Annotated in this window: 49 protein-coding genes, 1 pseudogene and 1 riboswitch; of the genes and pseudogenes, 31 read left to right on the top strand and 19 right to left on the bottom strand. The window is 72.2% G+C overall.

The window, feature by feature from the left end; all coding sequences use genetic code 11:
* The first annotated feature begins 348 nt into the window (after positions 1-348).
* The 5 genes from ACFWIS_RS17810 (at position 349) to ACFWIS_RS17790 (ending at position 6,779) form a co-directional block, all read left to right on the top strand.
* A complete protein-coding gene (locus ACFWIS_RS17810) occupies positions 349-3,489 on the top strand; it encodes a nitrate- and nitrite sensing domain-containing protein (RefSeq protein WP_380450889.1) in 3,141 nt (1,046 codons plus the stop codon).
* Positions 3,486-3,905 (top strand): roadblock/LC7 domain-containing protein, encoded by a 420-nt coding sequence (locus ACFWIS_RS17805; RefSeq protein ID WP_380450887.1) that lies wholly within the window; start codon positions 3,486-3,488, stop codon positions 3,903-3,905. Before ACFWIS_RS17810 ends, ACFWIS_RS17805 begins: the two co-directional genes overlap by 4 nt.
* A gap of 8 nt (positions 3,906-3,913) precedes the next feature.
* Positions 3,914-4,483 (top strand): DUF742 domain-containing protein, encoded by a 570-nt coding sequence (locus tag ACFWIS_RS17800; RefSeq protein ID WP_380450886.1) that lies wholly within the window; start codon positions 3,914-3,916, stop codon positions 4,481-4,483.
* Positions 4,484-4,616: 133 nt separating this feature from the next.
* Entirely contained in the window at positions 4,617-5,171 is a 555-nt protein-coding gene (locus tag ACFWIS_RS17795; protein WP_380450884.1) for an ATP/GTP-binding protein, read from the top strand.
* Between the two features lie 873 nt (positions 5,172-6,044).
* On the top strand, positions 6,045-6,779 hold the full coding sequence (locus ACFWIS_RS17790; RefSeq protein WP_380450882.1) for a winged helix-turn-helix domain-containing protein: 735 nt from the start codon (positions 6,045-6,047) through the stop codon (positions 6,777-6,779).
* Positions 6,780-7,203: 424 nt separating this feature from the next.
* On the opposite strand, the gene ACFWIS_RS17785 is transcribed toward ACFWIS_RS17790, so the two are convergent.
* Positions 7,204-8,196, bottom strand: coding sequence for an aldo/keto reductase (locus ACFWIS_RS17785; protein WP_380450880.1), 993 nt, complete (start codon positions 8,194-8,196; stop codon positions 7,204-7,206).
* 597 nt (positions 8,197-8,793) lie between these two features.
* Here ACFWIS_RS17785 and ACFWIS_RS17780 point away from each other — a divergent pair.
* The 5 genes from ACFWIS_RS17780 to ACFWIS_RS17760 all read left to right on the top strand — a co-directional run bounded on the left by ACFWIS_RS17780 (position 8,794) and on the right by ACFWIS_RS17760 (position 12,260).
* Positions 8,794-9,360 (top strand): TetR/AcrR family transcriptional regulator, encoded by a 567-nt coding sequence (locus ACFWIS_RS17780; RefSeq protein WP_380450878.1) that lies wholly within the window; start codon positions 8,794-8,796, stop codon positions 9,358-9,360.
* A gap of 44 nt (positions 9,361-9,404) precedes the next feature.
* On the top strand, positions 9,405-9,980 hold the full coding sequence (locus ACFWIS_RS17775) for a DUF4865 family protein (RefSeq protein WP_380450876.1): 576 nt from the start codon (positions 9,405-9,407) through the stop codon (positions 9,978-9,980).
* A 17-nt stretch (positions 9,981-9,997) separates the two neighbouring features.
* Positions 9,998-10,495, top strand: coding sequence for a carboxymuconolactone decarboxylase family protein (locus ACFWIS_RS17770; RefSeq protein WP_380450874.1), 498 nt, complete (start codon positions 9,998-10,000; stop codon positions 10,493-10,495).
* Positions 10,492-11,472 carry a phosphotriesterase gene (locus ACFWIS_RS17765; protein WP_380450872.1) on the top strand — a complete coding sequence of 327 codons (981 nt, stop codon included), beginning with the start codon at positions 10,492-10,494 and terminating at the stop codon, positions 11,470-11,472. The genes ACFWIS_RS17770 and ACFWIS_RS17765 overlap by 4 nt, the downstream gene beginning before the upstream one ends.
* 125 nt (positions 11,473-11,597) lie before the next feature.
* Positions 11,598-12,260, top strand: a complete 663-nt coding sequence (locus tag ACFWIS_RS17760; protein WP_380450870.1) for a Pr6Pr family membrane protein — start codon at positions 11,598-11,600, stop codon at positions 12,258-12,260.
* A gap of 63 nt (positions 12,261-12,323) precedes the next feature.
* On the opposite strand, the gene ACFWIS_RS17755 is transcribed toward ACFWIS_RS17760, so the two are convergent.
* Positions 12,324-13,088 carry an SDR family NAD(P)-dependent oxidoreductase gene (locus tag ACFWIS_RS17755; RefSeq protein WP_380523903.1) on the bottom strand — a complete coding sequence of 255 codons (765 nt, stop codon included), beginning with the start codon at positions 13,086-13,088 and terminating at the stop codon, positions 12,324-12,326.
* A 120-nt stretch (positions 13,089-13,208) separates the two neighbouring features.
* Here ACFWIS_RS17755 and ACFWIS_RS17750 point away from each other — a divergent pair, with 120 nt between their 5' ends.
* Positions 13,209-13,907 carry a TetR family transcriptional regulator gene (locus ACFWIS_RS17750; RefSeq protein ID WP_380450866.1) on the top strand — a complete coding sequence of 233 codons (699 nt, stop codon included), beginning with the start codon at positions 13,209-13,211 and terminating at the stop codon, positions 13,905-13,907.
* Positions 13,908-14,005: 98 nt separating this feature from the next.
* Positions 14,006-15,202 (top strand): alpha/beta hydrolase, encoded by a 1,197-nt coding sequence (locus ACFWIS_RS17745; RefSeq protein ID WP_380450863.1) that lies wholly within the window; start codon positions 14,006-14,008, stop codon positions 15,200-15,202.
* Positions 15,203-15,314: 112 nt separating this feature from the next.
* Here ACFWIS_RS17745 and ACFWIS_RS17740 read toward each other — a convergent pair whose 3' ends face one another.
* The gene (locus ACFWIS_RS17740) at positions 15,315-15,644 is read right to left on the bottom strand and encodes a MoaF N-terminal domain-containing protein (RefSeq protein WP_375891436.1); all 330 of its coding nucleotides are present in this window, start codon (positions 15,642-15,644) and stop codon (positions 15,315-15,317) included.
* Positions 15,645-16,246: 602 nt separating this feature from the next.
* Positions 16,247-16,410, top strand: a riboswitch (cyclic di-AMP (ydaO/yuaA leader).
* A gap of 3 nt (positions 16,411-16,413) precedes the next feature.
* Between ACFWIS_RS17740 and ACFWIS_RS17735 the strand changes: the two genes are divergently transcribed.
* Positions 16,414-17,724 (top strand): family 16 glycosylhydrolase, encoded by a 1,311-nt coding sequence (locus ACFWIS_RS17735; protein WP_380523901.1) that lies wholly within the window; start codon positions 16,414-16,416, stop codon positions 17,722-17,724.
* Between the two features lie 150 nt (positions 17,725-17,874).
* Here the strand turns inward: ACFWIS_RS17735 and ACFWIS_RS17730 are convergent, their stop codons facing one another.
* A complete protein-coding gene (locus tag ACFWIS_RS17730) occupies positions 17,875-18,672 on the bottom strand; it encodes an IclR family transcriptional regulator (protein WP_380450859.1) in 798 nt (265 codons plus the stop codon).
* A 201-nt stretch (positions 18,673-18,873) separates the two neighbouring features.
* On the opposite strand from ACFWIS_RS17730, the gene aceB reads away from it, so the two are divergent.
* Positions 18,874-20,526, top strand: a complete 1,653-nt coding sequence (aceB, locus tag ACFWIS_RS17725; RefSeq protein WP_380450857.1) for a malate synthase A — start codon at positions 18,874-18,876, stop codon at positions 20,524-20,526.
* A 145-nt stretch (positions 20,527-20,671) separates the two neighbouring features.
* Entirely contained in the window at positions 20,672-21,073 is a 402-nt protein-coding gene (locus ACFWIS_RS17720; protein WP_380450856.1) for a gamma-glutamylcyclotransferase, read from the top strand.
* Between the two features lie 329 nt (positions 21,074-21,402).
* On the opposite strand, the gene ACFWIS_RS17715 is transcribed toward ACFWIS_RS17720, so the two are convergent.
* From ACFWIS_RS17715 to ACFWIS_RS17685, 7 genes are all read right to left on the bottom strand, one after another.
* Positions 21,403-22,788 carry an 8-oxoguanine deaminase gene (locus ACFWIS_RS17715; RefSeq protein WP_380450854.1) on the bottom strand — a complete coding sequence of 462 codons (1,386 nt, stop codon included), beginning with the start codon at positions 22,786-22,788 and terminating at the stop codon, positions 21,403-21,405.
* Positions 22,789-22,858: 70 nt separating this feature from the next.
* On the bottom strand, positions 22,859-24,370 hold the full coding sequence (locus ACFWIS_RS17710; protein ID WP_380450851.1) for a nucleobase:cation symporter-2 family protein: 1,512 nt from the start codon (positions 24,368-24,370) through the stop codon (positions 22,859-22,861).
* Positions 24,371-24,647: 277 nt separating this feature from the next.
* Complete coding sequence (pucL, locus tag ACFWIS_RS17705; RefSeq protein WP_380450849.1) at positions 24,648-25,568, bottom strand: factor-independent urate hydroxylase; 921 nt, start codon at positions 25,566-25,568, stop codon at positions 24,648-24,650.
* Positions 25,569-25,598: 30 nt separating this feature from the next.
* Positions 25,599-25,934, bottom strand: coding sequence for a hydroxyisourate hydrolase (gene uraH / locus ACFWIS_RS17700; protein WP_188309321.1), 336 nt, complete (start codon positions 25,932-25,934; stop codon positions 25,599-25,601).
* Between the two features lie 106 nt (positions 25,935-26,040).
* On the bottom strand, positions 26,041-26,544 hold the full coding sequence (gene uraD / locus ACFWIS_RS17695; RefSeq protein WP_380450846.1) for a 2-oxo-4-hydroxy-4-carboxy-5-ureidoimidazoline decarboxylase: 504 nt from the start codon (positions 26,542-26,544) through the stop codon (positions 26,041-26,043).
* Between the two features lie 216 nt (positions 26,545-26,760).
* Complete coding sequence (locus ACFWIS_RS17690) at positions 26,761-27,141, bottom strand: helix-turn-helix domain-containing protein (RefSeq protein WP_380450843.1); 381 nt, start codon at positions 27,139-27,141, stop codon at positions 26,761-26,763.
* Positions 27,138-27,392 carry a thiamine-binding protein gene (locus tag ACFWIS_RS17685; protein WP_380450841.1) on the bottom strand — a complete coding sequence of 85 codons (255 nt, stop codon included), beginning with the start codon at positions 27,390-27,392 and terminating at the stop codon, positions 27,138-27,140. Before ACFWIS_RS17685 ends, ACFWIS_RS17690 begins: the two co-directional genes overlap by 4 nt.
* Positions 27,393-27,601: 209 nt before the next feature.
* Between ACFWIS_RS17685 and ACFWIS_RS17680 the strand changes: the two genes are divergently transcribed.
* From ACFWIS_RS17680 to ACFWIS_RS17650, 7 genes are all read left to right on the top strand, one after another.
* On the top strand, positions 27,602-28,444 hold the full coding sequence (locus ACFWIS_RS17680) for a TIM barrel protein (RefSeq protein WP_380450838.1): 843 nt from the start codon (positions 27,602-27,604) through the stop codon (positions 28,442-28,444).
* An 85-nt stretch (positions 28,445-28,529) separates the two neighbouring features.
* Positions 28,530-29,423: a 2-hydroxy-3-oxopropionate reductase gene (locus tag ACFWIS_RS17675; RefSeq protein ID WP_380450836.1), complete on the top strand. Its 894-nt coding sequence runs from the start codon at positions 28,530-28,532 to the stop codon at positions 29,421-29,423.
* Between the two features lie 543 nt (positions 29,424-29,966).
* A complete protein-coding gene (locus ACFWIS_RS17670; RefSeq protein ID WP_380450833.1) occupies positions 29,967-31,109 on the top strand; it encodes a glycerate kinase in 1,143 nt (380 codons plus the stop codon).
* A 200-nt stretch (positions 31,110-31,309) separates the two neighbouring features.
* Entirely contained in the window at positions 31,310-32,701 is a 1,392-nt protein-coding gene (gene allB / locus ACFWIS_RS17665; protein WP_380450830.1) for an allantoinase AllB, read from the top strand.
* Between the two features lie 96 nt (positions 32,702-32,797).
* Positions 32,798-34,072: an allantoicase gene (gene alc / locus ACFWIS_RS17660; protein WP_380450828.1), complete on the top strand. Its 1,275-nt coding sequence runs from the start codon at positions 32,798-32,800 to the stop codon at positions 34,070-34,072.
* A 116-nt stretch (positions 34,073-34,188) separates the two neighbouring features.
* Positions 34,189-35,649, top strand: a complete 1,461-nt coding sequence (locus tag ACFWIS_RS17655) for a catalase (protein WP_380450825.1) — start codon at positions 34,189-34,191, stop codon at positions 35,647-35,649.
* 324 nt (positions 35,650-35,973) lie between these two features.
* Positions 35,974-36,753 carry an IclR family transcriptional regulator gene (locus ACFWIS_RS17650; RefSeq protein ID WP_380450822.1) on the top strand — a complete coding sequence of 260 codons (780 nt, stop codon included), beginning with the start codon at positions 35,974-35,976 and terminating at the stop codon, positions 36,751-36,753.
* Positions 36,754-37,054: 301 nt separating this feature from the next.
* Here ACFWIS_RS17650 and ACFWIS_RS17645 read toward each other — a convergent pair whose 3' ends face one another.
* Together ACFWIS_RS17645 and ACFWIS_RS17640 are read right to left on the bottom strand one after the other, a co-directional pair.
* Positions 37,055-37,555, bottom strand: a complete 501-nt coding sequence (locus ACFWIS_RS17645) for a hypothetical protein (protein ID WP_380450819.1) — start codon at positions 37,553-37,555, stop codon at positions 37,055-37,057.
* 328 nt (positions 37,556-37,883) lie between these two features.
* On the bottom strand, positions 37,884-38,564 hold the full coding sequence (locus ACFWIS_RS17640) for a hypothetical protein (protein WP_380450817.1): 681 nt from the start codon (positions 38,562-38,564) through the stop codon (positions 37,884-37,886).
* A 506-nt stretch (positions 38,565-39,070) separates the two neighbouring features.
* On the opposite strand from ACFWIS_RS17640, the gene ACFWIS_RS17635 reads away from it, so the two are divergent.
* From ACFWIS_RS17635 to ACFWIS_RS17600, 8 genes and pseudogenes are all read left to right on the top strand, one after another.
* A complete protein-coding gene (locus ACFWIS_RS17635) occupies positions 39,071-40,234 on the top strand; it encodes an ATP-binding protein (protein WP_380450814.1) in 1,164 nt (387 codons plus the stop codon).
* Between the two features lie 393 nt (positions 40,235-40,627).
* Positions 40,628-41,545, top strand: a complete 918-nt coding sequence (locus ACFWIS_RS17630) for a metal-dependent hydrolase (protein ID WP_380450811.1) — start codon at positions 40,628-40,630, stop codon at positions 41,543-41,545.
* 154 nt (positions 41,546-41,699) lie between these two features.
* Positions 41,700-42,824: a PDR/VanB family oxidoreductase gene (locus ACFWIS_RS17625; protein ID WP_380450808.1), complete on the top strand. Its 1,125-nt coding sequence runs from the start codon at positions 41,700-41,702 to the stop codon at positions 42,822-42,824.
* A gap of 13 nt (positions 42,825-42,837) precedes the next feature.
* On the top strand, positions 42,838-43,872 hold the full coding sequence (locus ACFWIS_RS17620) for a M24 family metallopeptidase (RefSeq protein ID WP_380450805.1): 1,035 nt from the start codon (positions 42,838-42,840) through the stop codon (positions 43,870-43,872).
* Complete coding sequence (locus ACFWIS_RS17615) at positions 43,869-45,626, top strand: SDR family oxidoreductase (RefSeq protein WP_380450803.1); 1,758 nt, start codon at positions 43,869-43,871, stop codon at positions 45,624-45,626. Before ACFWIS_RS17620 ends, ACFWIS_RS17615 begins: the two co-directional genes overlap by 4 nt.
* Positions 45,627-45,722: 96 nt before the next feature.
* The gene (locus ACFWIS_RS17610; protein WP_380450800.1) at positions 45,723-45,833 is read left to right on the top strand and encodes a type II toxin-antitoxin system VapB family antitoxin; all 111 of its coding nucleotides are present in this window, start codon (positions 45,723-45,725) and stop codon (positions 45,831-45,833) included.
* A 78-nt stretch (positions 45,834-45,911) separates the two neighbouring features.
* Positions 45,912-46,329, top strand: a pseudogene (locus ACFWIS_RS17605) (PIN domain nuclease).
* 34 nt (positions 46,330-46,363) lie between these two features.
* Positions 46,364-46,984, top strand: a complete 621-nt coding sequence (locus ACFWIS_RS17600; RefSeq protein WP_380450798.1) for a LysE family translocator — start codon at positions 46,364-46,366, stop codon at positions 46,982-46,984.
* A 24-nt stretch (positions 46,985-47,008) separates the two neighbouring features.
* Here ACFWIS_RS17600 and ACFWIS_RS17595 read toward each other — a convergent pair whose 3' ends face one another.
* From ACFWIS_RS17595 to ACFWIS_RS17570, 6 genes are all read right to left on the bottom strand, one after another.
* A complete protein-coding gene (locus tag ACFWIS_RS17595; RefSeq protein ID WP_380450794.1) occupies positions 47,009-47,302 on the bottom strand; it encodes a hypothetical protein in 294 nt (97 codons plus the stop codon).
* Positions 47,303-47,426: 124 nt separating this feature from the next.
* Positions 47,427-48,611: an XdhC family protein gene (locus ACFWIS_RS17590; RefSeq protein ID WP_380450791.1), complete on the bottom strand. Its 1,185-nt coding sequence runs from the start codon at positions 48,609-48,611 to the stop codon at positions 47,427-47,429.
* A gap of 103 nt (positions 48,612-48,714) precedes the next feature.
* Positions 48,715-50,199, bottom strand: coding sequence for an NCS2 family permease (locus tag ACFWIS_RS17585; RefSeq protein ID WP_380450788.1), 1,485 nt, complete (start codon positions 50,197-50,199; stop codon positions 48,715-48,717).
* Between the two features lie 263 nt (positions 50,200-50,462).
* Positions 50,463-52,829 (bottom strand): xanthine dehydrogenase subunit D, encoded by a 2,367-nt coding sequence (gene pucD, locus ACFWIS_RS17580; protein WP_380450785.1) that lies wholly within the window; start codon positions 52,827-52,829, stop codon positions 50,463-50,465.
* The gene (locus ACFWIS_RS17575; RefSeq protein ID WP_380450782.1) at positions 52,826-53,314 is read right to left on the bottom strand and encodes a (2Fe-2S)-binding protein; all 489 of its coding nucleotides are present in this window, start codon (positions 53,312-53,314) and stop codon (positions 52,826-52,828) included. Before ACFWIS_RS17575 ends, pucD begins: the two co-directional genes overlap by 4 nt.
* Positions 53,311-54,198 (bottom strand): FAD binding domain-containing protein, encoded by an 888-nt coding sequence (locus ACFWIS_RS17570; protein ID WP_380450779.1) that lies wholly within the window; start codon positions 54,196-54,198, stop codon positions 53,311-53,313. The genes ACFWIS_RS17575 and ACFWIS_RS17570 overlap by 4 nt, the downstream gene beginning before the upstream one ends.
* A gap of 388 nt (positions 54,199-54,586) precedes the next feature.
* On the opposite strand from ACFWIS_RS17570, the gene ACFWIS_RS17565 reads away from it, so the two are divergent.
* The gene (locus ACFWIS_RS17565; RefSeq protein WP_380450776.1) at positions 54,587-56,194 is read left to right on the top strand and encodes a PucR family transcriptional regulator; all 1,608 of its coding nucleotides are present in this window, start codon (positions 54,587-54,589) and stop codon (positions 56,192-56,194) included.
* The last annotated feature ends 206 nt before the right edge of the window (positions 56,195-56,400 follow it).

Genomic DNA, 56,400 nt, shown 5'->3' with positions numbered 1-56,400 from the left:
CGGATCGCCCTGCCACTGCCCAGGGTTGTGACGGTGACGCGACGAGATCGGCACCGGTCCGTAGGGATGGTGTCGCAGCTGGGGAGGAACCGGGGAGACGCCCGGGCCGGGTGGAGCGGACCGGGACCGGCTCCTGACGTGTCCGGGGCAAGGTGGGGAGGCGGAGTGGTTCGACCCTCGAACGTGTGGTCAGGGCGTAGTAGAGTCTCGCAGACCTGTGGCCGGGCGGCTTCCGACGCTCCCTCCCCAGGGCTCCCCGAAGTCCCGCCGAACCCGCCGTCCCCAGCACCCCGAAAGCCCGCCCGAACCGCTCCCCGTCCGCGCCTGGCACTTCCGACCGAGGACTCCATGCGTCTGCGCAGCAGCTCGATCCGCGCGAAGATCATCGCGCTGCTCCTGGTGCCCATCGTCGCACTCATCGCCCTGTGGGTGTACGCGACGCTCGCCGCCACCGGGGACGCCTGGAACCAGCTGACGATCAGCCGTACGTACAAGGAGTACGGGGCGGCCGTGGACCAGTACACGGGAGACCTGCAGAACGAGCGCCGCGCCGCCGTCCAGCACCTGGCCGACCCGAACTCGCCGGTCGCCCGGGACGCCTTCGAACGCGCCACCACCGCCACCGACCGCAGCCTCGCCGCGCTCCGGCAGAAGAAGGACGGCGCCGGCGACCGGCTCTCCGCCGCCCAGCGGGCCCGCCTGGTGCAGATCACCGCCGCCGCCGACCAGCTCGGCCCGCTCCGGGCCCAGGTCGGCCGCCTCGCGCTCAACTGGGAGTTCGCGCTCGGGCAGTACAGCGACCTGGTCCGGCCGGTGTTCGGCTTCCGGTCCGCCTACGTCGCCCGGCAGAGCGGCCAGCTCCCGCGCCAGGGCACCATCCTGATCGAGCTGGTGCGCGCCCGCGAGTACCTGGCCCAGGAGGACGCCGCGATGGAGGGCCTGCGCACCGGCGCGGCCCGGCCCACCGCCGAGCAGTACCAGACCGCGCTGGACGCCCTGCACAACCAGCAGGCGCTGTTCACCGTCTACATCGCCGAACTCGAACCCGCCGACCAGGCCGACTACGTCGCCCTGCGCGGCGGCGAGGCCTGGGGCGCGCTGGCCCGCGCCGAGGCCGACTTCGTCGGCGCCGGCGGCCCCGACCGGGTGGTCCAGGCGCTCAACGGCGACAACTGGCGGGAGACCGCCGACCACTCGCTCGGCGACCTCTCCTCGATCAACTCCCGGATCAGCGCCGGACTGGACGACCGCGGCCGCTCCGCGGCGATCGCCGCGCTGTGGCGCGGCGGCATCGCCGGCGCCATCGGCCTGGTCGCCGTCGTGCTGTCGGTGATGATCTCCTTCCGGATCGGGCGCGGGCTGGCCCGCGAGCTGATCGGCCTGCGCAACGCGGCCAACGAACTCGCCAGCACCCGGCTGCCCTCCGTCATGCTGCGGCTGCGCCGCGGCGAACCGGTGGACGTGGCCGCCGAGGCGCCCGAACTGCACTTCGGCCAGGCCGAGATCGGACAGGTCGGCCAGGCCATCAACGCCGTCCAGCGGGCCGCCGTGGAGGCCGCCGTCGAGCAGGCCGAACTGCGCCGCGGCGTCGCGGCGGTGTTCGTCAACCTGGCCCGGCGCAGCCAGGTGCTGCTGCACCGCCAACTCACCCTGCTCGACACCATGGAGCGCCGCACCGAGGACCCGGCTGAGCTGGAGGACCTCTTCAAGGTGGACCACCTCACCACCCGCATGCGCCGGCACGCCGAGGGCCTGATCATTCTGGCCGGCGGCTCGCCCGGGCGGGCCTGGCGCAAGCCGGTCCGGATGGTGGACGTGGTCCGGGCGGCGGTCGGCGAGGTCGAGGACTACGCCCGGGTGATCGTCCGGCCGTTCCCCGGCACCGGCCTGCTCGGCAGCGCCGTCGCCGACGTCACCCACCTGATCGCCGAACTCGTCGAGAACGCCGCGGTGTTCTCCCCGCCGACCACCCAAGTCACCGTCCAGGGTGAGGTGGTGGCGCACGGCTTCGCGCTGGAGATCGACGACCGGGGGCTCGGGCTGGGAGAACAGCTGCTCGCCGAGATCAACGAACGCCTGACCGTGGAGCAGGAGTTCGACCTCGCCGACACCGACCGGCTGGGACTCTTCGTGGTCAGTCGGCTCGCCCGGCGGCACGGCATCCGGGTCCACCTGCGACCGTCCCCGTACGGCGGCACGACGGCCGTGGTGCTGATCCCGCGCGAGCTGCTGGCGGAGGCGCCGGACGGCCTGCCGGAACCGCCCGCCGCGGGGACCGGGGGCGCGGGGCGCCGGCCGGTGGGCCGGGCGACCGGGCGGACGGCGGGGCGGCGTGACCTGGTCGCGGTGCCGGACACGGCCCCCGATGGTGCGGGTTCGGAGCCTTCCTCGGCTGTGTGGTCGGGGGCGGCGTCGGGTTCGCCGTCGGGTTCAACGTCGAGTGCGTTGCCGGGTTCGCCATCGGGTTCGGCACCGACGGAGGGCACGGGCGGGCGGCACCGGGGGGCCGGCGGTCCGCGGCCGTCCGTTCCCGAGGCGGGGCGTACGGCCAACGGGCTGCCGCGCCGGGCCTCGCGGCCCAAGGGCGGCCCTGTGCTGGTGCCCGGGCTGGGGGCGGACGCCGAGGGCGGCGCGGGGACGGGACGGCACCGCCGGGAGGCGGCGGAGGCCGCGGCCGACGCGGTTGCCACGGTCGCCGCGGCCGACTCGGCACCGGCTCCGCTGGAAGCCGTTCCGATGGACGCCGCTTCGGTCGACGCCGTGCCGGTGGGTGTCGCTCCCGTGGACGCGGCTCTCCGGACGCCGGGCGGTCTGCCCCGGCGGGTCCGGCAGGCGAACCTCGCGCCGCAGCTCAAGGAACAGGCCAGGGAGCGACTTCGCGGCGAGAGCGGGTCCGAGGACCGCGCCGGACGGTCGGCGGCGGGCACGGACGGTGCGCGCGGCGCGGAGGCGGCCGAGGCCAGGGAAGCCCGGGAGCGTTCGCCGGAGGAGGCCAGGGCCACCTTCGCCTCGTTCCAGCGCGGCTTCACCCGTGGGCGCGGGGCCACCGTCCCGGCGGAGCGGGGCGCTCAGAACCAGGGCGCGCAGGACCGGGGCGCGCAGGGCCAGGGCGCTCAGAACCAGGGCGCGCAGGGCCAGGGCGCGCAGGACCGCGCCGCCCGGCCCGCGGCCGTACCGGCCTGGCAGCCGCCGGACCCGTCCCGGCGGGCGATCAGCCCCGCACCCGCCCCGGCAGCGCTGCCCGCGCCCGCGCCCGGCGACGCCGCCCGCGCACCGCTGGCCCGCCGGATCCCGCCGGGCCAGCCGGTGCGGCGGAACCCTGCGGCCGTCCCGGCCGTACCACAAGTGACACCCTCAGCACCCGCAGTACCGGCAGTGTCCGCACCGCCCGCAGGACCCGTGACACCCGCAGTGTCCGCACCAGCCGCAGGACCCGCAGCATCCGCAGTGCCCGCACCACCCGCTCCAGCGGAAGGAACTGATTCATGACCACTCCGACGCAGCCGTCCGGGGACCTCAACTGGCTCCTCGACGACCTGGTGAGCCGTGTCGCGGCCCTGCGGCACGCGGTGATCCTCTCCAGCGACGGGCTGGCCACCGGCGCCTCGCGCGACCTCGACCGGGAGGACGCCGAGCACCTCGCCGCCGTCGCGGCCGGGTTCCACAGCCTGGCCAAGGGAGCCGGCGGGCACTTCAAGGTCGGCGGCGTCCGGCAGACCATGGTGGAGCTGGACGAGGCGTTCCTGTTCATCACGGCCGCCGGCGACGGCAGCTGTCTGGCCGTGCTGAGCGAAGCCGAGGCGGACATCGGCCAGATCGCCTACGAGATGGCCCTGCTGGTCAAGCGGGTCGGCGAGCACATGGCCGCCGAGCCGCGCACCGAAACCGCCGCGCCGAGGGGCTGAGCGGTCCGATGGCGGATCCGAAGGCGGACGGTCCGGGCGGCCCGGCGGGGCTCGACGGCCCGGCGGCGCTCTACGACCCGACCCCCGCGGTGCCGGAGGGCGCGGCAGGGGTCGGGGGCGGGGGCGAGGGCGCCGAGTCGGGGCAGGACGCGCCGGACGGTGCCGAGGTCGACCTGTTCCGGCCGCGTACCCCGGTCGACGACCGGTGGTTCGACGACGAGGCCGGCCCGGTGGTGCGGCTCTACTCGATGACCCGGGGCCGCACCCGGCCGGTCGAGGAGGGGCTGTTCGACCTGATCTCGCTGGTCACCGCCAAGGAACCCGGGCCGGACGCGGGGGCCGTGCCCGCGCACGTCCTCGACCCGGAGCACCAGACCCTGCTGGCCTGGTGCCGCCGCGAGCCGCTGTCCGTCGCCGAGCTCGGCTCCTACACCGACCTGCCGGTCAGCGTGGTGCGCGTCCTGCTCGGCGACCTCTACGACGCCGACCTGATCAGCGTCACCCGACCCGTTCCGCTCGCCGAGCTGCCGGACGAGCGCCTGCTGCGAGACGTGATCAATGGACTCCGTGCGCTCTGACGCCACCCCGCCGAGCACTGCGCCGAACACCTCGCCGAGTACTCCGCCGGGCACGTCGCCGAGTACTCCGCCGGGCGCTTCGCCGAGGCCGGGCGGGAGCACCAACGACCCGCGCTGGCGCGGTGGTCCGGCCGTGGCGGTGAAGATCCTGGTGGCGGGCGGCTTCGGGGCGGGCAAGACCACCCTGGTCGGCTCGGTCAGCGAGATCCGGCCGCTGCGCACCGAGGAGGAACTGAGCGAGCTGGGCCGCCCGGTGGACGACACCTCGGGCGTGGAGGCCAAGCGCACCACCACGGTGGCGATGGACTTCGGCCGGATCGACCTGCGGCCCGGACTCGCGCTCTACCTGTTCGGCACGCCCGGACAGGACCGGTTCTGGTTCGTCTGGGACGAGTTGGCGCGCGGTGCGCTCGGCGCCGTGGTGCTCGCGGACACCCGGCGACTGGCCGACTGCTTCCCCTCGGTGGACTTCTTCGAGCAGCGCGGCATCCCGTTCCTGGTCGCGGTCAACTGCTTCGACGGCACCGAGCGGTTCGCCCCGGACGAGGTGCGGGACGCACTCGACCTGGACCCGGAGATCCCGGTGGTGCTGTGCGACGCCCGGCTGCGGGAGGACGGCAAGGAGCTGTTGGTGGCGCTGGTCGAGCACGCCGCCGCCCTCCGCCACCGGGCCGCCGCGCGCTCCTGAGGCCCCGTGGGATCGCCGCCGGTCAGGGGCCCTTCGTGCACCCGACGTCTCATTCGGTGGTCCACATGTCGGACGGTCGATGTGCGGAAGGTTGCCTAGACAGGCTCGGGCGTGGAAGGCTCTGTGGACGTAAGCCGTCCCGGTCATGCCGTCGGGAGGGTTGGGAACGTCCCGTTTCCGCCGGTCCGTTCGGGCCGGTGGCAGCACGAGGCAGGACGAAGGGGGAGGGCAGCAGGATGACCGTCGACCAGCGACGCAGCACCGCCGTGCCCGGCCCCGTCATGCCGGCGCTCACCCTCCGCCGCTACATCGACCACGCGCTGATCTGCAGCGCCTGTTGTCGCTGACCGGTCCCACCTCACCCCGGTACGTACCCGGCACCTGCGGCCCGCACCCGGCCGCGCCGTGCGACGTGCCACCGACCCCGTCGACCAGGCCGTAGCGGACCGCCCGTCAGGTGCGCCCGCCACCGACCGATCCGGCCCCGCCTTGCGGAGAAACCAACCAGTGAACATCGTCTGCCCCAGCAACTCCCCCGGCATCGCCGGCCGTTCCGGTCCGTCCGGGCCGGCTCCCGCGATGGGCGCGGGTCCGCGGACCGGACGGTGGAACGGACGCGTCGACCGCGCTGACCGCGCCCGTGCCGACCGCGCCGGCCTCACCACGGACGGCCGACGGGGTCGTCCCGACCTCGAACCGTTCTGGCCGTCGCGGCAGCCACACCTGTTCGATCAGACGTGTCCGGGCTCGCCCAGCGCGTCCCGGCCCTCCGCCCGCTGAACCAGGTTCCACCCGGTCCAGCCCCGGCAGTACGCCCGGTCGACGCGCAGACGACTCCACCCCGTCCGTCACGCGCGAAATGAGCGGCACACCATGTCTTCCTCCTCCACGGCCACCCTGCCCCTGCCCACCACGACCCCGCACCTGCGCGCGGTCCGGTCCGTTCCTCCGGTCTCCGCCGTACCCTCCGGCGTTCCGGTCTCCTCCGTCATCGGGGCGCCCCGTCCGGGGGCGACCCCGGCCGTCGGGCCGCACCCCGGCGCGGTGGCACCGCCGGCGCCCGCCTCGCTGCTCGCCGCGCTACCGGAGGGGGCGGCCGTGGTCGCCGCCCTGCCGCAGGGCCTGCTGCCCCAGGGGCTGCTCGCCCAGTACGGCGCGCAGCCCGGTGCCGCCGCCGGACACCCGATGGTCGGGTACCTGGTGCTGGTGCCGGCCGAGCACCCGGCCGCGCCGGTCGGCCTGCCCGGGGCGGCCGTACCGGGCGCCGCGTCGGCCTCCGCTTCGGGTGCCGCGGCGGGCGCCCGACCGGTGCGGCCCGCCGGGCGCGGCATCAGCGTCGACGCCGAGCGGCGCAACGCCTACGTCGACGGGCGGCTGCTCGACCTCACCTACCTGGAGTTCGAGCTGCTGGCCCACCTCACCGAGCATCCGCAGCGGGTGCACACCCGGGACCACCTGGTCTCGGCGGTCTGGGGCTACGGCCACGTCGGTGACGGCCGTACCGTGGACGTGCACGTCGCCCGACTGCGCCGCAAGCTCGGACCGGCTTACCGGGACTCGATCGTGACGGTCCGTCGGGTCGGCTACAAGTACACGCCTGCCAACTGATCGCCTGGTTCGGTCGGTTCGGTCGGTTCGGTTGGCCGACTGGTCGACTCGCCGCCGCCAAGGCCGCTGCCGCCGCAGCGGGTTGTCCGTTCGCTCCGCGAACAGGCCTCTTGCTGCGGCGCGTTGGCGCTCCCTTGGTGCACTGATCTCCCGGTCGGGCCCCGCCGGTCGGGTGGCGGCAGGAGGATGGCGAGGGCTCGGCGCAGGTCCGGGCGTGGCCCGGGGATCAGTCTGTCCTGCTCCAGGAGCCTGGCGCTGACCAGCGTGCGGGCCAGCCGGTGCGCCGTGGACACCGCCCGGCCAGGGCGCGGGCCGTCCAGTGCGCGCCCACAGCAAACAACTGACAGATGACAGCTGACAGATTTCCAAATCTGTCAGCTGTCATCCGTCGGCCACCCCGGCTGCCCCGGCCGCGCCCCAGCTTTCAGGCACTCAGCCGGTCGATCTCCGCCAGCTCCTCCGCCGTCAGCGGCCCGGCGGCCAGCGCCTCGAGGTTCTGGTCGAGCTGGGCCACGCTGCTCGCCCCGATGATCACCGAGACCACTCGCGGGTCCCGCAGCACCCAGCTCAGCGCCAGCTGAGCCAGGGTCTGCCCGCGTCCCTCGGCGACCTTGTTCAGTGCGCGCAGCTGCTCCAGCTTCGACCCGGTCAGCACCTCCTCGGTGAGGAACTTCCCGACCGACATCCTGGACCCGGCAGGCACCTGCCCGGAGAGGTAGCGGTCCGTCAACAACCCCTGGGCGAGCGGGGAGTAGGCGATCAGGCTGGTCTGGGTGTCGCCCACCGCGTCCAGCACGCCGCCTTCCTCCACGGACCGGTTGAGGATCGAGTACGCCGACTGGTTCATCAGCACCGGCGTGCCCAGCTCCCGCAGGATCGCCACCGCCTCCCGGTGCTGCTCCGCCGGGTAGTTCGAGACCGCCGCGTACAGCGCCTTGCCCGAGCGCACCGCGCTGTCGAGCGCCCCCATCGTCTCCTCGATCGGGGTGTCCGGGTCGTAGCGGTGCGAGTAGAAGACGTCGACGTAGTCCAGCCCCATCCGGCCCAGCGACTGGTCCAGGCTGGCCAGCAGGTACTTGCGGCTGCCGCCGTTGCCGTACGGGCCGGGCCACATGTCCCAGCCGGCCTTGGTCGCGATGAACAGCTCGTCGCGGTACGGCCGGAAGTCCTGCGCGAACAGGTAGCCGAAGTTGCGCTCGGCGCTGCCGTACGGCGGCCCGTAGTTGTTCGCCAGGTCGAAGTGGGTGACGCCCCGGTCGAAGGCCCGGCGCAGCACGGCTCGTTGCACGTCCAGCGGCTGGGCGTCACCGAAGTTGTGCCAGAGCCCCAGGGAGATGGCGGGCAGCTGGACGCCGCTGCGGCCGGCCTTCCGGTAGGTCATCGAGGCGTAGCGGTCGTCCGCGGCGAGGTAGCTCATGCCGGACATCTTGCCAGCCGGTCCGGCCCGGGCAAGCCCTTGCCCCGCCTCCGACAACTGCTCATCGTCGCGGACGTCCGCCTGGGGACCGCCTGGGGGCCGCGCGGGGCGGCCTGCGGCTGCCCGGCCCCGGCTAGGCTCTCGGCTGCCCGGTACGGTGAGCCGCTGTTCTCCGTCAACTCATGCCACCCACTGGCGAAGTGCCGGTCCCTGGTGGAGCACCGCCGCAAGAGCTGGGAGCAACTGGAGCTGTTCGCTGGCGAGATGGCCCGGTGAACCGGCGCGAGCGGCCCTGACCGCCCGCGCGAGCGAAACGCACCTCCCCGCCCGCGCATTGCGCCGCGCACCCCCTACTCCGCGTGATGCCCGCCACCGTCCGTGACGTGACGTGCGCCACCGGCCGGGGCGGAATGCCCCTGGGTGGCACGGGGGATGACGAACGGTCGAGGGGCCGTGGCCGCCGGGGGGCGGCGCACGGCCCTCGGACTTTTCCGGCCTTCCTGTCGAACCCGTCGAACCCGTCGAACCCGTTGATTCGCGCCGCGGGTCAAGGCGAACCCCTTCCCTCTGTACCTACTGGTATGTACAGTGGACGGCATGACCACCCAGGACCGCCTCATCGAGAGCACCCAGGCCCTCCTCTGGGAGCGCGGCTACGTCGGCACCAGCCCCAAGGCCATCCAGCAGCGCTCGGGCGTCGGCCAGGGCAGCATGTACCACCACTTCGCCGGCAAGCCCGACCTCGCCGCCGCCGCCCTGCGTCGCAGCGCCGAGCAGATGCGGGGCATCGCCGAGGCCGACTTCGCCGCCCCCGGCACCGCGTACGACCGAATCGCCGCCTACCTGCACCGCGACCGCGAGGTACTGCGCGGCTGCCGGATGGGCCGGATGGCCCAGGATCCGGACGTCGTCGCCGACCCGCAGCTGCGCGCCCCGGTCGAGGAGACCTTCGACTGGCTGCGCGGCCGGCTCGCCGAACTGGTCGCCGAGGGCCAGGCGCACGGCGAGTTCGCCTCCGACCTCGACCCGGCGGACACCGCCGCCGCCGTGGTCGCCGTCGTCCAGGGCGGCTACGTGCTGGCCCGCGCCGCGGACAGCGCCGCACCCTTCGAACAGGCCGTCCGCGGCGCCCTCGGCCTGCTCGCCGCTCACCGCCGGGTCTGACGGATCCCGACCACAGATCCGCCACCCGAGCCCAGGAGCCCGCCGTGCACGCCATGCAGTACGAGATCACCCTCCCTGCCGACTACGACATGGGCATCATCCGCAAGCGCGTGGCCGACAAGGGCCACCTGCTCGACTCCCACCCCGGCCTCGGCCTCAAGGCGTACCTGGTCCGCGAGCGCGGTCAGGACGGCTCGCCGGTCAACCAGTACGCGCCGTTCTACCTCTGGCGCACCGCCGAGGGCATGAACGCCTTCCTGTGGGGGCCCGGCTTCCGCGGCCTGAGCGCGGACTTCGGCCGCCCCGCCGTCCGCCACTGGCTCGGCGCGGGCCTGTCCGCGGGCACCCGGACCGACGCCCCGACCACCGCCACCCGCGCGACCGTACGGCTCCCGGAGACCGCCGACCCGGCCGAGGCCATCGAGCGGGCCCTCGCCGAACTCCCGGCACACCCCGCACTGCACACCGCCGCCGTCGCCGTGGACCCGAGCCGCTGGGAACTGCTCAGCCTCGCCCTCTGGCACGGCCCGGCCCCCGAGGCCGCGCCGGGCACCCGCTACCGGGTGCTGCACCTGTCCCGCCCCGAACTCGACCGGCTGCCGGCCGGCCGCCACTGGTGAAAGGTTCCGCCACCGTCATGCCAACCTCCCCGATCACCGCCCCTGCCCCCGCCGGCCTCGTCCCCGCCGGTCTCAGCACCGCCCCGTTCGACCGCGAAGCCGGCTACGCCCTGCTCGCCGACCTGGCCGGCCCGGCCGCCGCCGCCACTCTCGGCGGCCTGGACTCGCTCGCCCCCGGCTTCCCCGACTGGATCGTCACCAGCCTCTTCGGCGGCACCTACCAGCGGCCGGGCCTCGCCCTGCGCGACCGCCAGATCGCCAACCTGGCCGCGCTCACCGCCCTCGGCGGCGTGGAGCCGCAGCTCGCCGACCACGTCCGCAACAGCCTGCGGATCGGGATGACGCGCGAGGAGATCACCGAGGTGATCGTCCACCTGGCCCCGTACGTCGGGGTCCCCAAGGCCCTGGCCGGCCTCCGGGTCGCCACCGCCACCTTCGGGGAAACCGACGCCCTGGCGACCGAGGTCCCGGCGACCGACACCCCGGCGACCGACACCCCGGAGGAGGAGGCGTGACCGCCGCCCGCACCGTACGGACCGTCCTGGGCGACGTCGCCCCCGCCGAGCTGGGTGTCACCGACTCCCACGACCACCTCTTCATCCGCAGCCCGCTGCTCCCCGGCCAGGAACTGGACGACCGGGCGGCCGCCGAGGAGGTGCTGCGCGGGTACGCGGCCGTCGGCGGCCGCACCTTCGTCCAGTGGACGCCCTGGGGCATGGGCCGGGGCACGGCCGCCCTCGCCGAGCTGTCCCGCGCGACCGGCGTCCACGTCGTCGCCGCCACCGGCGCGCACCAGGCGGCCCACTACCCGGAAGGCCGCCTCGCCGGCCCCGCCCCGCACGCCGGCCCCGCCCCGCACGCCGGCCCCGCCCCGAACGCCGACCCCGGCCCGCACGGCGACCTCGCCGAGCGCTTCGTCGCCGAGCTCACCACCGGTCTCCCCGGTGCCCCCGAGGGCGTCCGGCCCGGCCTGATCAAGATCGCCGACGATGCCGGACCGCTGACCGCGCACACCCGCCGGACGACCGCCGCCGCGGCCGAGGCGCACCACGTCACCGGCGCGCCGATCGCGGTCCACCTCGAACCAGACGGCGACCCGCACGGTGTCCTTCGCCGGCTCCACGGACGGCACGGAGTCAGCCCCGACCGGATCGTCCTCGGCCACCTCACCCGCTTCACCGACCGGGCGATCCACCGCAGCCTGGCCGCCGAGGGCGTGTTCCTGGCCCTGGACAGCCCCTCCCGGATCGGCCACCCCGCCGACCTCCAGGCCTTCGATGTGATCGCCGACCTGGTCGAGGCCGGCCACGCCGACCGGCTGCTGCTCGGTGCGGACACCACGACGAGGACGGCCCGCGCGGCGGGCGGCCCCGCCCGGCTGCTCACCGACCTCGCCCCGCGGCTGGCCCGCACCTTCGGGCCCGAGCTGCCCGACCGGCTGCTGGTCGCCAACCCGGCGGCCGCCCTGGCCGCCGACTGGCGCACCCCCTGATGCCGTCCCGGCCGGGCCCGCTGATGCGTCCCGGCCGGGCCGGCTCCTGTGGCCGGGTCCACCCGCCGGGGTTTCAATCCGATGAGCTCCTGCCCGGCCCACGCCCCAGAGAGGCGGTCCCGACGATGCACTCGTGGCTCGCTCCCGCCCGGCTCGCCGTCGCGTCCTTCCTCGCCGTCGCGCTCTGCTTCGCCGGCCACCACGCGGCGGCCGGCGGCTCCGGGGTGGTGAACTTCTTCAGCTACTTCACCAACCTCGGCAACCTCGCCGCGATGGCCGTCCTCGGCTACGGCGGCTGGGCCGGAACGACCGGCCGTCGGCCCGTACCGGACGCGGTGCGCGGGGCGGTGGTGCTCTACCTGGCGATCACCGGACTGACCTACGGCACACTGCTGGCGACGTACCCGGCGCCAGTGGTGATCCCGTGGGTGGACGACGTGCTCCTCCGCGCCATGCCCCTCGTCGTGCTCGCCGACTGGCTGATCGACCCGCCCGTCCGGCCGATCCGCCCCGCGGTGGTGCTCGGCTGGCTGGCCTTCCCCCTGCTCTACCTGGCCTACGTGCTGCTCCGCGGCCACGCCGTCGACTGGTACCCCTACCCGTTCCTCGAACCCGCCCGCCACGGCGGCTACCGCCGGATCGCGGGGGCGTCCTTCCTGATGGCGGCGGTCCTGCTGCTGCTCGGCGCCGCCGTCGCCGTCCTGGGCAACGCGCTCGGCGCCCACCGTGACGCCCGGCAGGGTCTGGTTCCGCGCGGCCGTCACGCCCGGACCCGGACGACCGGCTGACGGCCGGAGCGGGGCCCGTGCCGGATGGGGGACGGCACGGGCCCCGCCGGTCGGCCGGACGGCTCACATGTGGGTGCCGCCGTCGATGCGCAGCTCGGTGCCGGTGACGAAGGCGCCGTCGTCGGAGGCCAGCATGGCGATCACGCCGGCCACCGTGTCCGGGCCCGCGAAGCCCTGGCCGAGGGCGGGGGAGAGCTTGGCGAGCAGGCTGAAGTCGGCGTCGGCGGGCAGGCCGGGGTTGTTGGTCATGCCGCTGTCGATGCTGCCCGGCGCGACGCAGACCGCGCGCAGGCCCTGCTTCGAGTACTCCGAGGCGATGGCGTGGGTGAAGGACTGGATGCCGCCCTTGGTCGCGGCGTACGCGGCCATGTAGGGGTGGGCGAAGCTCGCGGAGGTGGAGCTGAAGTTGACCACCACGCCCCGGCCGGTCGCGAGCAGGGCGGGGAGCGCCTCGCGGGTCATCAGGAAGGTGCCGGTGAGGTTCACCGCGAGGAGCTTGTTCCAGAACTCCAGGGTGGTCTCGTGGGTGTGCGAGGAGCGGAGGATGCCGGCCGCGTTGACCAGGACGTCCAGGCCGCCCAGGCCCGCGATCGCCTCGGCCATGCCCGCGACCACGGCGGATTCGTCCGAGATGTCCAGGACCCGGATCGTCAGGCGGTCGGCGGTGCCGTCCGCGGTCGCGCGGTCCAGGGTCTTCTTCAGGCCGTCCTCGTTGACGTCGACGGCGACGACCCTCCCGCCCTCGGCGAGGAGCCGGTGCACGGTCGCCTGGCCGATGCCAGAGCCGCCGCCGGTGATCAGGACGTTCCGTCCGCTGAAGCGCTCCATGGTGGTACTCCCTTCGTTCGTGGTCTCTCGACCTCAAGCGGCACGGTACGCCGTGATGGCACATCGTGCCAACAAGGCTCGACGTGTCACATCGGCGCGACGCGTCATGACGGTCCCGGGATGCGTACGCTGACCCTTGTGACCGGACGCCCGACCCTGACCCAGCGCCGCCGTGACGCCACCCGGCTGGAGATCGCCCGCACCGCCGCCGCGCTCTTCGCCGAGCAGGGCGCGGAGGCGACCACCGCCGAGGAGGTCGCCGATGCCGCGGGCATCTCGCTGCGCACCTTCTACCGCTACTTCTCCGTCAAGGAGGACGCCGTCGCCCCGCTGCTGGCGGCCGGTGGGCAGCGCTGGGTCGACCTGCTGGCCGAGAGCCCGGCGGACCTCCCGCTGCGCGAGGCGCTGGAGCGCTCGGCGGTGGAGTCGCTGACCCCGGCCGACGACGCGGCCGTCGAGGCGATGCACTGGACCCGCAGCCTGCTGCGCGACCCCCGACTGGACGGCACCTGGCAGCGGGTCCACGCGGGCTCCGAGGAGCGGCTGCGGTCCGTGCTGGCCGAGCGCAGCCCGGTCGGCGCCGACCCGCTGGAGATCCGGCTGGCCGCCGCCGCGGCCACGGCGGCGATCCGGGTGGCCCTGGAGCAGTGGGCCGCCTCCGACGCGGCGGTGACCGGTCCGGGCTCCCCGCAGGACCTCGGCGCCCGCTGCATGCGTGAGCTCACGGCGGGGCTGGGGCTCTGGGCGCGACCGGCCGGGGCGTGGCCCCACGCCCGCAGCCGTACAGCCGCCGATCAGCTTCCTCCCAGCTCCCGCTAGGGTTGGACGTCGCGCCCCGGTGGGGGAACCGGGGTGAACTCCTCGGATGTCCCTGAGCGGAGGGGGCGTGGAGTTCGAGGCGTGGGAGCAACTGAAACATGGGTCTGACGAGCCACAAGGTGCTGGCGCTGACCGTGCTGATCGCGGTCGTGATGATGGTCGGCACGGTCTGGCTGTGGCCCAGACTCGCCAGGAAGAGCTGGCAGGCAGTGCTCGGCCGGATCGGCACGCTGCTCGCCACCCAGCTCACGGTGCTCGCCGCGCTCGGCCTGGTGGCGAACAACTACTTCGCGTTCTACAGCAGTTGGGACGATCTGCTGGGCACCGGCAGCACCGGCCCGGTGGTCATACACAACAAGGCGGACGCCTCCGGCCGCCTGCTGGTGGAGACCATAGGCCGGGCCTCGGTCAAGGGCGGCGGCGCGATGGGGCGTGAGCCGGGCCACTCCGGCGAGATCCGCAAGGTCCGGATCGACGGCAGGGTGAGCCGGCTGTCGACCGAGGGGTACGTCTACCTGCCGCCGCAGTACTTCCAGCCCGAGTACGCGCAGAGGCAGTTCCCGGCCGTGATCGTCAGCACCGGGTTCCCAGGAATCGCCGAGAACCTGATCACCCGCTTCAACTACCCGGGTGCCGCGCTCAAGCTGCTGCAGGAGGGTCGGATGCAGCCGACCGTCATGGTGATGTTGCAGCCCTCGCCCGCCCTGCCGCAGGACACCGAGTGCGAGGACATCCCCGGCGGCGCCCAGTCCGACACCTACTTCACCAAGGACGTCACCTCGGCGATCCAGGCCAGCTACCGGGTCTCGTCCGACCCGCACGCCTGGGCCTTCATGGGCAACTCGACGGGCGGCTACTGCGCCGTCAAGATGGCCATGCGCCACCCGGACGTCTTTCCGACCGCCGTCGCCCTCTCCGGCTACTACGACGCCGCCGACGACCCGACCACCGGCGACCTCTTCGGCGGCAGCAAGCAGCGCCGCGACGAGGCCAACCTGATGTGGCGGCTGAAGCACCTGCCGCAGCCCGACATCTCGGTGCTGCTGGCCGGTACCAAGAAGGGCGACGGCAACTACAAGCCGGACACCGAGGCGTTCATCGACGCGGTGCACAGCCCGATGAAGGTCTCGTACAGCATGCTCGAGAACGGCGGCCACAACTTCGAGACCTGGAGCGCCCTGCTGCCGTCCTCACTGGAGTGGCTGTCCCGGCACCTCAAGGTGCCGGGCGAGCCGAACGCCTCGGGCCAGCCGAACCAGCCGAACCAGCCGGGCCAGGCGAGCCAGGCCACGTGACGTCACCGCTGCCCGAGGCCGTCTGAAGCCGTTCGACGCCGTCCGGAGAGAACGCGCCGAACCCCCGGAGCCGAGGCCCCGGGGGTTCGTGCGTGCTACGGCGCGGCGCCGGTCAGGCCACCCGCTCCAGCGTCCCGGTGTGCAGCTGGCCGACCCGGCCGCCCTCGCCCTCGAAGGTCCAGAAGGCCCGTACGGTCAGCGCGTTGAGGTCCATCACATGGCTGACGGTGATCCCGCTCTGCTCCGTCCAGCTGATGAAGTAGATCTCCGGCGCGACCTCGGCGACGTGCAGCCGCACGTCCTCCCACTGGCCGGCCGACTCGCCAAGGCCCTCCCAGCGCAGCCGAGTGCCGTCGGCCGAGTAGCTGTTGCGGAAGGCCGCGCCGTTGTCGGCCCGGAAGACGTAGGTACGGCCGGCGAAGGCGGGCAGGGGCGCGGTCATGGTGGGGCGGGACCTCTTCTCGGGAGTGCGGGACGGACCGTGTGGTCTGGGCTCGGTGCACTTGTGCACCGCGGAAAACGCCAGGGTTCCAATTTATCCGATCGGTCGGACTCGGGCGGCCCCGCGCCACGGCGGGGTCCGCCACCACCCCGGTTCGCTGATCGCGCCGCTCCGGCGGGCCGGGATCCCCGCCTCGGTGCCGACCTACCTGCCGGCGGGCGGGGTCGGCGGACATCCCGGGCGTGCTGGACGAGGACCGCGGGCCCAGCGACGGCATCGTGTTCACCGCGAGCGCGTCGGACACCGACGGCACCGCGAGGTCGGCGGCACCCGGCTGCTCGCCGGGCTGAACCACCTGGAGTCGGCCTGGTCGCCGGGCGCCGAGGGCCAGGTGGCCGACTGGCCCGGCTGATCGCCAGGCCACGGTCCCGAGGTTGATCAACTCGGCCGCCACGCAGCGTCGTTGATCGACACCACTGTGAGCTGTGCGACAACCGGCCCGATCAGGTTGTCCGTTCACGGACGGCCTGCCTAGCCTGCAACCGTCGTCCGCTGTCGCGGACCCCGCCGCCGGGACGCCGAGTCCTGTCCACCCGCCGGCCGGCACTCGAGCACCACAGCGGACGGGAGCGGGGGAACCAAGGTCAGCGCCCGGTCCGTACGCATCAGCGTGCGGACCGTGGCTAGGGGTGAAGCCGCTCCACAGGCGGCCGGGCAACTGCAGCCCGAATCCGACAGCTCACCTCGCAGGCGTCGCAGAGGACCCCCCATGCACCAGCCTGCCGGGCGCCGTCGCGCCCCCCGCCACGCCCGTAAGACCCACCGCGGCCGCAACGCCGCCCTCGCCGCCACCGGGGCGCTCGCGATCAGCGGTGCCGGCCTGTTCGGGCTGCCGTCCGTCGCCGGCGCCCAGGCCGCCACCGCCCCGACCGTCACCCAGGACCGGCTGGCTCCGGCCACCATGGTCGCCGGCCGGGCCGCCACCGCCTCGCTGGGCCTGCACTCCTCGTCCTGCTTCACCGCCAAGACGGTCGGCGTCGGCGTCCGCGACGCGCGCGGCACCAACCTGGACTTCCCGGGGAACGCGACCAACGTGCAGATATGCCCGACCGGGCTCAACTTCACCAGCGGTGCGCGCACCCTGCCGGCCGGGACGTACACCCAGTTCGGCTTCTGGCAGGACTTCGGCGGCGGCTGGCACAACCTGCCCTCGCAGCAGCTGGTGGTCGCGGCCACCGGTACGTCCACGCCGACCCCGTCCCCGACGGCGACGCCCACCGCGGCACCCACCACGACGCCGACCCCGTCCCCGACGGCGACGCCCACCGCGGCACCCACCACGACGCCGACCGCCACGGCCACCCCGACGACGCCCGCGCCGTCCTCTCCGGTCGCCGGCAAGTCGCTGACCTGGTCCGACGAGTTCAACAGCCCGATCGACTGGGGTCAGCGCTGGGTCGGCGACAAGAGCACCTCGTACAAGTACGGGAACCACAACCCGGACGACAACAAGCTCGACTGGCTGAACAAGAACAACGTCACCGTCGCGAACGGCGTCGCCACCTTCACCGCCACCCCGGGCGGGCCCACCCTGGAGAACGGCCAGCAGTCCTGGAACACCGGCTTCCTGACCACCGAGGGCTCCACCGAGGGCTTCCAGGTCAAGACCGGCGACTACGCCGAGGCCCGGGTCAAGATGCCCTCGGGCACCGGCGCCTGGCCCGCCCTGTGGACCTGGAAGAACGGCAACGGGGAGATCGACTCCTTCGAGTACCACCCGGACAACCCGAACCTGCTGGAGCTGACCAACCACATCAACCCGAGCAACCCCGAGTACTACACCGACGCCAAGGCCGTCGCCAAGGACCAGTGGGTCACCATCGGCACCTACTACGGCGCCAACTCGGTGGACTGGTACGTCAACGGCGTCAAGGTGTACTCGGACAACAAGGGCGTGGGCGCCAACTTCTCGGCGTACCTGATCCTCAACCTCTCGGTGTGTGCCGGGAAGTACCACCCCGCGCCGCAGGGGACCACCCCGCTCACCTTCGCGGCCGACTACGTGCGCGTCTACCGCTGACCGTAGCCGCCGGGCCCGCGTAGCCCCCAGGACCAGCCGCTCTCATGGGCCGGCAGCCGTTTCGACCACCGTGCGGTCGAAACGGCTGCCGGTTCTTGCGTTCAGGTCCCCGTGCTCAATCCCCTGCGTGCCAGGTGAGTTGACGATGCGTCAGGGTGCCAGGACCTGCCCGAGCCGGGTCGCGATCTGCTGCATCACCGGCACCAGCGAGGATGCCCCCGTCTGCTCCTCCAGCGCCCGGATCCGGGCCTCCGGGCCGGACACCGAGAGCGCGGTGGGCGTCGGCGCGCCCGGCACCGCGAGGGCGATGCAGCGGACGCCGATCTCCTGCTCCTGGTCGTCCACCACGTACCCGCGCTCGCGCGCCTCGGCGAGCTGGTCCATCAGCTCCTGCGGGTCGGTGAGGGTGTACTCGGTGTGCGCGGGCAGCGGGTTGGGGCCCAGGACCGCGCGCGCCTCGTCCTCCGGGAGCTGGGCGAGCAGGGCCTTGCCGACACCGGTGCAGTGCGGCTGCACCCGCCGTCCGACCTCGGTGAACATCCGCATCGAGCGCCGCGACTGCACCTGTCCGACGTACACCACCTCGCCGCCCTCCAGCACCGCCAGGTTGGCGGTCTCGCCGGTGGCCTCCATCAGCTCGGCCAGGTACGGGCGGGCCCAGCTGCCGAGCAGTCGACCGGCCGTCTCGCCGAGCCGGATCAGCCGGGGGCCGAGGGTGTAGCGGCGCGCGGTGTCCTGGCGGACATAGCCCTGCTGCACGAGGGTACGGACCAGTCGGTGGATGGTCGGCATCGGGAGGCCGGAGCTGGTGGAGAGTTCGCTGAGGGTGGCCACGCCACCCGAGTCGGCCAGCGCCTCCAGGAGTTGGAAGGCGCGCTCGACGGACTGCACGCCGCCGCTCGCGCGGTCGGCGCCTGTCGTCGATGCTGTGTCGGGGGTCGCAACCACCGGCGTTCCCTTCGCTGTCGGGGAGGAGTAGAGTCCCGGCGACCTCTTCAACAAACCGTTGAAATTCTGTATCGCGGAAACTAGTCTCCACCTTACAGAATCGAATTCGCCGACAGGCGGGTAACGATCGAGGAAGTTCCCGAGGAGGCTCCCACCGGAGCTCCCTTCGCCAGGCTCAACCGTCTTAGGAGTGTCCTGCTCATGGCTGCAGATCAGGGGCCCGTCGGCGCCTCCCCCGCCGCTCCGGTCGTCACTGTCGCCGGTCCGCGCGTCCACCGGGCCGAGGAGGTGCTCACCCCGGAGGCGGTCGCCTTCGTCGTGGGCCTCCATCGCGCCTTCGAGGGTCGCCGACAGGAACTGCTGGCCAGGCGGAAGAGTCGACGCGCCGAGATCGCCCGCACCGGCACACTGGACTTCCTCCCCGAGACCGCCGACGTCCGGGCCGGCGACTGGAAGGTCGCCGAGGCGCCGCGCGCGCTCCAGGACCGCCGGGTCGAGATCACCGGCCCCACCGACCGCAAGATGGTCATCAACGCCCTCAACTCCGGGGCGAAGATCTGGCTCGCCGACTTCGAGGACGCCACCTCCCCGACCTGGGAGAACGTGGTCAGCGGCCAGGTCAACCTGATCGACGCCCTCGAGGGCCGGATCGACTTCACCAGCACGGCCGGCAAGGCCTACACCCTCAAGCCCGCCGCCGAACTCGCCACCGTCGTGGTCCGCCCGCGCGGCTGGCACCTGGACGAGAACCACCTGCTGGTCGACGGCGTCCCGGTGGCCGGAGCGTTCGTCGACTTCGGCCTGTACTTCTTCCACAACGCCGCCCGGCTGCTCGCCAAGGGCGCCGAGGACCCCAACTCCGGCCCCTACTTCTACCTGCCGAAGACCGAGAGCCACCTCGAGGCCCGGCTCTGGAACGACGTGTTCACCCACGCCCAGGCCGAGCTGGGCATCCCGCACGGCACCGTCCGGGCCACCGTGCTGATCGAGACCATCACCGCGGCCTTCGAGATGGACGAGATCCTCTACGAGCTGCGCGACCACGCGGCCGGCCTCAACGCCGGGCGCTGGGACTACCTGTTCTCGATCGTGAAGAACTTCCGCGACGCGGGCGAGCACTACATCCTGCCGGACCGCAACAGCGTCACCATGGCCTCGCCGTTCATGGCCGCCTACACCCGCCTGCTGGTGCGCACCTGCCACCGGCGCGGCGCCCACGCGATCGGCGGCATGGCGGCCTTCATCCCCAGCCGCCGGGACCCCGAGGTCAACGCCGCCGCGCTGGAGAAGGTCAAGGCGGACAAGGACCGCGAGGCCGGCAACGGCTTCGACGGCTCGTGGGTCGCCCACCCGGACCTCGTCCCGGTCGCCCGGGCCTCCTTCGACGCGGTGCTCGGCGAGCGGCCGAACCAGAAGGACAACCCCGGCCCGACCGAGCCGGTCACCGCCGCCGACCTGCTCGACATCGCCGGGGCCGGCGGCACCTGCACCCGCGCGGGGCTGCACAACGCCGTCCAGGTCGGCGTCCGCTACATCGAGGCGTGGCTGCGCGGGATCGGTGCGGTCGGCATCTTCAACATGATGGAGGACGCCGCCACCGCCGAGATCTCGCGCTCGCAGATCTGGCAGTGGATCCACAACGGGGTCGTGCTGTCCGACACCGGCGAGAAGGCCACCGCCGAGCTGGTGCGCACCCTGGTCGCCACCGAACTGGCCGAGCTCCGCTCCGAGTTCGGCGACCAGGCCTACCAGGCCGGCCGCTGGCGCGAGGCCGCCCAGCTCTTCGAACAGGTCGCCCTGGCCGAGGAGTTCGCGGACTTCCTGACCCTCCCCGCGCTGCCCCTGCTGGGCTGAGCACCAATCTATCCGCCGACGCCACCGCTGCCGCCTGCCGGGCTGTAGCAGTCCCGCCGCCCAATGCTCCGTTCCGTACGGCGACGAATCCACCTGTCCTCTCGTCGCCGTACGGAACGGTCTTTTCTTTCCGAGGAGTTCACTGATGGCACGCATCTTCTTCAACGGCCAGGCGATGGTCGGCGGACCGTTCCACGAGAATGTCGCCGACGCCCTGATCGGTCCGGCCCGCACCGCGCCCGGCTACCGCTTCTTCTCCATCGACCACAGCGGCGGGACGGACGTCTGCCCGGGGCTGCTGCCCGCCCCGGAGGTCGACAGCGCGATCGAGGGCGAGCTGTACGAGATCAGCCTGGAGCGCCTGCGGGACGTCATCCTGCCCGGCGAGCCCAGGGAGCTGGAGCTCGGCGTGATCGAATTGGAGGACGGCTCGGCGTGCTTCTCGATGCTGCTGGCCCGCGGCGAGGTCGAGCGCGGCGTGCACCGGGAGATCACCCACCACGGTGGCTGGCGCGCCTACTTGGGGACGCTGGGGCGTACGGCCTGAGGCACGTGGCCTGAGGGGAACGGCCAACAGCGAACAGGGAACAACAAACAGCGAACAGATAACGGATGACAACTTTCGTCATCTGTTATCTGTTCGCTGTCGTCTGTCCGCTCTTCCTTCCCCTTCCCCGTCCCCGTCCCCGTCTCCGTCTCCCGCCCCGTCCCGTCCCCGCCTCCCCGCCCCGCCCTCCGCGCGCGCCGCGGCCCCGAACCCTCGCCGTGGGTTCGGGGCCGCGAGTCCGTACACCCTGGCGGGCGTACGGAGTCCGGGTCGCGCACCGTCCCTGGGCGCGCTCCCGGAGCTCCTTGGTGTTGTCGGGCGGAGGACCGTCAAACCGGCCGGGAGGCCAGCTCCTTGGCGGCGCGGGCGCAGGCGCGCGCGATCCGGTCCTCGTTGACGGTGGTCAGCTCGCCCTTCTCGACCACGGCGTTGCCGTTGACGAACAGCGTCGCCAGCGGCGGCAGCGCGCCGAAGGTGAGGGCCGCGACCGGGTCGGCGATCGAGGAGTGCATGACTCCGTCGATCTTCCACAGCGCCAGGTCGGCCAACTTGCCGACCTCGATCGAGCCGATCTCGTTCTGCCGCCCGAGCACCCGGGCGCCGCCCATGGTGCCCAGCCGCAGTGCCTGGCGCCCGGTCAGCGCGGTCGGGTAGCCGTGCAGGCGGTTGATCAGCAGCGCGTTGCGCAGCTCGGTGCCCAGCTCGCCGGACTCGTTGGAGGCGGTGCCGTCGACGCCGAGCCCGACCGGTACGCCGGCCTTGAGCATGTCCGGGACCCGGGCGATGCCGGCGGCCAGCCGGGCGTTGGAGGACGGGCAGTGCGCCACGCCGGTGCCGGTCTCGGCGAACTTGGCGATGTCGGAGTCGTTCATGTGGACGCAGTGCGCCATCCAGACGTCCTCGCCGAGCCAGCCGACCGACTCGAAGTAGTCCGTCGGCCCCATGCCGAACAGCTCCTTGCAGAACTGCTCCTCCTCGGCCGTCTCGGAGCCGTGGGTGTGCAGCCGGACGCCCTTGCGGCGGGCGAGTTCGGCGGACTGGCGGAGCAGGTCGGTGGAGACCGAGAAGGGCGAGCAGGGCGCCAGCGCGACGTGCAGCATCGAGCCGAACGAGGAGTCGTGGTAGCGGTCCACGGCGGCCTCGGAGGCGGCCAGGATGTCGTCCAGCTCCTCGACGGCGTGGTCCGGCGGCAGCCCGCCGTCCTTCTTGCTGCGGTCCATCGAGCCGCGCAGCGCGGTGAAGCGCAGGCCGAGCTCCTGGACGGCCTCGATGGAGGCGCCGAGGACGTCCCCGCCGTCCTTGGGGAAGACGTAGTGGTGGTCCGAGGCGGTGGTGCAGCCGGACTTGAGCAGGGCGGCGGCCGAGCCCTGGCTGGCGGCGTGCACGAGCTTCTCGTCGATCCGGGCCCAGGTCGGGTAGAGGGCGACCAGCCAGTCGAACAGGATGTTGTCCTGGGCGAGGCCGCGGGTGATCCACTGGTAGAAGTGGTGGTGGGTGTTGACCAGGCCGGGGGTGAGCAGGTGCCCCTCGCCGTTGATCCGGCGCACCACGTTGTCCAGCCAGTTCGGGGCGGCGCCGTTGCCGACGGATTCGATCCGGTTGCCGAGGATGACCACGTGGCCACGGGTGTACTCGGTGTCGACGGCGTCGACGGTGGCGATCGCGACGTTCTCGATCACGATCCGCTGGTCGGCGGGCGGGGGCTGGACTGCCATGGTGTCACTCCTATGGGGGGAGGGCCAGGAGGGGCGCGCACTCAGTGGCGCGCGCCCCCGCCCGGATCGGTCAGGACGGTGTCGCCGTCGGCACCGTCGCGCCGGAGCCCTGGCCGGATCTGGATTCGGATCCAGATCCAGATCCAGTTCCAGATTCGGATTCGGATCCGGACCGGCGGACGGCTCCGACGTGGTGGAAGAGCAGGTTGAGCAGGACGGCCATCACGCAGCCGGCCGAGATCCCCGAGTGCATCAGGGTCCGGACGGCCTCCGGGAAGGCGTCGTAGAAGGTGGGTACGGCGATCGGGATGATGCCGACCCCGAGCGAGACCGAAACCAGGATGGTGTTGGCGCTGGACTCCATGCCGGCCTCCGCGAGGGTGCGGATCCCGCTCGCCGCGACCGTGCCGAACAGCACGATCCCGGCGCCGCCGAGGACGGGTTGCGGTACCAGGGAGACGACCGAACCGAGTACGGGGAAGAGCCCCAACAGGATCAGGATGCCTCCGCCGGCCGCGACCACGAAGCGGCTGCGGATCTTGGTCAGCGCCACCAGCCCGATGTTCTGGGCGAAGGCGCTGGCGGCGAAGCCGTTGAAGACGGGGCTGATCGCGGTGGCCAGTCCGTCGGCCCGCAGGCCGGCGGCGAGCGTGGGTTCGTCGGCCTCGCGCTCGACGATCTTGCCGAGGGCGAGCATGTCGGCGGTGGACTCGGTCATCGAGACCACCATGACGATGCACATCGAGATGATCGCGGCGGCGTCGAACATCGGCGCGCCGAAGTGGAACGGCGACGGGAGCGCGAAGACCTTCGCGTCCTGGACCGCGCCGAAGTCGGCCAGCCCCAGCGGGAAGGCGATCAGGGTGCCGAACGCCAGGCCGATGAGCAGGGACAACTGCTGCCAGAAGCCGCGCAGCAGCCGGTTGCAGAGCACCACCGCGACGAGGGTGATCGCGGCGAGGCCGATGGCCCGCATGGAGCCGTACCCGGGGGCGCTCGGCGAACCGCCGCGCGCCCAGTTCACGGCCACCGGGAGCAGGGACACCCCGATGAGGGTGATCACGGTGCCCTGTACGACCGGGGGGAAGAACCGGATGAGCTTGCAGAAGTACGGCGCCGCGAGGAAGCACAGGACCCCCGCGACGATCACCGCGCCGAAGATCACCGGGAGGGCGTTCTTCGGACCGTGCTCGTTGGCGATGGCGATCATGGGCGCGACGCCCGCGAACGACACGCCGTTCACGAACGGCAGCCGCGCGCCGATCTTCCAGACCCCGAGGGTCTGGAGCAGGGTGGCCAGTCCGGCGGTGAACAGGCTGGCCGATATCAGCAGGGCGAGGTCGGCGGCGGAGAGCCCGACGCCGGCGCCGACGATGAGCGGGGGTGCGACGACTCCCGCGTACATCGCGGCGACGTGCTGGAGCCCGGTGGAGAACAGCTTCACCGGTGGCAGCACCTCGTCCACGGGGTGGGTTCCGGAGCCGGACGGCACGCCTGGGAGGCGGGTTGAGGTGCCGTCCGGGCCCGGGGTTCTTGCTGGGGTGGAACCGCCGTCGTTACTGCTGGTGTTGCTGGGTGCCATGTCGAGCCCCTCTTGTGCCCGTGGCTCCCGGCGCGCCCGTGGCGCTGGAGACCCCCGAGGGCGGGACGGCGGAGCAAGGATCCCTCGGGACGCTTCTCCAGTGCCCCGGGCCGGCCGCCGTGAGGCAGACACGAACTCCGGTTGGTGGGGGTGGAGAAACAGGTGGTGCGGGAACGGGTGGTGCGGGAACGGGTGGTACTGGGACCGGTGGTGCGGGAACGGGTGGTACTGGGACCGGTGGTGCGGGAAGGCGTGGTGCGGGCGGGGGCGGGGGAGGTCAGACGACCGGGATGACCGGGACGACGCCCTCGCGGTGCACGGTGCCCTCGATCAGGCCGTACATCCGGTCCGCCGCGTAGTAGACCTCGTTCTCGTTCTTGAGCCCGAAGGGCTCCAGGTCGACGAGGAAGTGGTGCTTGTTGGGCAGTTCGAGACGGACCTCGTCAACCTCGGCGCGGTTGTTGAGGACCCGGGTGCCCATCGAGTGCAGGGTCTGCTGCAGCGAGTAGGAGTAGGTCTCGGCGAACGCCTCCAGCATGTGCCGCTTCACATGGGTGTAGGAGCGGTTCCAGTTGGGCTGGGCCTCGCCGTCGCGACCGCTGTAGCCGTACTTCCAGCGGGCGGTGACCTGGGTGGCGAGGATGCGGTCGTACGCCTCCTGGAGGGTGGTGTACTGGTCCTTGATGTAGCCCCAGAACTCCGAGTTGGTGGAGTTCATGACGACGAGGTCCTTCAGGCCGGAGATGACCTGGACCTTCTCGCCGTCGTAGACGACCTCGGTGGTGCGGGTCTCCTGGCCGTTGCGGACGAAGGAGTGGCCGACCTCCTCGGAGCCGATGAAGCGGGCCGAGCTGTCGGGCGTCCGGATCCGGTCCCAGGTGTACTCCTCGATCCGGATCCGGGCGCTGTGCACGACGCCGCGCTCGGTGTCGTCGACGAAGTGCCGGGCCAGCAGGATGCCGAAGGCCTCGGCGGAGTCGATGCCGTACTCCTTGGCGAAGGCGTAGACGGTGTTCTTGGTGGTGTCGGTGGGAAGGCAGTTGGCGTTGGACCCGGTGAGGTGGACGTCCTCGAACTCGCCCTGGAGGGAGACCGAGACGTTGAGGTCCTTGATCTCGTGCCGCGTGGAGTCGCGGTAGACCCGGACGATGCGGTTCTCCGCCTTGCCGTACTGGTTCTGACCGAGCACGTGGGCCATGACAGGCTCCTAAGCTTCCAGGTCGGTCTACTAGCTTCCGCGGTAGACCGAGTATCCGAACGGGTTCAGCAGCAGCGGCACGTGGTAGTGGTGCTGCTCGGGCGCGACCGTGAAGACGATCGAGACCTCGGGGAAGAACGGCGGCTCGGCGGACTTCAGCGCGTAGTACGCGCCGGTGTCGAAGAGCAGCCGGACGACCGAGCCCGCCTCCACGGCCGGCAGGTCCTTGACCCGGCCGTCGGAGTCCGTGGCGGAGGTGCCGAGCACCTGCCAGCCACCCTCGGTGTGCAGTGCGAGCTCGACCGGGACACCCTCGGCCGGGCGGCCGAGGCTGGTGTCGAGCACGTGGGTGGAGATGCCAGTCATGGGTGAAGTGACCTTACTGATGGCAGAGGTGGTGGTGCGTCAGATCATGTGTGGTGGCCGTCCGGGGGTGGGGACGTCCCGCCCGCGAATCATTCTTGACGAAGCGTCAGGAAGCGTCGAGGAGGCGGTTGAGCCGAATGTCGTTGATCTTGCGCAGCTCGCCCCGGACGATCTCCGCCTCGGTGGTGGGGTCGTTGGGCAGGCGCTCGCGCAGCGCCGCGAGCATGGTGGCCGCGGTGCGGCCGGTCGCGCAGATCAGGAACACGTGGCCGAACTTGGCCTCGTAGTCGGTGTTGGCCCCGCGCAGTTCGTCGAGGACCGCTTGGTCCACGCCCTGGAGGCCGGCCTGTTCGCGCTCGGAGGTGGCGTCGCCCGTCCTGGGCTGGCCGATCCGGGCGTGTCCGGCCATCGCGTCGCGCAGGTCCGCGTCGGTCAGGTCGGCCATCGCCGCCGCGTTGGCGGCGAGCAGGGCCTCCCGGCTGGACCAGGGCTCGGCCTCCGCGACCGCGGCGGCCCAACGGGGGCTGGAGCATACCTCCAGCAGGATCTCTGCCAGTTCCGCGGCATCGGCTGCGGCCAGGGCGTCAAGGGTGTGGGGGTGGTTGGTCACGGGTGGACCTCCTGAAGAGTGGTGCCACCCGGAAAAGCTAGATCGGCCCCACCCAGCCGTCAACAGTTTGTTGAACGGTTGGTGGTTACGTTTTGAACCGGCCCGCGATGCGGGGCCCTTTCGTGTGCGATTCGCCAAGTGCGCCCCGCCGTGGGCCGATCCAGACTTCTCGGCACCGGCGGGGTCACCCGTTCTGCGGCTCATCGTGGGCCGCGCTCAGGACGGCTTGGAGCCGTCCTGGCGGTTCAGGTAGTTGTACACGGTGAAGCGGCTGACGCCCAGGGCCGAGGCGACCGTCTCGACGCCGTGGCGGACGGTGAACGCGCCGCGCTCCTCCAGGAGGGCGACCACCCGCTGCTTCTCCCAGCGGTCCAGCTCGGCCAGCGGGCGGCCGTCGAACTGCCGGGTCATCTCGGTCAGCAGCCGGTCCAGCGCACTGCTCAGGTGCGGCAGTCGGACGGCGAGGGCCGGGGTGCCCTCCCACTCCAGGACGACGTCCTCGGCCTTCGCCTCGTCCAGCGGGACGGGCGTCGCGCCGACCGCGTCCAGCAGCGGCTTGATCGCCGCGGCGAGCGGGTGTTCCACGTGCTCGGTCACGGCGTACCGCCCTCCTCGTCCAGCAGGCTGACCTGGACGGAGATGCGGGTCGCCCCGGCCTCCAGGGTCTCCCGGAGCAGTCGGGTCACCGCGGTGAGTACCTGCTCGGCCTCGCCCTCGGCGCCGGTCCCGAAGGGCCCGACCGACACGTCCAGGCCGGCCTCGTCGACGACCTTGCGGGCCGCAGCGGCGTGCTCGGGGAACGTGTCCAATTCGAACGGTTCTGTCGTGAACTCCACCATCAATCGCACCTGCTCACTGTATCGAGCGGGGGTGGGCGGGGGCAGGGGCTGGGCGATCGAACAGTCGCGGGCCTGGTGAGCGGGCCCCTTCGGGCTACTTCAACAAAATGTTGCGGCAGCCTTGACACCCACTCGGCAGGCCGGAGATGCTTCCACCACACAGAATCCCTCTTCCGGATCGTGGAAGTTGCGGATGAAGGAAGAGAGAGTGAGAGGTGATGGACGTGACGGCGGCTGCCAAGCACGGCTTCACGGTCAACCTGTCGATCCTGTTCGGCGAACTCCCGCTGCTGGAGCGCCCCGCGGCCGCCGCCGCGGCCGGCTTCACGGCCGCCGAGCTCTGGTGGCCGTTCGGCACCGAGCACAGCCCGGGCCGGGCCGAACTCGACGCGGTGCGCAAGGCGTTCAGTGACGCCGGGGTCCGGCTCACCGGCCTCAACTTCCTCGACGACCTCAGCCAGGGTGCCCGGGGTACCGTCTCGGTCCCGTCCGAGCGGGACCGCTTCCGGGCCAACCTCCCGGTCGCCGCGGAACTCGCCGCCTCGCTCGGTGCCACCGCGCTCAACGCGCTGTACGGCAACCGGATCGAGGGCGTCGAGCCGGCCGAGCAGGACGCGCTGGCGCTGGAGAACCTGGTGCTCGCCGCACAGGCGGCGCACGAGATCGGCGCCGTCCTGCTGATCGAGGCCCTCAACAAGGCCGAGTCCCCGGACTACCCGCTGGTCTCCGCGGCCGCCGCCGTCGAGGTGGTCGACAAGGTCAACGCCGCCACCGGCCTGGGGAACGCCCGGTTCCTCTGCGACCTCTACCACCTGGCCATGAACGGCGAGGACCTGGCGGCCGTCATCGACCTCCACGCCGACAAGATCGGCCACGTGCAGATCGCCGACAACCCCGGCCGCAACGAGCCCGGCACCGGTGAGCTGGACTTCGAGGACCTGTTCGCCCGGCTCAGCGCCGCCGGCTACACCGGCTCGATCGGCCTGGAGTACCGGCCCTCGTCCGGCGTCAGCGCCGACAGCTTCGACTGGCTGCCGCGCGAGCTGCGCGCGGCCCGTTAGGGCCTGTCCGGCGGCAGCCCGGCAGGCGCCGGCGCGGCCGGGCGTCACACCCCTCCCCACCCGCACACGTAAGGAACCCGACGCGATGAGCGCCTCCCGCAAGATTGCCTTCGTCGGCCTCGGCATCATGGGCAAGCCCATGGCCGTCAACCTGGTCAAGGCCGGCCACCACGTGACCGGCTTCGACCTCTCCCAGGCCTCGATCGACACCGTGGTCGCGGCCGGCGGCCACGGCGCCGCCAGCATCGCCGACGCGGTGAAGGACGCCGAGATCGTGGTCACCATGGTCCCGGCCGACCCGCACGTCGAGGCGGTCATCCTCGGCGAGGGCGGCGTCCTGGAGAACGTCCAGCCGGGCACCCTGGTGATCGACATGTCCTCGATCACCCCGCAGACCTCCATCAAGGTCGGCAAGGCCGCCCGGGAGAAGGGCGTGCGCACCCTGGACGCCCCGGTCTCCGGTGGCGAGGCCGGCGCCGTCGAGGCGGTGCTGTCGATCATGGTCGGCGGCGAGGCGGCGGACTTCGCCGAGGCCAAGCCGCTGTTCGACGCGCTGGGCACCACGGTCGTCCACGTCGGCCCGGACGGCGCCGGCCAGACCGTCAAGGCCGCCAACCAGCTGATCGTCGCGGTCAACATCCAGGTGCTCGCCGAGGCCGTGGTGTTCCTGGAGAACGCCGGGGTCGACCTCGGCGCCGCGCTGGACGTGCTCGGCGGCGGCCTGGCCGGATCCACCGTGCTCAACCGCAAGAAGGCGAACATGCTCAACCGCGAGTTCGCCCCCGGCTTCCGGATCGACCTGCACCACAAGGACATGGGCATCGTCACCGACGCCGCGCGCGCCGTGGGCGCCGCGCTGCCGGTCGGCGCCGTGGTGGCCCAGCTGGTCGCCTCCGCCCGCGCCAACGGCGACGGCTCGCTCGACCACTCGGCGCTGCTGCGCGGCGTCGAGCGGCTCTCCGGCCGCGACGTGGCGTGACGCGACGTGGCGTAACGACATGGCGTAGCGCGACATGGCGTAACCCGAGGTGGCGCAACGACATGGCGTAGCGCGATATGGCGTAACCCGAGGTGGCCGAACACCTCCCGAAAACTCCTCCTGGTGGCGTGTACCTGATCCGGTCGTGCCCGCGCCACCAGGAGGCCAGGCCCGACCGGCGCGCGGGCAGGGGCTCATCCGCCCGCCCGCCGGTCGACCCAAGCCGGTGACGCGCACACCCTTCCCTGGGGGGCACTTCGGTCGTGCCGCACGCGCGTCGCCTGGCCCCCTCCCCGCCGAGGGGAGCCCCTCGTACGTCGGAAGCGGGACGAGGGGAACGGCGGGGAGGGGGTCGCACCGACCACGGTCGTGCCGCCCTCCGCGGGCCCGGTCGCACGCCCGGCCGCACTGCCCTCCGGGGCCAGCGGCACTGCCCTCCGGGTCCGGCCGTGCCGCCCTCCGCGGGGGGTCGCGGTCCCGGGGCCACCGGACCCATGCTTGTCGAACCACTGCCAGACCCCCGTACGGAAGTGAGGACCACCGATGCCCCCCACCCCCCTCCAGGGCCATGTGGTCGTAGCGCCGGACAAGTTCAAGGGCAGCCTGGAGGGCGCCGAGGTCGCCGCCCGGATCGCCGCCGGCATCCGGCGCGCCGCGCCCGGCACCGAGGTCCGCGAACTGCCCGTCGCCGACGGCGGCGAGGGCACCCTGGCCGCGGCGCTCGCGGCCGGCTTCACCCGGGTCCCGGCCAAGGTGGCCGGCCCGACCGGCCTGCCGGTGGACGCCGCGCTCGCCGTCCGCGGCGACACCGCCGTGGTCGAGCTGGCCCAGGCGTCCGGGCTGGCCCGGCTGCCCGGCGGCCGGACCGCCCCGCTCGCGGCCGGCTCCTACGGCGTCGGCCAGCTGATCGGCCGGGCGGTGTCGATGGGCGCCAAGCGGATCGTGCTGGGCCTCGGCGGCAGTGCCTGCACCGACGGCGGGGCCGGCATGGTGCAGGCCCTCGGGGTCCGGCTGCGGGACGCCGACGACGTCGAACTGCCGCCCGGCGGCGCCGCGTTGACCCGGCTGGAGCGGATCGACCCCGGTCCGCTGGCCGAACTGCTGACCGGCGTGGAGGTCGTGGTCGCCTGCGACGTGGACAACCCGCTGCTCGGCCCGCGCGGCGCCACCGCCGTCTACGGCCCGCAGAAGGGCGCCGACGGGGACGACCTGGTGGTCCTGGAGCAGGGGTTGACCCGCTTCGCCGACCGGGTCGCCGCGGTGACCGGGCGGGACGTACGGGAGGCCCCCGGCGCCGGGGCCGCGGGCGGGGTGGGCTTCGCCGCCCTCGCCCTGCTCGGCGCCACCATGCGACCCGGTATCGAGCTGCTGCTCGAACTGCTGGGTTTCGACGAGGCCGTGCGTGGGGCACGCCTCGTCGTCACCGGTGAGGGCTGCCTGGACGCTCAGACGCTCCATGGCAAGGCCCCCGCCGGAGTCGCCGCGGCGGCTGCCCGGGCGGGGGTTCGGGTGGCCGCCGTGGCGGGTCGGCTGGAGCTGTCCGAGCCCGAGTGGCGGGCGGCCGGCTTCACCGCCGCGATCGCGCTCACCGACCTGGCCGAGCAGCCGGGGGACAGCATGGCCAGGGCCGGCGAGCTGGCCGAGGTGGCGGGGGAGCGGTTGGCCGGGGCGCTGCTGCCGGGCTGAGCCCTCGTACGTTCCTCCATTGACGTTTTGTTGAAGGCGGGCCTAGGCTCCCGGCAATCCTTCGGTTCCCGCCCACTTCGACCACCCGTCCGACCACCCGCGAGCGCCTCCCCGGGCCGCGTGGTCCGGTGTGTCCCCGCCTACCCCGGGTACCCGCGAGTACCCCCCGTCCCGCCCAGTTCCAGGTTTCGGAGGTCCCCATGCCGTTCAGCCAGCCAGCGGTGATCCGCTCCCGCCGGGCGGTGCTGCCCGACGGCGAGCGCCCCGCGGACGTGCTGATCCGGGACGGCAGGATCGAGCAGGTCGCCGCCCACGGCTCGCTGGTGGTCGGCGACAGCGAACTCGTAGACCTCGGCGACACCGCCCTGCTGCCCGGCCTGGTCGACACCCACGTGCACGTCAACGAGCCCGGCCGCACCGAGTGGGAGGGCTTCGCCACCGCCACCCGGGCCGCCGCAGCCGGCGGCGTCACCACGATCATCGACATGCCGCTCAACTCCGTCCCGCCCACCACCACGGTCGCGGGGCTGGACGTCAAGCGGAAGACCGCCGAGGGCCAGGCCTGGGTCGACCTCGGCTTCTGGGGCGGGGCGGTCCCGGGCAACGTCGCGGACCTCGAACCCCTGCACCGGGCAGGCGTGTTCGGCTTCAAGAGCTTCCTCGCGCCGTCCGGCGTGGACGAGTTCCCGCACGTCGAGGCGGCCGACCTGGAGGCCGCCCTGGCCGAGCAGGCCCGGATCGGCGCACTGGCGATCATCCACGCCGAGGACCCGGCCGTCCTGGCCGCCGCGCCGCAGCAACCCGGCGTCCACTACCGGGACTTCCTCGCCTCCCGGCCGGCCGGCGCGGAGACCGCGGCGGTCGCCCACCTGCTCCACACCGCCCGGCGCACCGGCACCCGGGTGCACATCCTGCACGTCTCCTCGGCGGCCGTGCTGCCGCTGCTGCGCAAGGCCCGCGAGGACGGTGTACGGGTGACCGCCGAGACCTGCCCGCACTACCTGACCCTGGCCGCCGAGCAGGTGCCGGACGGCGACACCGCCTTCAAGTGCTGCCCGCCGATCCGCGACGAGGCCAACCGGGACGCGCTCTGGGAGGCCCTGGCGAACGGCGAGTTCGCCGCCGTCGTCTCCGACCACTCGCCGTCCACCCCCGACCTCAAGCTGCTGCCCGAGTACGGCGGCAGCGGCGACTTCGCGGCGGCCTGGGGCGGCATCGCCTCGCTGCAACTGGGCCTGCCCGCCATCTGGACCGAGGCCCGCCGCCGCGGCCACACGCTGGCCGACGTGGTGCGCTGGATGTCCTCCGGACCGGCCGAACTGGTCGGCCTCACCGGCACCAAGGGTGCCATCTCGGCGGGCTGCGACGCCGACCTGGTCGCCTTCGACCCGGACGGAGAATTCGCCGTCCACGCCCGCGAGTTGCACCACCGCAACCCGGTGACCCCGTACGCCGGGCGGACCTTGAGCGGAGCCGTCCGCACCACCTGGCTGCGCGGCCGCGCGGTGGACACCGGCGCCGAGCCGTTCGGCCGGCAACTCACCCGGCCCGACAACTACCGACCCGACAACTTCCGGCGCGACAACTCCTGATCCAACAACTCCCCTTCCGTCAAAGGTTCCTGAGGTGACACCGCTTCCCGAACCGACCGAGCTTCCTGAACCGAAACCTTCTTCCGAGGAGAGCCAGTGACCACTGCCGACACCCCGAGCGCTCCCTTCACCGAGCTGGTCGACCTGGCCTCCCGACTGCTCGGCGCGGGCGTCGTCGCCACCAACGAGGACACCTTCGCGGACGCCGAGAACCTGCTGGTCGCCAAGCCCGCCGAGTTCCGCCCGCACACCTTCGGCCACAAGGGCCAGATCATGGACGGCTGGGAGTCCAAGCGCCGCCGCGGCGTCTCCGCCGAGCAGCCGCACCCCACCGACCAGGACCACGACTGGGCGATCGTGCGGCTCGGCGTCGGCGGCGTCATCCACGGCGTGATCGTCGACACCGCCCACTTCACCGGCAACTACCCGGAGAGCGCGACCGTCGAGGCCGCCTCCGTACCCGGCCACCCCTCGCCCGAGGAGGTGCAGGCCGCCGAGTGGACGGTCATCGTGCCGCGCACCCCGCTCCGGGGCGACACCGCCCACGAGTTCGCCGTCCAGGACGACGCCCGCTACACCCACGTACGGCTGAGCATCTTCCCGGACGGCGGCGTCGCCCGGCTCCGGGTGCACGGCGAGGTGCTGCCCGACCCGCGCGAACTGGACGGCCTCACCTTCGACCTGGCGGCCCAGGAGTACGGCGGCGTGGCCGAGGCGGCGTCCGACCGCTACTTCTCCTCCCCGCACAACCTGAACGCTCCCGGTCGCGCCTCCGTCATGGGCGAGGGCTGGGAGACCCGGCGTCGGCGCGACAAGGCCAACGACTGGGTGCAGATCGCCCTGGCCGGGGGCGGTGAGGTCCTGGCCGCCGAGGTGGACACCACCCACTTCGTCGCCAATGCCCCCGGCTGGGCCGACCTGATCGGCTTCGACGCCTCGACCGGGCAGGCCGCGTCTCCACAGACGCCGGCCGACGGCGAATGGTTTGAACTCCTGCCCCGCACCCGGCTGCAGCCCGACACCCGGCACCGCTTCCGGCTCGACGCCGGCCGCCCGGTGACCCACGTGCGGATCAACGTCTACCCGGACGGCGGCCTGGCCCGCCTCCGGCTCACCGGCCGCCTCACCGAGGCCGGCCGCGCGGGCCTCGCGCTGCGCTGGTTCAACGCCGTCCCGGCCGCCGAGGCCGCCGCCGCGCTCACCGGCGCCGGCCTGACCGCCGAGGAGGCGGCCGACCTGGCCGCCGCCCGCCCGCTGGCGGACCCGGCCGCGGCCACCGCCGCGGTCGCCGCCCTCCGGCCGGCCGACGGCCCGGACGGCGAGCACTCCGCCCGCCGCCGCTCGGCGCTGTGGCGCCTGCTGGGCGTCTGAGCCCGGCGCGGGCCCGCCCCCACGCCCTCCGCGCACCGCCTCCACGTACCGCCTCCGCGTACCGCCTTCACGTACCGCCTTCACGCACCGCCTTATCGACACCTGAAGGACCCTCCATGTCCAAGATCCTGACCACGGAGTCCGGCGCCCCGGTCGCCGACAACCAGAACTCGGCCTCGGCCGGCGAGTACGGCCCGCTGCTGCTCCAGGACCAGCACCTGCTGGAGAAGCTGGCCCGGTTCAACCGCGAGCGCATCCCGGAGCGCGTCGTGCACGCCCGCGGCTCCGGCGCGTACGGCTACTTCGAGGTCACCGACGAGGTGTCGAAGTACACCCGCGCGGCGTTCCTGTCCGAGGTCGGCAAGCGCACCGAGGTCTTCGTGCGGTTCTCCACCGTGGCCGGCAACCTGGGCGCCAGCGACGCGGTGCGCGACCCGCGCGGCTTCGCGCTGAAGTTCTACACCGAGGAGGGCAACTACGACCTCGTCGGCAACAACACCCCGGTGTTCTTCATCAAGGACCCGATCAAGTTCCCCGACTTCATCCACTCGCAGAAGCGCGACCCGTACACCGGCGTGCAGGAGGCGGACAACGTCTGGGACTTCTGGGCCCACTCGCCGGCCTCGACCCACCAGATCACCTGGCTGTTCGGCGACCGCGGCATCCCCGCCTCGTACCGCCACATGAACGGCTACGGCTCGCACACCTACCAGTGGGTCAACGCCGAGGGCGAGGCCTACTGGGTGAAGTACCACTTCAAGACCAACCAGGGCATCCGCAGCCTGGACGGCGGCCAGGCCGCCGAGGTGGTCGGCGCCGACGCCGACTCGCACCAGCGCGACCTCCACCAGGCCATCGAGCGCGGGGTGTTCCCGTCCTGGACCCTCTACGTCCAGCTGATGCCGGTCGCCGAGGCCGCGGACTACCGCTTCAACCCGTTCGACCTCACCAAGGTGTGGCCGCACGCCGACTACCCGCTGGTCAAGGTCGGCCGCCTGGTTCTCAACCGGAACCCGGAGAACGTCTTCGCCGACGTCGAGCAGTCCGCGTTCTCGCCGAACAACTTCGTGCCCGGCATCGGTCCCTCCCCGGACAAGATGCTCCAGGGCCGACTGTTCGCCTACGCCGACGCCCAGCGCTACCGCCTCGGCGTCAACCACACCCTGCTGCCGGTGAACGCCCCGCGCGCCACCGAGGCCGCCAACTACGGCCGGGACGGCCAGATGGCCGTCAACAGCGCCGGTCGCGGCAAGAACTACGAGCCCAACTCGTACGACGGCCCGGTCCAGAGCGACAGCGCGCTCGCCGCACCGGTCAAGGTCGACGGCTACACCGGCACCTACACCACGCCGGCCCACACCAAGGACGACGACTTCTTCCAGGCCGGCGAGCTCTACCGGCTGATGTCGGAGGGCGAGCGGACCCGTCTGATCGACAACCTCGCGGGCTTCCTGTCGCAGGTCACCCGGGACGACGTGGTGGAGAAGAACCTCGCCCACTTCCACGCCGCCGACGAGGAGTACGGTGCCCGGCTGGAGGCCGCCGTCACCAAGCTCCGCGCGGGCGACGAGGGCTGACCGCCGCGGACCGGCTCCGTCCGCACCTCCGCGCGCTCTCGGCGCCTCCGAGCACTCTCGGTGCCCCGCGCACTCTCCGCACCCTCAGAACCGCCGGGGCCCGCACCCCGGGGTTCCACGACGGGCCTCTCCCCCTGGGCAGTGGGGGAGGGGCCCGTCGGGCGTCGCACGGACGGACGCGGGGCGGAAAGTCCGCCAGCCGACCGGCCGTTGCTCCACGGAATGTTCACGGATATTCACGGACAGCAGCCGCCCGGGGTCCGGGGTGGATAGGCTGGAGAACGCCCGCGGTCGCTCCGTGGGGGGACATCGGAAGGGGACGACATGTCGACACCAGCCCCGGGTCGTCACGCCGCGCTGGACCAGGGCCCGACGGGCCAGTTCACCTCCCTGCAGCACGCCCTCAGACTGCTGGAGGCCGTCGACCGGCACCCCGACGGCGCCACCCTGGTCGGCCTCGCGCGGGAGACCTCACTGGGCCTGCCGACCGTCCGCCGGCTCGCGGAGATCCTCGAGATCGAGGGCTACCTCCAGTGCCAGGACGGCGGTTGGGTGCTCGGCGGAACCTTCGCCCTGCTCGGGCAGCACAACCGGGAGCAGCTCGTCAAGGCCCGGCTGAACCGCAAACTCGCCGAACTCCGGGACGAGTTGGGCGCCGCAGTGTACTTCACCCGTTACCACGACGGGGAGTTGTCGGTCGAGGCGGTCTCGGCCGCCGACTACGCGCCGGCGGTGCAGGAGTGGGTGGACTTCCGGGCCACCGCGCACGCCAGTGCGATCGGCAAGTGCCTGCTCAGCCAGCTGGACGCGGACGGCCGGCGTGACCACCTCTCCCGGCACCCGGTCGCCCGGCTCACCTCCCGTACGGTCACCGATGCCGACCAGTTGATGCACCGGCTGGAGCGCCAGCCGGCCACGGTGCCGGTGCTGGACATCCAGGAGTACGCGCTGGGCACGGTCTGCGCGGCCGTCCCGGTCACGGCGGGCAGCACGGTCGGCTGTCTGGCCACCTCGATGCCGGTGGACAACATCCACAAGTTGAAGGCCGCCGCCGAGCTGCTGGCGGCGCGGGCGGCGCCGCTGATGCTGGCGATGGCGGTCTGAGCCCCGCCCACCCCCTCGGGCCCCGTCGGACACACCGTCCGGCGGGGCCCGCGCGCTTTCCACGGGAGGCGTGACTTCAACGGATGGTTTGCGAGTCCGGCTTCTGCAGCCTGGGATTGCGACTTGTAGTTTGCGAGCCGTTGCGAGCGTTAATTTGCGAGGTGTTGTCCGGCGGTGTGGCTCTCCGCGACTGCGATCCAGTGCGGTCGCAACATGATCGCCGTCGATGAAGCCGCGTGAAAATGACCCCGGCGGCCGTGAGGCCGCCGGGGTCATCGTGAACGCGGTGTCGGATTCATGCTCACGGTGTCGCGCGGGTCTTGGCGGCAGCCGGACACTCGTGTCGGTGGGGCTGGGGTCCCACGATGTTGAGGATGGGGTCTTCTCCTTCGGGGATTTCGAAAACGAAGACGACACCGGAGGAGGTGGCCTGGATGGCGCATTGGTTGTCGAAGGTCAGGGGTGTGTAGGGATGCCAGGCGCAACCGGCGTGGTCGAGAGCTGCGATCACGTCCGCGTACTTGGGGTGGCCGGGGAACGTCTGCTCGGTGACCAGGCCCGCAGGGAGCTCGACGACGTCCCGCCAGGTCTGGAGGCAGATCAGGATGATCTTCTGGCAGCAGCAGACGCTGAGCTCAAGGTCGCCGAAAGCGAACAGACGCGGCCAGGATCGCCGCTTCCCGACAACCGCCTCAAAGGGCTCGCCGAGGGCCTCGGTCACCGCGTTCCAGTCGGCGCCGTTCGCCACCGGACCCAGCTGTCCCGAGCAGGCGAGTTCCGTCAGGACGTCGAGTAGCTCCATGAGGCGGGAGCCTGTCATCTGCGGAGATGGACTGTCCAACGGCTTTGGGTGGTGATGGGCCGCTGCGGGTGCCCGAGTCAGGCAGCGGCCCGTGGCAACTCGCTCGTGTGGGTCTCGGTGATGGCCAGTCGAGCGGAGGACTCGTCGACTACTCAACGTGACTGATCCGAGGTGCGATAGTTGGAACCAGGATGGTGTGCTGACCTGGCGGTTCCGACCTTGCGGGACACGCTTGTTGGAACTATCTGGTCACGCTTCGTGCGACCTGCGGCGGATTGCCATTCATGTCGGAACCAGCCGAGCGTCTCATCCGAAAGATCGACAGCGTTCAGGCCGACCCCTGGTCCAGGTGCGGATAGCCGATCTCGGAGATGTCCTGGGCCAGGTCCGCCAAGCTGACCTCAGGGTTCAGCAACGATACGAGTTCCTGGCTCAGCGGCCGCAAGGCATGAACCTGACTCACCGCCCCCAGCTCGATGGAGACCTCGTAGTAGTCCTCGGCGAAACGCTGGAACGCTTCCGGAGAACGGTCGACCAGGAGGCCGAACAGGCTCGTCGCCCCGTCAGGATCGGCAGCACCCTCAGGGAAGTCGATCGTCCCGTGATGCCACCGCTCGTCCGTCGGCCCCCGCCACAAGCACGCCGTCACGACCGGCACGTCGTCCTCGTCGGTGAACGCCGGCTCCTCGACGAAGGGCCTGAAGTGCTCGGGGACCGCATCGATCACTCCTGGCCAGGCCTCGCCATCGTTACCGAAGGGACTCATCGGCGATTCGTGATCGAAGCCCCGCACATAGGCCCCGGCCGCCGAGAACACGATCGAGTACTCGTCTCCCGACCCGTTACGCATCGACGCCATCTCCTCGCCGTCGGCCCAACCGGCGTTGAAGGAGTAGTACCGGCCCTCCCAGTCCGGGCTCAGGATCGCATCGAGCATCGCCAGTGAACGGCATCTGTCCCGCAGGTCGGCGATGCTGGGGAGCTGGCGGGCTACGTCATAGACAGTCACGTGCTCATCCAACCCGACACCACCGACACCCAAGCCCGCCGGGGCCGTCGTGAGCCCTCCAGCTCCAACCTGCGTGGCCAGGTTCCAACTATCGCGGCTCGGCTCAGTGATGTGACTCAGCACGCTACTTGTCGCTAACCGCACTACTCGACGTGCGCTTCTTCGGGTGAGTCAGCAGGACGACTGTCGCCGATTCGGCGAGGTGTCTGTCGGCTGGTGATCGTTCGGCAAGCAAGTTGTCGTCAACTCCGAAGAAGTCACTCGCCGACGGCTGACGCGCAAATTGATGAAACTGGGGACCACGGCGCCGTCCAAAACGGTGTCGTACGCGGCTTCGCCGGGCCCGCGTCAGCGATGCGGCGCCAGTTTGCGACCTCGGGATCGACCAACTCCAAGCAGGCTCTCACCCGCCCGTCTACGCACTCGGCAAACATGGTCTGACCTGGTGTTTTCCAGAGATTCGCCTAGGCTGAGGAGTTCTGCTGAACAGCATCGGAGGGGACATCATGAGCGAGGAAGCCAGCAAGTACGACGCCAGCCAGATTCAGGTGCTGGAGGGGTGGGAAGCCATCCGGAAACGGCCTGGGATGTACATCGGCTCGACCGGTGAACGCGGCCTGCTTCACGTGGTCTTCGAGGTCGCCGACCGGGCCGTGAACGAGGTCCTCGCCGGCCACGCCAGCTGCGTCGCCGTCACCCTCACACCCGACGGCGCCGTGCGTGTCGCCGACGACGGGCGGGGTGTCCGTATCGACGAATCGGGATCCAGCGGCATTTCCGGCCTCGAAGCCCTGCTGACCCGCTTTCAGACCGGGTCGGCAACCGGAGGTCGCCACGACGTGACGCTCGGCTTCTGCGGGGTGGGACCCTTCATCGTCAACGCCCTGTCGAGCCGGATGACGGCCGAAGTGCGGCGCGGGGGAGCCCGCTGGGTTCAGGGGTACGCGCGCGGGGTCGCCGTCACCCCGCTCACCGAGGCGGGCACGTCGACCGGTAGCGGGACCACCATCACCTTCTGGCCCGACGCTGACATCTTCGGAACCGCGGAGTACTCGTTCGACGGGCTGGCTGAGCGCTTCCGGGAACTGGCTTTGCTGAACCGGGGCTTGGAGATCTCTCTGACCGATCAGCGCCTCCCGGGCGAGTCTCGGTCGGCGCGGTTCCGGTATCCCGACGGCGCGCGAGACTTCGTGGCCGTCCTTGACGAGCAGAAGGAGGAACCCGTTCATCCGCACATCATCGGCTTCGAGCGGGAGGAACCGCGGATGGCAGGGACGGTGGAGGTGGCCCTGCGTTGGCGTACCTCCCACGACGAGCGGGTCCGGAGCTTCGCCAACAGCCGGCCCACTGACGGCGGCACACACGAGCGCGGCTTCCGCGACGGGGTAGCGGCCGCCGTCACCGCATATGCACGGGAGCGGCTGCTGCTGACAGCGACGGATCCCGACCTCGACGCCGATCGGATCAGCGAAGGTCTGACAGCGGTCGTGTCGGTGAAGCTTGACCATCCCGAGTTCGAAGGCTCCACGCGCCGCTGGCTGGGTAACGCCGCAGTACGCGCCTGCGTCGAACGGGCCGTCCAGGAACACCTCGGCAAGTGGCTGGAAGGACACCCGGAACAGGCCGCAGCCGTCATCGACCGGATCATCCAGGGCGCCCGCCGGGACTGACCAGGAGTAGGCCGACCTGCCGGTCCCCGGGAATCGGGGTCGGCAGGGCGGCCTGCAGCACACGGCGGTCGACCCTGGGCTCGAAACCGTCCAAAGAAGACGTCGCGCTTTGGTGGGGCTGTTAGGTGGACGACAGATCCGGTGCTGACCCGACAGTTAGCGTGCCGAGTCACAGGTGACTCGACCGATGCCCAGACCGCTGCTCGCAAACGAGAGCTCGCATTCGCAATCTATCGATCGCAGTCACGGGAGGGTTTCGGGGGCTGCCCCGCGGTGCACATCACTTATTAGACTCGATGTCGATAAGAGTCGTCGAACCCCTTGTCCCCAACCTCTACCGGCGAGTACGTTTCGCAGAGTCGAGCCGCCGCCCCCAGGTCAGGAGGGCCTGCCATGCCCCGCTCCACCCCCGTCCCCGCCGTCGCCGCCCCCGCCGCGCGAGTGCACGAGAGCCTCGTCCTGGAGCCCCGGGACGTCCGCTTCGACTGGGCCCGGCTGCCGCTGCACTGGATCCCGGACGAGCCGATGGCCACCCACGTGATCAACGTGCTGCACCTGCTGCTGCCCGAGGGTGAGCGCTGGTTCGTCAAGGTGTTCAAGGAGGCGCTGCCGCTCATCCGGGACGAGCAGCTGCGCGAGGAGGTGCTCGGCTTCATCGGGCAGGAGGCCATCCACGCCGAGGCCCACCAGGAGGTGCTCGACCACCTGCTCGGCCAGGGGCTCGACCCGCGGCCGTACGTCCGGCAGATCTCCTGGCTGTTCCAGCGCGTCCTCGGCGACAAGCCGGGCCTGACACCGGCGCAGCGGCGGGAGAACGTCATCGAACGGGTCGCCTTCGTCGCGGCGATCGAGCACTTCACCGCCTTCCTCGGCAACTGGGCGCTCAACTCCCCGGGTCTGGACCGGGCCAAGGCCGACCCGACGATGCTGGACCTGCTGCGCTGGCACGGCGCCGAGGAGGTCGAGCACCGCAGCGTCGCCTTCGACCTGATGGTCCACCTGGACCCGGGATACCTGCGCCGGGTCCGCGGGATGGCGATCTCCGGGCCGCTGCTGGTGCACCTCTGGGTGCGCGGCGCCCGCTTCCTGCTCGCCGCCGACCCGACCCTGGAGGGGCGGCTCAGGCCCACCTGGCGGGAGGCCGGCCGAATCGCCAAGCGCGGACTGCTGCCGGATCCGATCCGCTCCATCCGCTCCGGGCTGCGCTATCTGCGGCCGGGCTACCACCCGACCCAGGAGGGCTCATCCAGCCAGGCGCTGGGCTACCTCGCCACCTCGCCGGCCGCCCGCGCCGCCGCCGGGCGGGGGTGACGGCGGGCGCCGGGCGGGTGACAGGTTTCAACGAACAGAAGACGTCATCTGTTCGCTGAAATCTGAAATCTGAAATCTGAAAGCTGTCAGCTGTTCGCCCGCCCGCCACCTCGCCGCCCGCGCCCGCCCCTCCCACCGCCAAGGACTCGCCCGGATGGATCTGCTCAACCCACCCCCCGACCTCTACGGCCGCCCCCGCGCCGACACCTTCATGCGCCGGCTCACCGCCTTCGGCGACCGCTACAGCCCGGCCCTGGGCAGCCCCCTGCTGCGCCGCAATCCCCGCCGCGCGCTCAGCCGCCCCACCCCGCCGCTGCAACTGGTGGTCGCCGAGCGCCGCCGACTCGCCGTCGACGTGGTCGAGCTGAGCCTCGCCGACCCCTCCGGGAGCACACTGCCGCCCTGGCAGCCCGGCGCCCACCTGCGGCTCGCCCTGCCCTCCGGCCGGGAACGCCACTACTCGCTCAGTGGCGACCCCGCCGACCGCCACCGCTACCGGATCGCCGTCCGGCGGCTGCCCGAGGGCGGCGGCGGATCGGTCGAGGTGCACGACACCCTGCACCCGGGCGCCCGCCTCACCGCCCGCCGCCCGCGCAACGGCTTCGCCTTCTGCGCCGAGCCCGCCGTCCTCCTGCTCGCCGGCGGCATCGGCGTCACGCCGCTCCTCCCGATGGCCCGTGAGGCCCAACGGCACGGCCTCGACTGGACGTTGGTGCACGTCGGACGCAGCGCCGACACCCTCCCGTACACGGATGAGTTGCGCGCCCTCGCCCCGCACCGCGTCGTGCTGCGCACCGACGACGAGCACGGCGGCGTTCCCACCGGCGCCGAACTGCTCGCCCATGCCCCGCGCGGCGCCGCCGTCTACTGCTGCGGCCCGGCCCCGATGCTCGCCGCCGTGCAGCGGGCGCTGGACGGCGGTTCGGCGGGAGCCGGCGGCTCGGTGGGGGCCGGCGGTCCGTCCCCCGCCCTGCACTTCGAGCGCTTCGGCGCCGCCCCGATCACCGGGGGTGCGCCCTTCGCCGTGCAGCTCGGCACCGACGGCCCGACCCTGGACGTCCCCGCCGGCCGCTCCGCCCTGGACGTGCTGCGTGAGGCTCGCCCGGACCTCCCGTACTCCTGCCACCAGGGCTTCTGCGGCACCTGCGAGGTCCGCCTGCTGGCCGGCACCCCCGAGCACCGGGACCGCCGCCTCACCCCCGAGCAGCGTGCCGCGGGCGCCCTGCTGCCCTGCGTCTCCCGCGCCGCCGAGGGTGAGACCCTCGTGCTCGACGTCTAGAAGGAGCCCCCCGATGCCCCCGACGGCGACCATGATGCCGGCCTTCCCCTACACCGAGCGCGACCTCGCCCGCTTCCGCGAGACCCAGCAACTCGCCTACCACTGCGCCGAACAGGTCGCCGCCTGGATCGAACCGGGCGTCACCGAGCGACAGGCCACTGCCGAGCTGCGCCGCCGTCTGGTGGCCGCCGGGGTGCAGGACTTCTTCCACGTCCCGTTCGCCTGGTTCGGCGACCGCACGGCCTTCCGGCACTTCCACACCCCGTTGCAGTTCTTCGCCGGCAACCGCCGCCTGGAGGAGGGCATGCCGTACGTGCTGGACTGCGCGCCGATCGTGGACGGCTACACCGCCGACATCGGCTACGGCGGCAAGGTCGGCGAGAACCGGGTCTGGGACCGTCTGGCCGCCGACCTGAAGGTCTACCGCGAGCTGATCCTCGCCGAGGTGCGCGCCCGCAAGCCGCTGAACGAGGTGTACGCGGCGGTGGACGCGCAGATCGCCGCGCACGGCTACGACAACCGGCACCAGGTCTACCCGGGTCGGGTGATCGGCCACCAGGTAACCCGGACCAGCGTGCGCGGCCCGGCCGGGGTGAACGTCTTCGGCTTCGGCGTGCGCACCCTGCAGACCCTTGGCCGCGAGCTCATCTCCGAGCGGCTGCAAGGCCGTTCGCCGCTGTGGGCGGACGGTCGGTCGTCCCGGCACGCGCCCACCCCGGGGCTGTGGGCGGTCGAACCGCACATCGGCTTCCGCGGCGTGGGCATCAAGTTCGAGGAACTGCTGGTGGTCACCGAGGACGACGCCCACTGGCTCGACGACGACCTCCCGCACGTCCGCCGCTGGACCACGGCCGACGATTCGGCCACCATCGAGCCGACCGCCGCCGACCCGACCGAAGCCGAGTCGACCCGCGCCGACCCGACCCGCGCCGACCCGACCGAAGCCGAGTCGACCCGCGCCGACCCGACCCGCGCCGACCCGACCGAAGCCGAGTCGACCCGCGCCGACCCGACCGACGAGCCGACCGCTCTGGAGGCCACCCGATGACGACCCCCCGTCCGTCCACGGCCGTCCGCCGCCGGACCGTCCACTCCGGCGGCCTGCCGCTGGCCGTCTTCGAGCAGGGCGACCCGGAGGCCCCCACCGTTCTCCTGGTGCACGGCTACCCGGACACCCACGTCGTCTGGGACGACATCGCCGCCGACCTCGCCCGCGACCACCACGTGGTCCGCTACGACGTACGCGGCGCCGGCGAGTCGGCCGCCCCGGCCCGCCGCGAGGACTACCGCCTGGAGCACCTGGCCGACGACCTGTTCGCGGTCGCCGACGCCGTCAGCCCGGACCGCCCGGTGCACCTGGTGGCCCACGACTGGGGCTCGATCCAGTCCTGGGAGGCCGTCACCGCCCCCGGCGCCGAGCACCGGATCGCCTCCTACACCACGCTGTCCGGCCCCAGCCTGGACCACATGGGTTACTGGCTGCGCCACCGGCTGCGCCGCCCCACCCCGCGCCACCTCGGGCAGCTGCTCCACCAGGGCCTCCACTCCTGGTACATCACCGCCTTCCACCTGCCCTTCCTCGCCCCCGCGGTGTGGCGCCTGGGCCTGGCCCGGGCCTGGCCGCGGGTGCTGCGCGACCTGGAGCGGGTCACCCCCCGGGCCGGCCACCCCCAGCCCACCCTGCGCCGTGACGCGGTCCGCGGCATCGAGCTGTACCGGGCCAACTTCCTCCCCACGATGGGCAGTCCGCGCGAGCGGCCGACCGAGGTGCCGGTCCAGCTGGTCACCCTGACCCGGGACCGCTACGTCGGCACCTACCTCTCCGAGGGCCTGGAGCGCTGGGTGCCCCACCTGACCCGCCGCACACTGCACGCCGGCCACTGGTCGGCGCTGCTGGAGAAGGGAGCCGCCGTGGCCGGCCTGGTCCGCGAGTTCACCGCCCGCATCGAGACCGCCCGCATCGAATCCGGCGGGCCGGCTCAACCGGCCGACGGCGACGGCCGGTTGGTGGTCGTCACCGGTGGTGGCAGCGGCATCGGCCGGGCCACCGCGCTGGCCTTCGCCGAGGACGGCGCCCGGGTGGTGGTCTGCGACCTCGACCTCGCGGCCGCCGAGCGCACCGCCGAACTCGCCTCGCTGATCGGCCCACGGGCACACGCCTACCGGGTGGACGTCTCCGACGGCGCCGGGATGGACGCCTTCGCACAGAGCGTCGCCGCCGAGCACGGCGTGCCCGACGTGCTGGTCAACAACGCCGGCATCGGCCACTCCGGGACGTTCCTGCAGACCACCGAGAAGGAGTGGCAGCGCGTCCTGGACGTCAACCTCTGGGGCGTGATCCACGGCTGCCGCGCCTTCGGCACCCTGATGGCCGACCGCGGCCAGGGCGGCCACATCGTCAACGTCTCCTCGGCCGCCGCCTACCTGCCTGCCAAGGCGCTCACCGCCTACGCGACCAGCAAGGCCGCCGTCTTCATGCTCTCCGACTGCCTGCGCGCCGAGTTCGTCGGCCACGGCATCGGCGTCTCCACCATCTGCCCGGGCATCGTCAACACCAACATCACCCGCACCTCCACCTTCTCCGCCACCACCGCCGCCGAGCAGTCCGCCAAGCAGGCCCGCGCCGCCAAGCTCTACGCCCGCCGCGGCTTCCCGCCGGAGAAGGTCGCCACCGCGATCGTCACCGCCGTCCGCACCGGCAAGCCCGTCGTCCCGGTCACCCCCGAGGCCAAGGCCGCCCGTCTCCTCTCCCGCCTCAGCCCCGGCCTCCTCCGCCTCGCCGCCCGCCTCAACATCACCTGAACAAGCGAATATCCCCTGATCGGCCCATGAAGAGTCTGCGATATCACCTGTCCTTGGATCTGATATCGCAGACCCCTGGCCCTCGGGAGGCCGGCCATGGCTCGCACCGTGATAGACGTCAATGACGCACTCCTGGCAGAGGCCGCTGAGATCCCCGGTACGTCGACCAAGGTCGCTACCGTCATGCTGCCCTTGAGGACCTCGTGAAGCGCCGGAAGCGCGAGAGGTTCATGGCCTGGCTCGCAGAAGGCGGACTGCCCGATCTCACCGGACCGGTGGAAAAGGGTGAGTGAGCGCCTCCTGATCGACACGTCGGCCTTCGCCCGCTTCTCCGAGCCGACGGTCAGATCGGTCCTCGAACCGCTGATCATCAGCGGAGTGGTCGCAATCTGCGGCGCCGTCGAGCTGGAGATCATGCACAGCGCCCGATCGAAGGCCGACGCCCTGGAGATCCGCGAGGGGCCTGAGCGGCTTCGACTGGCTGCCCACACCCGACGAGGTGTGGGACCGTGCCATCGAGGTGCAAGCCCTCCTCACGGCCGCCGGCGACTGGCGGGCACTGTCGGTCCCGGATCTGGTCATCGCCGCCACCGCCGAGCGGCACGGTGCGATCGTCCTCCACGACGACGGCGAGTACGACATGATCGCCGCCGTCACCGGCCAGCCGACCGCGTGGGTCGTCCCGCAGGGGACGGCGGACTGAGCGCCTCGCCGGGGCTGTGAGAGCATCGAGGCCCATGGAGATGACAACCGCTCTGTGGTCCTTCGCCCTCGTCGTCGGGCTGCTCACGCTCACGCCCGGACTCGACACCGCGCTGATCCTGCGGACGTCCGCGCTGGGGCGGCGGCGGCAGGCCTGGGGGGTGGTGCTGGGGATCCAGACCGGCACGCTGATCTGGGGCGCGCTGACCTCGGCGGGGGTGACGGCGCTGCTGACCGCCTCGCAGGTTGCGTACGAGGTGCTGCGCTGGGCCGGTGCGGTCTATCTGGTGTGGATGGGCGTCGGGATGCTGCGCAAGCGCGGGGTCGAGGCCGCGGCCGAGGAGGAGCCGGTCGAGGGCGGGTTCGTCCACGGCTTGCGGCGCGGGACGCTGACCAATCTGCTGAATCCCAAGGTCGGGGTCTTCTACGTGGCGGTGCTGCCGCAGTTCATCCCGGCCGGGGCCCCGCATTTCGCCGCCGGGGTGGCGCTGACCTGCGTGCACGTGGTGGAGGGCCTGCTCTGGTCGACCGTCCTGGTCGGCTTCGCCCGGGTGCTGCGCGGCTGGCTGCGCCGCCCGGCCGCCCGACGCCTGATGGACCGGGTGACCGGTGCGGTGGTGGTGGGTTTCGGCCTGAAGCTGGCGCTGGCCGACTGACGGGTGAAGGCGCGTGACGGACGGTTACTGACCGAGCCGCTTGAGCCCCTCCGTGAGTTCCTCGACGTTCATGCAGGGGTACAGGTCGACGGTGGCGTCCAGCTGTAGCCAGAACGGCTCCACGATGGACGGGATCGAGGCCTCGTCCGCGATGTCGACGACGACGACCATCGCGCGCCGCCCGTGACGGCTGAGGAAGTAGGCGGCCTCGGGCTTGAGTTGGGCCAGTGTCTGCTGGATCGCGTCGCCGATGGTGCCGTCGTTGATGAACTTGTTCGAGGTCGCGGTGTCGAGTTCGACCTCCAGCAGGGCACGCATGATCCCTGCTCCTTCCCCGGGCTCGGGGCGAGTCCGCACCTCCAGCCTCCCGCCGCCCCAGTGGCCACGCAACGTGACGCCGACCGGTTCCCAACGCCGACCGGTTCCCAACGCCGACCGGTCCTCAGGCGGCGTGGGTCCGTCGGGTGGGTGCCGGTTCCTCGGAAGCCGCCGCGGTGTCGTGGTGGATCGGCCCGTCCCCGGCGCTCAGCGGCAGGCAGCTGCCGCCGCGCCGGTGGGCGATGATCTCGGCGGCGACGGAGACGGCCGTCTCCTCGGGGGTGCGGGAGCCGAGGTCGAGGCCGATCGGGGAGCGCAGCCGGGCGAGTTCGGTGTCGGTGAGCCCCGCTTCGCGCAGTTTGGCCTGCCGGTCGCGGTGGGTGCGCCGGGAGCCCATCGCGCCGACGTAGCCGACCGGCAGCCGCAGGGCGCGTTCGAGCAGCGGGACGTCGAACTTGGCGTCGTGGGTGAGCACGCACAGCACGGTGCGGCCGTCGATCCGGCCGAGCTGGGAGTCCAGGTAGCGGTGCGGCCAGTCGACCACGACCTCGTCGGCCTCGGGGAAGCGCCGGGCGGTGGCGAAGACGGGCCGGGCGTCGCAGACGGTGACGTGGTAGCCGAGGAACTTGCCGATCCGCACCACGGCGGCGGCGAAGTCGATCGCGCCGAAGACCAGCATCCGGGGCGCGGGCACGTAGGACTCGACGAAGCAGGTGACGGTGCCCTGTTCCTCTTCGTCGCAGGGCCGTCCGTCCAGGCCGAGCACGACCCGCCCGGTGCGGCCGGCGTCGAGCATGGCCCGGGCCTCCGCGACCAGGGCGCGTTCGAGCGCGCCGACGGTGGTCGGCCCGACCGAGAGCGCCCCGTGCCGCTGCTCGGCGGTGACGGCGAGGGTGGCTCCGAGCAGTGCGGCCGGACCCTCGATCACCCGGGCGAGGGCGACGGGAGTCCCGTCGGCGATGTGGGCGAGGCCGGCGTCCATCCCGGGGTCGGCCCCGGGCACGACCGGCTGGACGAAGACGTCGAGGATCCCGCCGCAGGTCAGTCCGACGGCGAAGGCGTCCTCGTCGCTGTAGCCGAATCGCTCCAGGACCGGTTCGCCGGTGTCCAACGCGGCCTGGCAGAGCTCGTACACCGCGCCCTCGACGCACCCGCCGGAGACGCTGCCGACGGCCTCCCCGGCCGCGTCGACGGCCAGCGCGGCTCCCGGGTCGCGCGGGGCGCTGCCGGAGACGCCGACGACGGTGGCCACGGCGAAGGACCGCCCGGACGCGTGCCAGGCCTGCAACTGCTCGGCGATGTCCTGCATGTCGGAGGCTCCTTACCCGATTCGACAGTAGCGGGGGACGCCGCCGTACGGGAAACGGTCCCGTACGGCGGCGGTTGTGATCAAGGGACCGGGAGCAGGGTGCTCAGTGCACGCCGAGCCAGGACTTGATCGGGCTGAGCGCGAAGTACACGACGAACACGGCGGTGAGGATCCACATCAGCACCCCGGGCTCGCGCCACTTGCCCTGGCCGGCCTTGATCACCGTGTACGAGATGACGCCGGCGGCGACGCCCGCCGTGATGCTGTAGGTGAACGGCATCAGCACGCAGGTCAGGAAGGCCGGGATGGCGACCTCGCGGTCGGACCAGTCGATGTGCCGGGCCTGGCTCATCATCATCGAGCCGATCACCACCAGGGCGGCGGAGGCGACCTCGACCGGCACGATGCCGGCCAGCGGCGAGAAGAACAACATCAGGGCGAAGAGCCCGCCGGTGACGGCGGAGGCGAGGCCGGTGCGGGCGCCGTCGCCGACGCCGGTGGCGGACTCGACGAAGACGGTCTGCCCGGAGGCGCCCGCCAGGCCGCCGACCGCGCCGCCGGCGCCGTCGATGAACAGCGCCTTGGACAGGCCGGGCATCCGGCCCTGCTTGTCGGCGAGTCCGGCCTCGGTGCCGACACCGATGATGGTGGCCATCGCGTCGAAGAAGCCGGCCAGCACCAGGGTGAACACCGCGACGGAGGCGCTGATCGCGCCCAGGCCCTTGCCGCCGAAGGCGCCGAACAGGTCGACGTGGCCGAAGAGGCTGAAGTCGGGGGCGGCGACCGGGCTGCCGGGCCAGACCGGGACGGAGTTCGCCCAGGCCTTGGCCGGTACGTCGGCCAGCTTGTTGACGACGATGGCGACCACGGTGCCGCCGGCGATGCCGATCAGGATCGCGCCGCGCACGCCGCGCGCCATCAGCACGAAGATCGTGAGCAGGGTGAGGCAGAAGATCAGGACCGGCCAGCCGGAGAGTTCGCCGAACGGGCCGAGGGACAGCGGGGTGGGGCCGCCGGTGTGCACGAAGCCGGCCTTGTAGAGGCCGATGATCGTGACGAACAGGCCGATGCCGATGGTGATCGCGTGCTTGAGCGGAAGCGGGATGCCGTTCATGATCTTCTCGCGCAGCCCGGAGACCACCAGCAGCACGATCAGCAGGCCGTAGATCACGCACAGGCCCATGGCCTGCGGCCAGGTGGTGTGCGGCACGACGAGCGCGGAGACCGCGCCGGAGACCGAGAGCCCGGCGGCCAGGGCCAGCGGCACGTTGCCGACCACGCCCATCAGGATGGTGGTGACGGCGGCCGCGAGGGCGGTGGCGGTGGTCAGCGCGGCGTGGTCGAGCTTGACGCCGGTGACGTCCGCGCCGCTGAGGATCAGCGGGTTGAGCAGGATGATGTACGCCATCGCCATGAAGGTGGTGAGGCCACCGCGCAGTTCGTTGGTGAGGGTCGAGCCGCGGGCCGAGATCTTGAAGTACGCGTCGAGCGCGCCCTTCGGCCCTGGTGCCGGGGGCGAGGGGTGGGTCTCGTCCTCGGCGGATCTGTCTGCTTCGGTGGTGCCGGGCTCCGTGGGGATCCTGGTCATGTCCACTCCCAAGTGTCAAAGGGGGTTGGGGTGGGCGAGCCGACCTGATTGCCAGTCAACGAGGTTGGCAGAGGGGGACGGTATCGACTCACTGGGGCGCTCGGGTGGGGGGAGCGTCCGTGGTGCAGGTACAGGTGCAGGTGCGGGTGGTGCAGTCGAGGGTGGTGCGCACCACTGCGGAACCCCGGCGTGGGCGAGGGCAGCGGGTTGCTCCGGGGCGGCGGGGAAGACTCGGCGCCGCCCCGGAGGTCTGACTCCCGGGATCAGCCGGGCTGTTCGGTGGTCAGGTGCTCCGGCCGGACCGGGATCCGGTTGAGCGCCAGACCGGTGGCGTTGCGGATCGCCGCCACGATCGAGGGGGTCGCCGACACGGTCGGCGCCTCGCCGACGCCGCGCAGCCCGTACGGGGCGTGCGGGTCGGGCAGTTCGAGGACGTCCACCGGGATCGGCGGGGTGTCCAGGATGGTGGGGATCAGGTAGTCGGTGAAGGAGGCGTTGCGCACCTTGCCGTCCCGGACGATGATCTCCTCCATCACCGCGAGCCCGAGCGCCTGGGTGCAGCCGCCCTGGATCTGGCCGACCACGGAGAGCGGGTTGAGCGCCTTGCCGACGTCCTGGACGGCGGTGAGCTCGACCACCTTGACCAGGCCCAGCTCGACGTCCACGTCCACCACCGCGCGGTTGGCGCAGAAGGTGTACTGGACGTGGCCGAAGCCCTGGCCGGTCTCCTTGTCGAAGGCCTGGGTGGGCCGGTGGTGGTGCTCGCGGGTGAGGTCGATCGCCTCGTCGCCGAGCAGGTCCACCATCGGGACGAGCACTCCGGCGCTCTCCGAGACGACCTTGCCGCCGGTCAGCACGATGTCGTCGTGGGTCCAGCCGTAGCGCTGCCGACCCTTGGCGATCAGCTCGCGCCGGACGGCCTCGGCGGCCAGCTTCACGGCCCCGCCGGTCATGTACGTCTGGCGCGAGGCGGAGGTCGAACCGGCCGACCCCACCTCGGTGTTGGCCGGATGGATGGTGACCTGCTCGACGCCCAGCTCGGTGCGGGCGATCTGGGCGTGCACGGTGACGCCGCCCTGGCCGACCTCGGCCATCGCGGTGTGCACCATGGCGACGGGCTCGCCGCCGATCACCTCCAGCCGCACCCGGGCGGTGGAGTAGTCGTCGAAGCCCTCGGAGAAGCCCACGTTCTTGATGCCGACGGAGTAGCCGACCCCGCGCACGATGCCCTCGCCGTGCGAGGTGTTGGACAGTGCGCCGGGCAGCGCGCGCACGTCCAGGTGCTCGGTGTCCAGCGGCGGGGGCAGCGGCATGTCCTTGGCCCGCTGCAGTAGTTCGGCCACCGGGGCGGGGGAGTCGATCCGTTGGCCGGTGGGCATGAAGTCGCCCTCCGACATCGCGTTCAGCTGCCGCAACTCGACCGGGTCCATGCCGAGTTCGACGGCCAGCTTGTCCATCTGGGTCTCGTAGCCGAACGCCGCCTGGACGGCCCCGAAGCCGCGCATCGCCCCGCAGGACGGGTTGTTGCTGTAGAGCGCGATGGCGTGCATCTTCACGTTCGGGATCACGTACGGGCCGTGCCCGAGCGAGGCCGCGTTGCCGACCACGGCGGGGGAGGCGGAGGCGTAGGCGCCGCCGTCCAGCACGATCCGGCAGTCGGCGAAGACCAGCTTGCCGTCCCGGGTGGCGCCGTGCTCGTAGTGCATCCGCGCCGGGTGGCGGTGGACGTGGCCGTAGAAGGACTCGTCCCGGGAGTAGACGATCTTGACCGGCTTGCCGGTGTGCTGCGCCAGCAGGCAGGCGTGGATCTGCATCGAGATGTCCTCGCGGCCGCCGAAGGCGCCGCCGACGCCGGCCAGGGTGAGCCGGACCTTCTCCTCGGGCAGGTCCAGCACCGGGGCCATCTGCTCGCGGTCCACGTGCAGCCACTGGGTGGCGATGTAGAGGTCGATGCCGCCGTCCTCGGCGGGCACGGCCAGGCCGGACTCGGGGCCGAGGAAGGCCTGGTCCTGCATGCCGACCTCGTAGTCGCCGCTGACGATGACGTCCGCCATCGCCCGCACCTCGTCGGTCACGCCGAGGCCGGAGACCAGCTTCTGCTCGTGGCAGATGTTGCCGTACGCGTGCGACTTGTACTCGTGCGGCTCGTGCACGTACCCGTACGTCTCCGGGTCCAGGCACTGCTCCTCGGTGACGATCGGGGTGAGCACCCGGTACTCGACCTTGATCTTCTTCACCGCGCGCCGGGCCGTCTCCGGGTGGTCGGCGGCGACCAGGGCGATCGCCTCGCCGTGGTAGCGGATCTTGTCGATCGCCAGGGCCGGCTGGTCCTGGATCTCCAGGCCGTAGTACTTGGAGCCGGGGATGTCCTCGTGGGTCAGCACCGCGTAGACGCCGGGCACCTTGAGCGCCTCGGAGATGTCCACGCTGAGGATGTCGGCCCGGGGGTGCGGCGAGCGCAGCGCCATGCCCCAGAGCATGTCCTCGTGCCACATGTCCGAGGAGTAGGCGAACTCGCCCTTGACCTTCAGGTTGCCGTCCGGGCGCAGCGGCGAGCCGCCGATGCCGTGCTTGGAGACCTGGTCGATGTTCTGCAGGTTCTTCTGGCCCTGGATCGTCCGAGTACTCACTTGGCACCAGCCTCCCCGGAGCACTTGCGGGCGGAGGCGAGCCGCACCGCGTCCATGATCTTCTCGTAACCGGTGCAGCGGCACAGGTTGCCCGACAGGGCCTCGCGGATGTCGTTGTCGCTCGGCTGGGAGTCCTTCTCCAGCAGGGCGTCGGTCTGCACCAGCAGCCCGGGGGTGCAGAAGCCGCACTGGACGGCCCCGGCGTCGATGAACGCCTGCTGGACCAGGCCCAGTTCGCCGTCCTCGTCGGCCAGGCCCTCGACCGTGCGCACCTCGCGGTCCTGCACCTGTCCGGCCGCGACCAGGCAGGCGCAGACCGGCACGCCGTCCAGGTAGACGGTGCACGAGCCGCACTCGCCCTGCTCGCACGCGTTCTTCGAACCGGGCAGGCCGACGCGCTCGCGCAGGACGTAGAGCAGGCTCTCGCCCTCCCACACGTCATCGGCCTCGACCGGCTTGCCGTTCGCGGTGAACGTGACCCTCATGCCGCGCTCCTGATCTGCTTGCTGTAGTCGTTCCAACACCAGGTGAGGGTGCGGCGGGCCATCACGGCCAGGGAGTGGCGCCGGTAGTCGGCGGTGCCCCGGACGTCGTCGATCGGGGAGGCGGCCGCCTTCACCAGCTCACCGAAGCGCTGGATCACCTCGGTGCCCAGCAGCTCCCCGGACTCCCAGAGCCCGCGCTCGGCGAGCACGCCCTGGAGGTACTCCTCGGCCTCGACGGCGCGGCGCGGCGTGGGGGCGGCCGAACCGATACCGGTGCCGACGGTTCCGTTCTTGGGGTGCAGGGCGAAGCCGAACGCGCACACCGCGATCACCATCGCGTTGCGGGTGCCGATCTTCGAGAACTGCTGCGGGCCGTCCGCGACCGGGATGTGCACCGCCCGGATCAGCTCGTCCGCCTCCAGGCTGTTGCGCTTGACCCCGACGTAGAACTCGTCGATCGGGATCAGCCGGGTGCCGCGCACCGAGGCCGCCTCGACGAACACGTCCCGTCCGGCCGCCAGCAGCGCGGGGTGCGCGTCACCGGCCGGGGAGGCGCCGCCGAGGTTGCCGCCGACGCCACCGCGGTTGCGGATCTGCGGCGAGCCGACGGTGTGGGCGGCCAGCGCGAGCCCGGGCAGCGGCCCGGACAGCTCCGCGATGATCCTGGCGTACGGGACGGAGGCGCCGAGCCGGACGACGCTGCCGTCGTTCGTCCATTCGGTGAGCTCGGTGACGCGGTTCAGGTCGAGAATCGCGGATGGCCGGTGCACGTCGAAGTTCAGCTCGACCATGACGTCCGTGCCGCCCGCGATGGGCAGCGCGGTCGGGTACTCAGCCTTCGCCGCGAGAGCCTCGTCCCAGGTGGCGGGCCGAAGGAACTCCATGCGGGTTTCTCCTCAAGTCTTCGCCGACCGGGTGTCCGGCGGCGTGTCGCCCAGTGAACTCCTGTGACCGGGGCCACTGGCAGTCACCGATGGCATGAAGCCCCGGCTGTGAGCCGGCCCGGCATCCTGTACGTTCCTCTAAGCAGGAGAATCCCGCAGCCCAGGTCTCCGCCGGGTGTCACCTACGACCGTAATCCGGCCGTGACGCACGGTCCATGGGCCCGTGCCGCGGCCGCCCCTTGGTGCGTAACACCGAGCACGGATGTTCGGGCACACTGTCACCCCCGGGCGGCGCGCCCGGCCGCCCCCCACCCCCCTCGATCCGGCCTCCGGCCCCGCCCCCGCCCCGTTCGACCCCCCTGTTCCAGCCCCCGTTAGGAGTCCGCGGATGCGTGTCCGTGACCTGCTCGCCCCCGGCGCCCCACGACTGCGCCTGCTCGCGGCCGAGGAGGAGCTGGACCGGCAGGTCAGCGGCGTGATGACCACGGACCTGCACGACCCCGGCCGCTACCTGCACGGTGGCGAGCTGGTGCTCACCGGGATGCTCTGGCGCGGCGGCCCGGCCGACTCCGAGCGGTTCGTCCGGACCATCGCGGCCGGCGGCGCCGTCGCCCTGGCGGCCGGCGAGGCCGAGGTCGGCCCGGTGCCCGAGGACCTGGTCGAGGCCTGCCGCCGGCACCGGATGCCGCTGCTGGCCGTCCCCGACGACATCGCCTTCGGCACCGTCACCGAGTTCATCGGCCGTCAGGTCTCCGCCGACCGCGCCGCCGACCTCGCCGCCCTGGTGGACCGGCACCGGCTGCTGGTCTCGGCGGCCGGCGGCGGCGGACTGGACGCCGTGCTGGACCTCCTCGGCGGCGACCTCGACCTGGACTGCTGGGTGCTCACCCCGACCGGCGGGGTGATCGCCGGCCCGGTCGACCGGCTCACCGCCGAGGACCGCGACCAGCTGGTCCGCGCCCACCTCGCCGCCCAGCGCCAGCGCCGCCGCCCCCCGCACCGGGCCCGGCTGGCCGGCGGCGCCTACTCGCTGCTGCCCGCCGCGGCCTCCGCCGAGCAGGACGCCCCGCAGCCCGGGTCCCCGCTGGCCGACTGGGTGCTCGCGGTGGCCGGCGACGTCACCGAGTGGACCACCAAGCGCCAGCAGCTCGCCGAGAACCTGGCCCGGCTGGTCGCCGCCGAGCGCCACCGCCGGGACGAGGGCCGCCGGCTGCGCCGCCGGCTGGCCGACGAACTGCTCGCCCTGCTGCGCCGCGACGCCGACCCGGCCGAGATCAGCCGCACCCTGTACGCCTCCTCGGCGATGGCCGCCCGCTACGAGAGCCCCGAGCCCAAGTCCCCGACGAAGGACGCCTCCTGGCTGGTGCTCAGCGCCGAGGGCACCGGCCTGCCGGAGGGCACGGTGCGGTCCGTCCTGGAGGAGGCGCTCGGCGGCCTCAGCGACCGGGCCCTGGTGGCCGGCGCGGGCCACGGCGCCGTGGTGGTGCTGCCCGCGCTGGACAGCCCGGTGCCCGCCGACACCCTGCGCGAGCTGCTCGCCCCGCTGGAGGCCGGGCTCGGCTCGGAGGGCCGGATCACCCTCGGCGTCTCCGCCCCCGCCCCGGAGGCCGGCGGCCTGCGCGGCGCCCTGGAGGAGGCCCGGCACGCCCGCCGGATCGCCGCCGCCCGGGTCGGCCGGGTCTGCGTGGCCGGCCCCGAGGAGCTGGCCTCGCACGTGCTGCTGCTGGCCGCCGTCCCGGACGAGGTCCGCCGGGCCTTCCGCAGCCGGCTGCTGGACAAGGTCATCGCGTACGACATCGAGCACCAGGCGGACCTGGTCCGCACCCTGGAGGCGTTCCTGCGCTCGGACGGCTCCTGGACCCGCTGCGCCGGGCAGCTGCACGTCCACGTCAACACCCTGCGGTACCGGATCGGCCGGATCGAGGAGCTGACCGGGCGGGACCTCTCCCGGCTGGAGGACCGGGTGGACTTCTACCTGGCGCTGGAACTCGCCTGACCGTTTCCTGTCAGTTCCGCCGGACGGACTCCGGTCCCAGGAAGGGCCGGTTCCTGGGAGGTGGCTGGAAGCCCCGGGACCCGCCGGAACGGCCGAGAGGGCCCGCCGCGAACACTCGCGGCGGGCCCCCCGCGGGGATAAAAAAAAACCAACCCCCCCCAACACTCCAAAAAGAGTATTGGCGGTTATGTGTGTTAATAGGTGGG

The sequence above is a fragment of the Kitasatospora sp. NPDC127060 genome, from assembly GCF_042724935.1.
In the GTDB taxonomy this organism is placed as follows: domain Bacteria; phylum Actinomycetota; class Actinomycetes; order Streptomycetales; family Streptomycetaceae; genus Kitasatospora.
This window is presented reverse-complemented; position numbering and strand designations above follow the sequence as displayed.

Excerpts from the sequence above, each read along its gene's own strand:
- ACFWIS_RS17620 (WP_380450805.1), top strand. The coding sequence starts at position 42,838 with ATGCCCCCGACGGCGACCATGATGCCGGCCTTCCCCTACACCGAGCGC.
- ACFWIS_RS17635 (WP_380450814.1), top strand. The coding sequence starts at position 39,071 with ATGAGCGAGGAAGCCAGCAAGTACGACGCCAGCCAGATTCAGGTGCTG.
- ACFWIS_RS17790 (WP_380450882.1), top strand. The coding sequence starts at position 6,045 with ATGTCTTCCTCCTCCACGGCCACCCTGCCCCTGCCCACCACGACCCCG.
- ACFWIS_RS17585 (WP_380450788.1), bottom strand. The coding sequence starts at position 50,199 with ATGACCAGGATCCCCACGGAGCCCGGCACCACCGAAGCAGACAGATCC.
- ACFWIS_RS17625 (WP_380450808.1), top strand. The coding sequence starts at position 41,700 with ATGGATCTGCTCAACCCACCCCCCGACCTCTACGGCCGCCCCCGCGCC.
- allB (WP_380450830.1), top strand. The coding sequence starts at position 31,310 with ATGCCGTTCAGCCAGCCAGCGGTGATCCGCTCCCGCCGGGCGGTGCTG.
- pucL (WP_380450849.1), bottom strand. The coding sequence starts at position 25,568 with ATGGCCCACGTGCTCGGTCAGAACCAGTACGGCAAGGCGGAGAACCGC.
- ACFWIS_RS17805 (WP_380450887.1), top strand. The coding sequence starts at position 3,486 with ATGACCACTCCGACGCAGCCGTCCGGGGACCTCAACTGGCTCCTCGAC.
- ACFWIS_RS17670 (WP_380450833.1), top strand. The coding sequence starts at position 29,967 with ATGCCCCCCACCCCCCTCCAGGGCCATGTGGTCGTAGCGCCGGACAAG.
- ACFWIS_RS17680 (WP_380450838.1), top strand. The coding sequence starts at position 27,602 with ATGGACGTGACGGCGGCTGCCAAGCACGGCTTCACGGTCAACCTGTCG.
- ACFWIS_RS17595 (WP_380450794.1), bottom strand. The coding sequence starts at position 47,302 with ATGCGTGCCCTGCTGGAGGTCGAACTCGACACCGCGACCTCGAACAAG.
- ACFWIS_RS17570 (WP_380450779.1), bottom strand. The coding sequence starts at position 54,198 with ATGGAGTTCCTTCGGCCCGCCACCTGGGACGAGGCTCTCGCGGCGAAG.
- ACFWIS_RS17600 (WP_380450798.1), top strand. The coding sequence starts at position 46,364 with ATGGAGATGACAACCGCTCTGTGGTCCTTCGCCCTCGTCGTCGGGCTG.
- ACFWIS_RS17740 (WP_375891436.1), bottom strand. The coding sequence starts at position 15,644 with ATGACCGCGCCCCTGCCCGCCTTCGCCGGCCGTACCTACGTCTTCCGG.
- ACFWIS_RS17615 (WP_380450803.1), top strand. The coding sequence starts at position 43,869 with ATGACGACCCCCCGTCCGTCCACGGCCGTCCGCCGCCGGACCGTCCAC.
- ACFWIS_RS17675 (WP_380450836.1), top strand. The coding sequence starts at position 28,530 with ATGAGCGCCTCCCGCAAGATTGCCTTCGTCGGCCTCGGCATCATGGGC.
- uraH (WP_188309321.1), bottom strand. The coding sequence starts at position 25,934 with ATGACTGGCATCTCCACCCACGTGCTCGACACCAGCCTCGGCCGCCCG.
- ACFWIS_RS17610 (WP_380450800.1), top strand. The coding sequence starts at position 45,723 with ATGGCTCGCACCGTGATAGACGTCAATGACGCACTCCTGGCAGAGGCC.
- ACFWIS_RS17750 (WP_380450866.1), top strand. The coding sequence starts at position 13,209 with ATGCGTACGCTGACCCTTGTGACCGGACGCCCGACCCTGACCCAGCGC.
- ACFWIS_RS17645 (WP_380450819.1), bottom strand. The coding sequence starts at position 37,555 with ATGGAGCTACTCGACGTCCTGACGGAACTCGCCTGCTCGGGACAGCTG.
- ACFWIS_RS17565 (WP_380450776.1), top strand. The coding sequence starts at position 54,587 with ATGCGTGTCCGTGACCTGCTCGCCCCCGGCGCCCCACGACTGCGCCTG.
- ACFWIS_RS17630 (WP_380450811.1), top strand. The coding sequence starts at position 40,628 with ATGCCCCGCTCCACCCCCGTCCCCGCCGTCGCCGCCCCCGCCGCGCGA.
- ACFWIS_RS17745 (WP_380450863.1), top strand. The coding sequence starts at position 14,006 with ATGGGTCTGACGAGCCACAAGGTGCTGGCGCTGACCGTGCTGATCGCG.
- ACFWIS_RS17715 (WP_380450854.1), bottom strand. The coding sequence starts at position 22,788 with ATGGCAGTCCAGCCCCCGCCCGCCGACCAGCGGATCGTGATCGAGAAC.
- ACFWIS_RS17800 (WP_380450886.1), top strand. The coding sequence starts at position 3,914 with ATGGCGGATCCGAAGGCGGACGGTCCGGGCGGCCCGGCGGGGCTCGAC.
- ACFWIS_RS17590 (WP_380450791.1), bottom strand. The coding sequence starts at position 48,611 with ATGCAGGACATCGCCGAGCAGTTGCAGGCCTGGCACGCGTCCGGGCGG.
- ACFWIS_RS17810 (WP_380450889.1), top strand. The coding sequence starts at position 349 with ATGCGTCTGCGCAGCAGCTCGATCCGCGCGAAGATCATCGCGCTGCTC.
- ACFWIS_RS17735 (WP_380523901.1), top strand. The coding sequence starts at position 16,414 with ATGCACCAGCCTGCCGGGCGCCGTCGCGCCCCCCGCCACGCCCGTAAG.
- ACFWIS_RS17655 (WP_380450825.1), top strand. The coding sequence starts at position 34,189 with ATGTCCAAGATCCTGACCACGGAGTCCGGCGCCCCGGTCGCCGACAAC.
- ACFWIS_RS17755 (WP_380523903.1), bottom strand. The coding sequence starts at position 13,088 with ATGGAGCGCTTCAGCGGACGGAACGTCCTGATCACCGGCGGCGGCTCT.
- ACFWIS_RS17720 (WP_380450856.1), top strand. The coding sequence starts at position 20,672 with ATGGCACGCATCTTCTTCAACGGCCAGGCGATGGTCGGCGGACCGTTC.
- ACFWIS_RS17650 (WP_380450822.1), top strand. The coding sequence starts at position 35,974 with ATGTCGACACCAGCCCCGGGTCGTCACGCCGCGCTGGACCAGGGCCCG.
- aceB (WP_380450857.1), top strand. The coding sequence starts at position 18,874 with ATGGCTGCAGATCAGGGGCCCGTCGGCGCCTCCCCCGCCGCTCCGGTC.
- ACFWIS_RS17710 (WP_380450851.1), bottom strand. The coding sequence starts at position 24,370 with ATGGCACCCAGCAACACCAGCAGTAACGACGGCGGTTCCACCCCAGCA.
- ACFWIS_RS17770 (WP_380450874.1), top strand. The coding sequence starts at position 9,998 with ATGCCAACCTCCCCGATCACCGCCCCTGCCCCCGCCGGCCTCGTCCCC.
- ACFWIS_RS17780 (WP_380450878.1), top strand. The coding sequence starts at position 8,794 with ATGACCACCCAGGACCGCCTCATCGAGAGCACCCAGGCCCTCCTCTGG.
- ACFWIS_RS17575 (WP_380450782.1), bottom strand. The coding sequence starts at position 53,314 with ATGAGGGTCACGTTCACCGCGAACGGCAAGCCGGTCGAGGCCGATGAC.
- ACFWIS_RS17785 (WP_380450880.1), bottom strand. The coding sequence starts at position 8,196 with ATGAGCTACCTCGCCGCGGACGACCGCTACGCCTCGATGACCTACCGG.
- ACFWIS_RS17760 (WP_380450870.1), top strand. The coding sequence starts at position 11,598 with ATGCACTCGTGGCTCGCTCCCGCCCGGCTCGCCGTCGCGTCCTTCCTC.